Raw genomic sequence first — 57671 nt, 5'->3', positions numbered from 1 at the left:
GGTCCCGGAGCCTCTGTAACCTTTTCAGATTTCAGGCGTTTTACCGGTGTCAGTGCTGCAGAGCCGGTAGTAACAGTGTCCCGGTTCAGAATCCGAAAGAAGCGGCTGAAATTTTCCGCTGAAACTGCAGATACAGCCCCGGACAGAACAGCGCACCACAGACAGAACCGGCTTTTCTTTTGAAATCCGAAGAACGGACATTCCAGGAGGGTATTATGTTCAGACAGTTTTCTCTTTTATCTTCGCTGGCAGTCTTGCTGTCACTAACAGCCAGCACCGCCGCACCGGCCTCTGATATCAGACTCCCGGCCCCGGACGCAGCTACCGGATTTCAGGATTTCCGTTCCTTTGAAGAGCAGTGCTATTCCGGTAACGGCAGTAAATGCTATGCTCTCGGGCACCTGGCCTATGAGGAGAATAAATACCGGTCTGCCCGAGATTATTTTGAAAAAGCCTGCTCTCAGGAAAACGGCCAGGGGTGCTGGGCCCTGGGAATTCTTCATTCCGAAGGACGGGAAGGCGTAGACGGCCAGGATCTCCGGCAGGCTATGGAGCTTTTTGAAAAGTCCTGCTACCTTGACAACAGCCACGGCTGCTTCGATCTGGGGCTTATCTACTTTACCGGAAACAGCGAAACCGAACAGGACTACCAGGAAGCAAAGCAGCTTTTTGAAAAATCCTGCAACCTGAGAGACGGCAGCGGCTGCTACGCGGCAGGCACCATCTACTACAGGGGCAACGGAGTGGATCCGGATCTCCGGCAGGCAAAACACTATTACGGCAAAAGCTGCCATCTGGGAGATCTGGAGGGGTGCGACATGTTTAACCGGCTGAAGGACAGTATGGAAGGCTAGGAGAGCGAGGCCCCGCATGACGGAAATCCCGTAAAGGGCCGTTCACAGCTTTTAGGGGAGACGAAGGAAGACGCTGAGCCTTCCGTCCGCTGCGGCATAAACAGTCCTCCAGTAACAGGAAAGACCGGAAGTCTCCTTCCGGTCTCTTTTCATGAAAGCCCCTGAGAACTCTTAAGTACTCACTCTAACGCGAAACCACAAAGGAGCCGCTGCCCACCAGGGGCTTGATTTCATTAAGCACCTTGTCTCCGGTGGTCGGTCCCACCAGAAGGACATACTGTCCGGGACGGGACACGGTATCAATCTTGTAGCCGAACCCCGGCTTTATGGAACTGTCCTTGCTGATCCGGATCTTCTGATTCTTAAGACGCTGTCTCGCTGCCTCGGCCTGAGCCATGGTACTGAACACGCCGATCTGAAGATACCGGCCTCCGGGAATGGCATCCCCGCCCTTTGCCGGAGCGGCCCTTTTCTCCTGTTCAGCCTTCTTCTGAGCTTCCTGCTTCAGGCGATCCTGCTCGGCCTTCTTCTGGGCCTCCTGCTTCAGGCGATCCTGCTCGGCCTTCTTCTGGGCCTCCTGCTTCAGGCGATCCTGCTCGGCCTTCTTCTGGGCCTCCTGCTTCAGGCGATCCTGCTCGGCCTTCTTCTGGGCCTCCTGCTTCAGGCGATCCTGCTCGGCCTTTTTCTGGGCCTCCTGCTTCAGGCGATCCTGCTCAGCCTTCTTCTGGGCCTCCAGAAGACTTTGCTCCCGGGCCTGACGATCTCTTTCCACTCTCAGAGCCAGATCTCTTTCCCGGTTTTCCTTGTGAGCCCGGGCCGCCTCAGCCGGAGTGGATCCGGTAGCAGTGGGGTTATTTACAAAACCGGAGCGGGAGCTTTCAGCATCCCCGCCAACCACCACGCCGGAAACCACCCGGTTCCCACTGCTGTCGGCCGGGGCCGGAGCTCCGTTCTCGTCCAGGAGGCCCCCGTAGCCATCCTCTTCACCATCCATATAGCCCAGAGGCTCATTACCGGCAAACTCGGTATCAGACAAATTGCCGTCATCATCGTCCTTCCCCTGCTCTCCTTTTGCGGCAGCAGCGGTATGGGTGGCAGCTGCCGACTGACTTCTGATATAAGCCGCTCTTACATCCAGCGGGAGGGGATCCTGACCGTCATCAGGATACAGAATCGGAAGGATATAGGCAGTGGCACCGGTAATTACCAAAAAACCAATGACAACCTTGGCTATTTTGTTTGACATTAAGCTACCTCCTGCTTTCCTGCCGCATGCCAGACCTGATTTTCATCAATGCTTTTCAGAACCTCCTCCACGGTAATGAAGGATCCGGTCACCAGAAGCTCACTGTCCACAGGAAGCTCTGCCAGAGCGGCCCTGTAAGCCTGGGCGGCTGTATCGAAGGTCTGTATCCGGTACCGGGGAATTCCCAGTGCCGTAAGCTTATCCTCCAGAAGATATCCCTGGGCGCCGCGTTCTCCGGGCAGAGAACATACATAATAATGCTCGAAGAGGTTCAGATCCGTGTATTCCCTCAGCGTGTTTTCAATATCCTTGTCCTTCAGCATCCCGATTACGGCATTGCGGGGTCTGGAATTCAGATTAAGATACCGGGCGAGATAACGGGCGGCCGGGGGATTGTGGGCCACATCAATAAGCACGTCCGGACTGGCGGAGATTTTCTCCAGCCGGCCGTGCAGCGTGGCATTGCGGAGTCCTGCCCGGATATCGGAGTCCGAAATGCCGAATTTAAACACCAGCCTGAGCAGCAAAGCAGCCGCCACCGACAGCGGAGCATTTATCAGCGGCAGTGCGGGAACCTCCAGATTCAGTATTTCGATAGGAGCCAGGAAATCAAAATGAGTGGCATCGACAGTGCGGATCTTAAGATTCTTTCCGACGATATGGAGCGCCGCCTCGTGCTGTGCCGCCTGGGAGCCAATCTCATTCCGGCAGACCTCGGGAAGCTCCCCGGTAACCACCGCTACCGTATGATCCTTGATAATGCCGGCCTTTTCATAGGCAATTTCCTTCAGGGTGCTGCCCAGTATCTGGCAGTGATCCAGACCGATACTGGGAATCAGGGCAATATCGGCATCCAGAATATTGACCGCATCCAGCCGGCCGCCCAGTCCGACCTCCAGCACCAGCACGTTACAGAGCCGGTTTCGGAAAATATACAGGGCCGCCAGCGTGGTGAATTCAAAGAATGTCAGCTCATGATCGTCATCCATGGCGGTATATACGGCTTCGAAGGCTTCGATAAGATCATCGTCAGAAGCCATGACCCCGCCGTAGACGATCCGCTCATTAAAGGTTCTGATATGGGGGGAAGTATAGAGACCGGTACGATAGCCGGCGTTTTCCAGAATGGCGGCCAGCATGGCGGCAGTGGATCCCTTGCCGTTAGTGCCGGCCACGGTAACAACCCTGACATCCTCGCCCACAGTATCCACGCCCAGCACGGCAGCCACATGCCGCACCCTTTCCAGACCGAGCTTAATTACATTCGGATTGACCTTACCAAGATATTCCTGCCAGGCTTCAATACTGGGGGCAGGCATGGTTCCGCTCATCATCAGCTGCTACCTTCTCTGTAAAAAAAGAAATCCCTTCAAAATGCACCGAGTGCATTATACAGGACTGCCAGAAAAACTCCATCAGGCAAATAAAAAACCCAGCCGGGAATCCGGAGGCCCGTTCGGCCCCCGGCCGAAACCGGAAGCCGGGAGTCTGAAATTACGCCGCAGGGGAGCGGTCAGAATGCCGCAGATCCCGGTAAAGCACTAGAGCGGACTCGGAATATCAACAAATTCGGCCGTGATTCCGAAACGGGAGGCCACCACATCTCCAAGAGCCCTGATGCCGCATTTTTCCGTAGCATGATGGCCGGCGGCAAAAACGGTGATGCCCAGCTCCCGGGCCAGGTGAAAATGCTGCTCGTGAACCTCTCCGGTAAGAAGCGCGTCCAGATCCGGAGGCAGGGCTTCCTCCAGCACAAAACCGCCGCCTCCGGAACAGACAGCGATTTTTCTGACCGGTCTGTCTGCGGGGCCCATGACCAGGGGCTCCCGGCCGAGCTCCTGCGAAATAAGCCTCCGGAGCGCCTCCGGATGCGCCGGAGTGTCAAATTCCGCCAGAACAGTGATTCCCTGAGGCCTGCCGGTGAGATATCCCAGATTTTTCGCTCCCAGCATTTTTACCAGAAGAACGTTGTTGCCGATTTCCGGATGCGCATCCAGAGGGAGGTGACAGGCGATGAGAGACATTCCCGAAAGTGTCCGTACCCGGCGTGCCAGAACTCCGGTAATGCGGGGATCGCCCCCCTTCCAGAACAGCCCGTGATGGGTCATGACCAGATCGGCCCCCCGGGATCGCGCCTCCTCAAAAAGCGCAACATTTGCGGTTACCCCAGTGACAATCCGGGAAACCCGGGAGCGTTCCCCCTCCACCTGAAGTCCGTTATAGCTCGGATCCGGGAACTCCGGAATCCGGAGATACTCGGCTATAAAGGCCGCCACCTCCTGAAGAGAAACACCGCCCGCACCGGATACGGAAGTCCCGGCGTCCGTGCTGCAAAAACCAGTCATGTTTAATCCTCCGTGTAAAAACGCCGCTCCGGAAAAATGCTGCGCCTTAGCAAAACCGCATTCCGGTGCCGCGAGGGGCGCTGTATACTGAATGCTGCACAGGAAGCCTTCAGTCATGGCCCAAAAATTCATGGTTCGCGAACAGATCCTCATAGCATTTTATCCTGTTTCCTGGCGGTTTCACCTGGCTTTCAGAAGAAATTTGGCATATCACGCAGCATTCAGGATTTCAGGATAAGAACCGGCCCGGTCTCAGAGCAGATCCTGACCGGAAACCGGAATCTCCGGCACGTCCTAAGAGAAAAACAGCTGAGATGATTCCAGCCAGAGGAATGCCTGAAAAGAAGCTGCATGAAACCTGAAAAAAGCGGCGTGAAAAAAGCGCCTGAAAAAATGCGCCTGCCTAGAGATAGTATTTAAAGCCGAGCTCCGCATAATCGTTACGGTCGTAGGACCGGTACATTCCGTAGGCGGGGCCGCCCCCTATCCAGTACCCCCTGATATTCATGCTCAGACTGTCGCTGACGGCATATTCGGCAAACACTTCCACCGAATGCTCATTCTCACGGCCGTAAAGAGCGTTTATGCCAACATTCAGAGAATCATTAAAATATTTCTGGCTCAGGGCAAAAGTCAGGCCATAATCATCACGGTATGAACTATAGCGATCATAAAAAAGCTGTCCATTCAGATAAATCCCTCCGTCAAGGTTTCTGTCGCATCCGGCAATCACCTGCGCCACATCTGAATAGCGGAGATCTCCCGATTCATCATATACCGGGAAATGGGCGGTAAAGGCGGTTTCCGCCCTCAGCGTGCTGCTGCCTGACCGCTCAGAGAAACCATATTCTGACTGTATTTGTTAGCAGTAACACTTATGGTATCCAGCTCAAAATCATACTGCTCCGCACCTTCGTCAGCGCCGGCAGATACCGCCACGGAGGCGGCCAGTGTCGTCATAACAAATCTAAAGGTTTTTGAATTCCCGAACATAACGTCTTAATCTCCAAACAAAACGGCACTGCCAGCTTCCGTTCGGGACCATGTCAGATGAACTGCAGTTTTCTCACAAAAAATCCATGACACAGTTTCTCCCGGCAAGAACACCGGCAAAAAAAACGCGACAAAGATAACACTTTTGTTAGCACCTGTTAACCAGAATTAGCAAAAACTAATAAAGATTTTCATTACCACCATGCCGCAAGCCCTTTGTTTATCAGTATCTGTACAAATTTTGAGCAACAAGAGACACCACTGAAGATCATAAGGATTAAAAAATACCAGCCGAAAATATCAGCAAGAATGATACGGGGGAAAGCCGGGGGGATACGGCCGGATCCTGAAAGTAAATACAGCTGGAGCTAATCTCCCCCTTTAAAAAGGGCAGAAGATCAGGACGGTATGACTGCGCGCTCACGGCCGGAGAAATTTTTGGAGAGAGAAAGAGAGAGATATAACAGAATGTAAAAATCAATGACATAAAAAGCTTTCCGGTTTAATACTTTGTGAATCAGCGTCAGACAAGTGCTGAACACCCCCTGTACAGGCATTAAAGGGGATAGCAGAATGCAAAGATTTGACAGATGCTTCTTTTAAATTCGTCTATCACGGATCAAAAATCTGTATCATGTTAGAATAATGGAGTCATGAAAGTCTGGGGGAGGTTAACTTATGGGGGATATCATAAATCCTGTCGCAGGCAATTCTTTTATTGAGCTTGCCGAAGCAAGGAATACCAGGATATTTGTTGATAAAACCGATTTTATCGCCCAGACCAACGCTCTTCTTAATACTGATGGAAAGCTGCTGGCTGTGACCCGCCCCCGCAGATTCGGAAAAACCGTCACCGCAGATATGCTTCTGGCCTACTATTCAAAAGCCTACAATGGCCAGAAAATTTTTAGCGAGCTAAAAATTTCCGGAAATGACAGCTTTGCCGAACATCTGAACAAATATGATGTTATTTACATCGACATGAACTCCATCAGAGATGATTACATCGCCTACACAGAAGACGAAGATCTGCATATTAAAGGAATTACTACGATTGTTGATTATCTGCAGTACTCAGTAATCGAAGAACTGAAGGAAAATGAGACCTATGAAAAACTGTTCAGCAAGAGCAGAAAAGTAGGTAAGAAAAATCTGTCATCGGCATTAAAAGTCATATCAGATTACACGAAGAAAAAATTCATTCTTATTATGGATGAGTGGGATCTGATTTACAGGGATTATTGCAATGATACAGTGCTGCAGGAATCCTTTATTGATTTTTTAAGAGGATTGTTTAAGGGCAAAAAAGGTCAGTCCAATTTTGCTCTGGCCTACCTCACCGGTATTCTGCCAATCAAGAAATACAACTCCCAGTCTGCTTTGAACACCTTTGATGAATACAACATGCTCGCACCCGGCGATTTTGCCTGCTACTTCGGTTTTACCGAAGACGAAGTTGCGGAAATTGTAAATTCTCCTAAATGCCGCATATCCAGTCAGGAATTAAAGAAATGGTATGAAGGCTATAAAATCAGAGGTATCGACATATACAACCCTAATTCCGTCTCTAAAGCAGTAAGCAGAAATGAATGTATAAGCTACTGGAGCGGAACATCATCAAATGAAGAGGTTGTACGTCTCGTCAATATGAACTTTGACGGTATCAAGGAAGATATTCTGAACCTTATTGCCGGAGGAAAATATAAGTTCGACTGCAGTAATTTTGAAAACGACATGATTACCATCAAAAGCAGGGACGACATATTCTGTCTTCTGGTGTGCCTGGGATATCTGGGGTGCGAGGATGGCGGCGGTAACTACCGGCTGGCATATGTTCCGAATCAGGAAATCAGAACCGCTCTCACTGCAATTGTAAAGACTCAGTCATGGTATAACTCCATGCCGGTTATTGAGCGTTCCCTGGAACTATTTACTGCCATCCAGGCTCTGGACAGCGATAAAGTTGCCGGGATTATATCTAGCATCCATAATTCTCCCAACGTGTCGCTGCTTGGCTACAACAGGGAAGAAGCTTTGGTATTCTGCGTGATAGCAGGACTTATGTGGTGCACAGAAAGAGATTATGAATGCTTCCGGGAGCTGCAGTCAGGCAAGGGAAGCGCCGATCTCGTCTACTTTCCGAAAAACAATATCTCCTTGCCAATACTGCTTATCGAATTCAAGTATGACAGCAGTGCCGTGGCTGCGATAAACCAGATTAAGGAAAAAGAATATTTCAGCAGATATCGTGAGGGGGATTATCCGAACGATGTACTGCTTATAGGCATTAATTACGATTCGAAAACTAAAGAGCATAAGTGTCTTATTGAAAAACTCAGCTAATTCTTCAAAAGAATCTGATACTTATGCAGGTTATCCCAGACAACGGGGAATGTCTTGCTAATAACACTGTTTCCCTGCTAAATAAAACTGCTGCTTCACTGCCTTCTCTGCAGGAATAGCACTCTGGCAGCAACCGTCTTTTTTTACCGGAGTTCACTGCCTGCCACTTCCTGGGAACAGCGCCCCGCTGCTCAGCCCTGCTGCAGATGACGCTGAGCTCCTGTCGCTGCTCTCCAGTGCCCAAACAAAGGGGGGATGCAGATAAAAAAATTGTCCCCCAACGAAGTAACCATGGCATATGAAAAACAGCAAAAAAGGACAGACTCTGAGAGTCATCGGCAGCTGCAATAAAAATTCTGCAAAAGCACTGCTGTCAGCTAATCATTCTTAGTGAACTATAATTCTTCCACGATAAATGGCAACATGTAAATTGGATATAATTTCAGCATTCCTACGCTGTTTATATCTTTTTGAGATAACAGTATACCATTTGCTGCATACTGGGAATATTTCTTCTGAAATACAGTGATCGATTCATGTTTACCAATTCCGGACGATTTTACCTCAATCGGAACAATTTTTGTTTTTGAGGCAAGCAGAAAATCAATTTCGTAATAATGAGAACTGTTTTCTTTCTCCCCGGTATGATAATAAAGATCTCTATCTGATCCGGCGATTATCTGAGCAACAGCATTCTCATACAGATATCCTAAATCTGCAGGAAGCGAATCACTTAATAATTTCTTATAGATATCTTCATCAGTCTTTCCTGACGAGTTAAAAATTATCGTAGTAAAAAGCCCTGTATCAGCCAAATATAATTTGAATGTATCATTATCTTTCGTTTGAGGCAGCGCAATACCCGGATTAAATACATTGTGGCATGATAGTACAGTTTTTGAATCCAGCAAATCATGCAAACGCTCTAAATCCCTGTCAATCTTCTTTTTGCCTGTAGCTGCCGAAATAACATAGCTTCGTTTATCCGTAGCTAGCTGAGCTGGAACAGAATCATACATTCTTCCGATTAACCCTGTACCATCAATTTTAAAGAAATCATCCTTATACAGATTTATAATTTCTTTCTTCACTTCATCAATTTCTGTAAAAGTCCTCCCTTCCACATAGGCTTCCACGGCCTGCGGCATTCCTCCTACCGCCATGTATATTCTGAAATCCCTCATCTGCTTTCTATTTAATGAATTTCCAATCGGTTTTCCAAGCTTATATAAATCCCTTAATACACTATAGGTATCATTTCCGATGGCCCACATAAATTCTTCATAGTCCATGGGATATATCTGTATTCTCATTTCCTCTGATGGAATAACAATATCCCTGACATTCTTTTTTATGCTAAGCAGTGATCCGGTCTCAATATAATCATATCTTCCATCAGCAACTAAGTATTTTACAGCCTGACGCACTTTTGGCCTAAGCTGTATTTCGTCAAATATAATAACAGATTCCCTTCTATGCAGTTTTACTCCCATTGACATTTGCAATCTAAGGAAGAAAATATCCAGATTCGCGATGTCATCGAATAAATCAAGGATATCTCGAGTTATGTTGGCAAAATCAACTTTTATGTACGTTCTGTACTCCTGTTTTGCGAATTCTTCGGCAATGGTTGATTTTCCGACACGTCTGGCTCCTTCCAAAAGCGCAGCATACTTTGGAGCTTTTTTTTCTTTCCAGTATTTTAACTTTTCCAGAGCCTTTCTTTTAAACATCCTGTCTCCCTGAAGCTTGTTATTCCATTTCTTCAAAGTTGCGATTATAGTTTACTACCGTTTATTCAATGTTAAGAAGCGATTGTAGTACCATTTCTTCAAACTTCAAGAGTATTCTTCCATTTCTTCACCGTTATTTTCTGTGGGAAGTATTAAACTGATCCCTTTTCAAGTACTTTTTGGTTCTCTAAAGGAATAGACAGGGACAAAGCGATTGAGCAAAAGATGGACATATTATCTGGGCATCGACACGCCATAAAAAAAGGCAATGAAACGACGATGCCGGCTCCCTCCTCATCTCTGAAAAGCCAGACCAAACAAAGAAGGACATCCTAATAACTGCCATCAGTTTACATCAAAACCTTCATATGGATTGCTGCCATGACCTGTAATTTCAGCGAACCTGACAGCTCTGGTAAGAGCTACATAAACCAGAGAGCGAAACTTTTCCGACTCCTGCCTCTGTTCTTCAGGGCCCTGATTTTTGGAATAGCCCATCTTATTGGACGATATTCCGGAAACCAAAACCGCGCCGAATTCCAATCCCTTAACCTCATGCATGGTCTTAACATATACATGTCCCGGTTTAATACCGTTCCCCTTCTTTCTGTCATCAGGATCTACTGTAATTCCCATGTTTTCAAGCATCTCTGTGATTATCGGAACATTTTGCCTGAAAGGAGTGGTCACGCAGATAGCCCATTTGCGGTAATCGTCAGATGCCAGTAACTCCTTCATGGTTTCAACAATGTGGCTGTATTCCTGCTCCTGGGTTCTATAAAACATATACCTGGGACGATCGCCGTGCATTACAGAAAAATATCCCTTAAGGGACTCCGTACCATCATTTCCGTCATCAATCTGCAGTGTTTTGACCACCGAAACAGCTTTTTCACGTATTTCATCTGTTGTACGGTAGTTAATTTTGAGCTGCCGGGATTGTCCGCGAATATCAATGCCGCATTTGGAAAAGTTTATCCGGATACCGGAATAGATTTTCTGGTAGGGATCTCCCACCAGGAAAATATCATTCTCGCCCTGTGGCACCAATGCTCTGACAAACTTAAGTTCTACATTTCCCAAATCCTGAAATTCGTCAACTATAACATGCTGGTAAGGTTTCATACCGGAACTGCATTCTTCCAGCTTCTCTGTAACCAAAGTATAGAGTTCCAGAGGGTCTATAAAATTCCTGTTGGATTTAATCTCATTATATTTCTCAATAACCTCCCAGATTTCTGCCTTGTCGAGACGACTAATCTTTTCAGAGCCGCGCCCTGTTCTTCGCGCTTTAAAATAATCCCTCTCTGATTCAATACCGTTGGCCAGAATAACCTGATCGTATTCCTCCAGAAGAAAGGATGCAGTTTTTCCAAGGCTGAACTGCACACGGCTCATGGCTTCATTCATAAGATTCTTACGTTCTTCGTTGCGATAGAGAATTACTGTATTGCGGTTAATGAGATCGTACTTCTGCCCCAAGGCTTTCAGGAGAGAATTAATGTTTTTGTTCTCGCAAAGTGATGAATGGCATCCTATTTTTCTTTTAAGAACTGATATATTGTCTGAAAGCGCATTGGTAAATGTCAGATAAAGAATTTTGGTTTTATCATATTTACCTGACAGCCACTTCATTCTGTGCAGGGCCACCACGGTCTTGCCTGTACCGGCACCTCCGGTAAGTTTGAAAGGCCCTTTGAAGCTTCTGGTAACATACTTTGTCTGTGAAGGATGCAGAAAAGCTGTCCATTTATCAAAATTCTCAGCATCACTGGAACTGAAAAAAGCGCTGATAACAGGATCATCACAGCTGCAAATATGACGTCTTGCCTGAGGATTCCCGCTGATCTGATTGTTGATGTCCGTATCTTTTACAAGAGACTGCCGAATCTCGAAAATTATGTTCTCCGCCGTGTCCGATCCGGTAATAATATCCCGGAGACGTTCAAACACGCCATCTGCAAAAACATCTTCGTACTTCTGAAGCTCTGTGAGAGATACAAAACTCCGTACCAGATCAAACTGATCCCCTGGAACCCCCAGTCTGGAAAGATCTTCATCCGAAAGATTTCTGAGCAGATCTGATTTACATTCTTCTTCTGCCCTTGCGAAAACAGCTTCCGAATCCGGTTCTGGTTCCGGAGCTGCTTTCTGATGTTTCTGTGCAATCCCGGCCAGCTTGAAGGTCTTGGAGATCTGAAGCTCCTGAATATCGGAATTCCAGATGATCCTGTATCCGGTACGCCATTTTCTGACATCATCAGATGAACCGATGTAAATAAGAATAAAAGCACAGGAGATTTTTCCGGCCAGAAATTCATAGGAGAGATTATCTCCGGCCGGCATAGTGTAAAGCTCAATTCCAGCAGCATTGTCATCACTGCTGCGATATTTTTGAAGCTCTTTGTCCTCAATATTTCTGAGGGTGTTACAAATTCCGGCAAAGCTCCCCCGTATCCTGCTGGGACAGTTTTTCAGGGCATCACTGAACGTATCTGTTAAATTTACACTGTATTCTGACATAGCATCATCTCCTTACATATCCCGGATCACTCCTGCTCCATGCAGCAGGGAATATCACCAAGCCTGAAGTCTTTTGAAAACACCACTCTCCCTCCGGCTTCCTTAATTCTTTCATATTCGGCTACATCCCCATTGCCAAGCACCACGAGATACCCCTTTTCTGCAAAATAAAGATCATCATCCTCCCCCGGTTCCACTACAAGTTTAAGAGGATCGGAAATAAAGGCAGCAAAATGATCATCGTCGTCATAACAGTCCTCACCGAAAACAAAATCTGCCCCCAGAAGACCGGATCTGCCGAGTAGCTTCATTGCCTCTGAAATCTCGGGGTAGAATCTACCAAGCTCTTTCTCTGAAAATTCCCTTGCCTTAAGCTCGAAACCATCGGGAAGCTTTAAGTCCTTAAGCGCCTCTTCATAGCTGATGTCACCTGGCTTCTCTGACAAATCAGGCGCCTCTGACGCATTACCGGAAACTTGCTCCGGAACGCTGTCGGAAATAACGGCAGCAGATTGAACGGCATTCTGAGGATCTTGTGGCAGCCAAATAAGATCCTCCTGTCTGGTAATTTCCGCATAACGCGGAAGCAAGGCCAGCAGGTTGTAGGCATGCCAGAAATTCCGCCATTCCTGTTTATCAAGATCCCTGCTTCTCTGATTAATGTTTCCGCCATCGGCATTCTGAAATCCCGGTAGCCCTATCCGGAAATGCACCGATCCTCTGAGTTCCCCTTTATCTGACAGGGAAAAGTAAATACGGGGGATATTTCCGCCCTTATCGTGAAAAGGATCCCTTCCGGCCAGATATATATCACCTGTTTTTCCAGCCTTCATCTCTCTCATCAGGGTCGCACAAGCCTCGGAAACATCATTGAGATTATCAGTAAAAGGAAGATTAAGAATGCTATCGGCCAAAACAGCAGCTCTGGGGTTCGGTATCAGAGCCACTGCCGTAAAACCGAAGAACACTTTCCGTAAATAATCAGGATTCGGGTGCAGCAGGATAAAGAGAAGCTGATTTAAAGCATCCTTTCCGAAAGGATCCTTACTCCGAGAAAAGGATGATCTTTTTTCCTTAAGATCCCGGGCGGCAGCTACATACTCCTTAAGTCTGACACCGATAGCCTTCTGTAATACGGAATTCTCCTCTCCTCTGATATAGTCTTCAAAAATGCTGTCACAGCTGCATATGGACTCTCTGTCATCTCCTGACATTTCATTTTTCTGATATTTTGCAATATCATCCCAGGTAAGGGTCCAGGTAATATACTGGCTAGCCCTCCCGGAGTTTCCTTTTCTGAGCTCCTCTCTGATTTCCAGATCCCGGAAAAACCGCGGCTCTTCTCCGGAAATGCTGCAGCCGTGATACCGGTAGCCGTCAAGATAGAGAAGAATTTTAGCGGGAACGAAGGAGTTCTCCGTATTGTTCTGATCCTCATCCCGGACATCATATTTCTGCATAATGATCCCGGAACCATCTTCCTCATAACAGCTTACTTCATAGCTCCTGAGTTCAAACAGGTAATCCGGCACCGTATATGGTATCCGGCGAATCTCCTGAGTGCAGATATCTGCCTGAGAAATGATGCGGTATTCAAATTTAAGCCCCCTCTTTTTTCGATCAGGGAGAGCCTCTATCCGGGATCCCTTCCACTGCCATACAGAGCCGTCTTCATCATCCAATGCGCTGAAGGTGTCTCCGCATCCCCCGGCGTAATCCTCCAGAAGATTAATGAAATCACCTTCCAGCATGCTTTCATCAGGTTCTTCCCCCTGTCTCAGACTTGCCAGATCATCATGATATTCCTGGAACCCCTGCACGGCACTCTCAGTTCTCTTCAGAAGACTTTCCACATACTTGAGCGTGCGGGATTTTTTAAGCTGATTTCTGTCCTGTCCGTAAAAATTCACGCAGTTGTAGCAGCCGTCAGAGCTGCAGCGGCAGGCGGAAATCGCCTGGTATCCGGCCTGGAACACGTCCTGAAATACCAGTCTGTTTTCCGCCTCATCACTCTTTTCCATAAGCTTTTTAAGATATCCGGTACCTCCGGGGACTCTGTCATAAATCACCAGATATTCGTCAAAGTTGGCGGTTCTATGGTTGTATTCGTTATAGAACTCAAAATCCAGATGATCCGGAGAACCTCCATAATAGGACTTAATACCCTGTCGGAGTACAGCACGGATCATCTCCCCCTTCTCAGTGCCGCTGTTGCCATTACCGGATGACAGGTTGTGATAGGACGGGAGAAGGATGCGGAGAGCTTCGGTGGAAAATTCCCTCATAAGCCAGGTTTCTGCAAAAAGACGCTGACCGGTACCGGGTATCTCGTCGCAAAGACTAGTGAGCTTCTGATATCTGCAAAACCGGAAATGAGGATCCTCCGGTTTTACCTGACTCTTGGACTGCTCTCTTTCGTACCTCTGGCTGCTCTCGTCGAAATCTCCGCGATGCATTTCATAATAGTCCCGGAGAGAAGTGATCTTGCCGCAGGAGGTACACACCACAAACCCGTGCTTCCTAACCTTTCTGCCATTGACCGTAGGAGACTCCCTGTCAGATTCCCGGTTATTGCCGTAATTAACCACAGTAATGTTTACCTTGTCGCAGAATTCCACGGCAAAGGGAATTTCCCGGATCACATAGGCTGGCCCCTTTCTGTTTTCAAAGGAGAAATGATTCTGGGTTATATAGGTATCGAAATCCCGTTCTTCCCGGGCATTGTTAAGCAAACTGGCATTTTTGCGGGGCATTTCGCTTAGCATGGCCGGCATCTTCATAAAGAAATGCTGTTTAAGTCCCAATGAGCCACATTTCGGGCAGGTCTGTTTCTTCACATCCACAAAAAGGCCGTCGCATTTCCCGCAATAGTAATACCTGATAAGTCCGGAGCCCGAAATTTTTGCTGCGGATAAGCTCCTGACACTCTCGGATCTGCCGGTAGCCGAAGGATCCCCCCTGTTTCCTAAAGCTGCAGGATCCACCCCCATAACCACAAAGCGATGTCCGTTGGAATAGAAGGTATTATCAGGGGCCAAAGCTGTCAGAGCAACATTGGCAGGCTCTGTAAGCTCCACAATTTCAGAACGGAGTTTCTTGGATTTGACGGTCTTTTTCTTATTCTTCTCATCAGAGGGGCCGGTAAAATCCATAATCTGGCCGGTAAAGCTCACTCCCTTTTCCGGAAAGGCATAATTTGGGAGCTGTCCCTGATCCACCATAAACTCCAGTGGCTTCTGGTCGTTAAGGAGCCTGTTTAAGCGGATATTAACCATCCGAAGCCGTTCCCTGTATTCCTGTCTCCGATGCTTGTCAGCCTCCGGAATCGCATCAAGGATTTCGTGATAACTGCTCCTTTGTTCGTAAAGCTCCCTGATAATCTCCGCAAGACGGATAAACTCTCCTCTCAGGTTCTGAAAAATTTCTCCGCTTTTCACAAAGCGTTCCAGTTCCTGAAAAAGCTCCTGATAGCGATCAGCCTCCTTCCAGAAGGTGTCTGTAACATCTTCCACCTCTAGGCTTTCTGCACCTTCATCTCTGGAAAAGACTCCTGACATTCCCTGAATTTCCCGCTTCTCAGAGGGCTGATAGACGCTCGCAAACCTGGAGAGCAGATCCTCCCTGTGCGCTGCAACATACTTTTCAATAGCGTCCACAAACTCCGGGATGGAGCTGCCGTTAAAACCTGTTTTTCGGATACACACAGTCTTGTTTCCGGTTACAAAGCTGTCTGTCAGGGCCGAATCAAAGCAATAGGCCAGAAAATGCCGGCGGATAATGTCAAAGGATTCCAGAAAGCAGCCCGGGGTGGTTACCTGCCCCTGCATAAGATCCAGAGGCCGGTCAAAATAGTAAAGATCATAGCGGGAACCTGCTCTGGCAAAGTTCAGTACCAGAGAACTGCCCTCCTTTCTTCCGGCGCGACCGGTTCTTTGCAGATAGCTGGCAGTATTTTCCGGAAGGCCAGCCAGAATCAGGGTATTAAGATCCCCGATATCGATGCCCATTTCCAGTGTGGCAGTGGCTGAAAGCACATTGACGCTCTCTCCTCGGCCCCCCTTCCTGAAAGCCTGCTCGGTGTCCTCCCTGAGAGAACGGGTTAAAATGCCGGTATGCTCCCGGGCGGTGATTCTGGGACTGGATCGGGTACTGTAGAGATCCCGGTAATAACGATTAACCCAGGTATGCCCTGAATCCGGCCCCTGATGGCTGTCAAGGCAGTGATCCCGCAGAGGATTCCGTTCCAGCATCTGAAAGCTGTGCTGGATCATAACTGGGCAGATATGATATTCCCGGCCGGGAGCATTCCGGAGAGTATGAGATCTGTGGCCGCAGGACGGACATTCCAGGGAGACAAGTTCATCGGATATACGCACCGCTTCCAGCGGAATGTAATAAAGCTCCCCGATATCCCTGCCAGCGGCGTCGGGATTCAGTCTGACCAGAAGGCCGGATTCCTCCAGAGCCTGAAAGAGCTTCTCATAAAATTTCCTGACAATTCCTTCCTCGTCAGCAAAGGTTACCTCCTGATCCAGAAAGGCCCGGGAAAACATCTCAAAATAACGGGAGCGGCCGGTATCCGAAATTTTGATGGTTTCTACTATCTTATAGGAATCCTTGGCATCTCTGCTTTTACTGTCCTCCGACATGACTGCCGCCAGTCTCGGGATATTGAAAATGTTAAAGATGGGGGTAAGCTCCCGGAAATCTCCCGCAGGCTTTAAAGAAAACCAGCTGATATCATAAAGAGCTTTACCTCGGTAACAGCTGGTATAAGGGGTTTCGATGGCTCCCCGTTCCCTGAGACTATGCAGGAAGGAAGAAATAAAGCCATAAAGCCGCTCCTCCTTCTCATGAACTGCTTCCGGTGAATCCCCGGGGTTTATAGCGAGCTTGTCAGGAGAAATTTTGGCATAATCATAGCCGGTGATATTCACCAGGTATTTTCTGACAAGATCCTGCGCCTTCCGGAGCTTTGCAGGATCAAAATCAGCTGCCAGGGTACCCGTTACCATGAGAGAACGGCCGTCGTCACTGGCTTCGGCAAATTCATTTACACATTCCCAGATCATGCGGTTCTTAAATGCCGTTAAAAATTCCTGCCTCCTGCTTTCATCTGCTGCACCGGATTTATCACCTGCCTTATCCCCGGAAATACCAGCATCATGCCAGTAATCCTCATACCGGAAATACATCATCTCCTGAGACGGACGGAAAAAGGAAATAAAATCCCGGGACAGGGGATCCCCGTGTCCCAGCTTATCCGTAAAATAGGACACAAATCCTGAAACATAATCCCGGAGACTGATCCCGGAGGGCTGCAGTTCCGCCGGAGTCTTCCCCTTCCAGTATCTGAAATACTCGGTCATGGCATGACGGAAGGCAAAGCGGAAGCTGCGATCCTCGTAGACGCCGGCCAGAAATGCGGCGTTCTGCACGGCATTGGAAAACACCAGAAGCCGGCGATCATTCTCTTTCTGTCCCGAGGCCTCACTGGACATCACTGCATTCATAGCTACCGAAGACAGGTATGAAACATGGCCTCCTGCCAGAGATATGGAAGAGGAAGCCAGACAGAACGGACAGACCTGCCGGAATTTTACAGATTCGCCGGATTTAGACTGTGAAATAAACCGGTACTCGTATGCCGGCACCATTTTCAGCCAGTCAGCTACTTCAGTTGCACTGTCCAAAACAGAGCCAGCACCGCTGTCATCCCCTATTTTAAGATCTTCCGGAGAGAGCCGAATCTTTTTCACCGTCCCCTTCTTTTTCAGGGCCTCTCCTGCAATTACCGGCCTCCGGTATTTGGTATCCGGAAGCAGATCCCCGCTATCTGGAATACGCTCCCGAAGTCTGGTATCCTCCGGATCGTTACGGGGCACCAGGAGCCGGAGATCCGAATTATCCCCCATAAAAGCCTGACCGACTGCAGAGAAGGAATGCTCATAAGAATCCCCTCTTTGATTCAGGAGAGCTACCCAGCCGCTTCCGCCACACTTTCTGCAGCTCCACATAGGAAGCACTGCTACATTTAACTCCGGTCTCCGGGACTGCTTGGTAAACACAAATGACGGATTCCGTGCTACCACCCGAGCCAAAGAAGTAAGCTCCCGCACCCACATGGTAATGCGCATATACAGAAAGGGCTTCTGAAAATCCGCTGTGGAATCCTCGGCATCGGAGCCGGAAATAAGATCCAGAAGCTGCCTTAAAATGCGTTTTGCAGCTTCTTTTCTTATTCTGGCAGTCACGCCGTTTTCTGCCGTGTGGCTGTCTTCAGCAGAACTGTCTTCAGCAGCCAAAGAGAGTTTACCCGCAAAGCTGCCAGAAGCCTTGAAGTCATTAAAAAGCTTTTCGAATTCCGGATCATTTTCCACATAAGAAAGTAGCGCCGTATCCGGAATATTGCCCAAAGTAACAGCTGAAATAATGTCCCGGAAAGCCTTCTGTTTCTGGAGTCCCCGGACGCACCGTCCCCGGAATATCCGCCGGGACACAATATCCCGGGAAATATCCAGACGATCCGTCAGGGAAAGCAACCCCGGTGATTCTTCCGAGAGCGGATTCTCCTGGTTATTTTGAGCCTTTTGATTCCTTTCAGCGGCTATACTTTCCGGAAGCTTTTCCAGCGGTATGGGAAATTCCTTGTCGTATGCGGGAAACCAGACCCGGGAAATCCGATCGAGGCAGATCTCCTCCGCAAAAATAATTTCGGAGGCGCTGAGATCCTGTACCGCCTTGAGAGAAAGATCCTCGCGCATCACCTGAGCTATATCCGGGAGACCTCCTGAGATCTCATTTCCTTCCCTGAGAAATTCATTAAGGGAGAGGCGAGTCTCCTTTATGACAGCCTCATCCGTGATGTCCCCCCCGAAGATTTTAGAGGCATACTCGGCAATGCTGCTGCCGCCAATGGTTGCGGAGGTGCCCACCGGACACAGTTCCTCTGACGTCAGCCTGAGCTTTAAGCGGAGTCTCCGGAGAAGATTGGCCACATCTGATCCCTGAGCACCGTCATAGGTATGAATTTCATCAAGAACAATAAATCTGAGACAGGGATGAAATTTCTGGCCCGGCTGAACTTCATCAGGATCCGGAATATTTCCGGTCCAGAGATTATGAAACTCCTCCAGCATAAGGGCTCTGTCCAGCATTTTGAAGTTGGTGAGAATGATGTCCGGAACTTCCCTGATAATGGTCTCACGATCCTCAATTATGTGATCCTCTCCCATGGTCGTCGGGAGCCGGAGATGTTCACGGGAAACCTGCCGGGAAGCGCTTTTTCCTCCTAGGGATCCCTTTTTGCCGTTTTTTTCCGGCTGGTGCTGCCCGATAAGAAGTCCGGCGGTAACCAGGGGCTTTCCGTCGCTGCCCAGGGGAAGTCTCGCAATCTCCTGGGCCAGTCTTTTGGCCTGATCCGTTGCCAGAGCATTCATGGGGTACATGATAATAACCTTAACCCCTGGTTTCCGGTAGTATTGTCCGGCGCTATTATTATTGCTTTCGACCTTGCTATTACCCTGCCCTTGGTTCATGCGAAGGCAGTAATCCAGTACTGGGAACAGGAAGCTTTCAGTTTTTCCGGAGCCAGTACCCGTGGTCATAATGACGGGTTCCGGAATTCTGGGAATATTTCTCAGGTAATCCCAGGTGGCCAGTCTTTTAAAGGCCCTCATCTGGTGAGTGAAGGGAGTGAATTTCGGCCTTACCGCGAGATAGTCTGAAAGAGCTTCGGTTTCAGCTGGATCCGTAGCTTTAAATGGCAGGCTGGCGGAAACAAAAGGCCCTCTGAAAATGCCCTTTTCAGGATCCTGGAGAAATGACTGAAATTCCTTCATGACAGCAGGATCTGATAGAGGATACTGGCTGACAATATATCCCATAAGAGCTTCACGAACTTCCAAGGCTTCTTCGTACGGCAGCATAAAATCACCCAAACTCTGAACAACGCTTCCGAACTCTGCAATAATCCCCGAAGTCCGGATTTAACATGAAATAAAGTATATCCTGCCGGAATAAAGTTTATCCATGATAAAACCAGTGGGGGACTTTAATATGCGAACAGGCTCATAGATTACGCCTTGTTTTTTGAAAAACATGGGTGAAGCACGTGAAGCGGAAAGGACTGGACTGAGTTTCGTTTTCCTACGGCAGACAATCCTCTGTGCTGTGAGCATAGTGCTTCTGGATACTCCTCATCAGGTAAATCAGTTAATGAATTTTGCCATGATTTCAAAACCTTGTTCTTTCGCATAACTTAAGTATTTGATGAGAGATTCCAGCATTTCCGCTGTTTCTTCATAACTAAATGACTGGTTAACGTAGTATGCAAGATCACTCAGGTATTCAGCCGCATCTATTTCAGTGTCTTCACCGCCATCTGCCCAAATACCCTTCAGTTCGTGATAATCCCTGGTTAACCCTTTCCAGCCATTGCCTGACATATCCGGATTTTCAAGCAAATCTGAAATTAAACCCTCCCAGATTTTTAAAAATGGTTCATTGGAATCCTTGATTTTGAAAATTACAAACGGCTCGTTGTCGTAACCTTCAACGAAATTCACTTTGGTATTAAGCTTTCCAATATCCATGATCTCACTGCCACGGTGCTATTTTCCAAGCACCTTCTCAAAATGCTTCCAGGCGGTTTCGTAATCCTTGATGCGGTCGCACTTGTTGAAGGGAGCGTAATAGGTTATTTTCCGGCCCAAATAGAGCTGATTTTTGGTGACGGTGTAGACAAATTCGGTTTCGCCGTTGGCAGCCCGCTTCTGATACTCCTCAAAAAGAGCCCGCTCTACTCCCACGTCGCTCTGGGCTATGGTGAAAACAATCCGCCCCTTGCGGTCATACCAGGTATCGGCTTCATTCTGCTGGAGCACCCGGAATTTACTCCGGTACATAAAGCATAGCTCATCCAGAGTAAAGCCCATGGCCATACCCACCAGGACATCAATTTCCACCAAAGCCTGTCTTCTTTCGAAATCGTTACGAAGAGGTATAGCCGAAGTCCATTCTCTGGTGAGGCTGAAAAAAGGTTTAAGCCGTTCATCCGAAATGCTCCAGGAGTCTTCAATGAAGGATTCATCAAAGTTTCGTTCCCAGAGATCACGGTAATAAACAGTGAGACAGTTCAGGAGGAGTACTCTGGAAAAAATATTCTGCTTGAAAGAAGATAATAAGAATAATGGAGATTGCAGGATAGTACTTATCTGATAATTTTTACTTCCTTTACTTTTGATAAAATAATCATACAGTACAGACATCATTTCCGCTGCTACCATTATTGTATCTCGTTCATCCTTGAAGAATATGGACTTTAATCCATTTACATGACTCACTGAAGGAGATGTAATAGAGATATGTACCGTTCTAGAACTATCAAGATCTAACATAGCTCTTACTGAAATCTTATAATGTTTTAAAAGCTCTTCATTCTGCAGTTCTTTAATCTCTTCCTTATTATCTTGTGTAAGCTCCGGATAATCCTTTAAATACATCTCTGTGTCAGCAAATTCTGAAAGTTTTCGGAATTCTGGAATAGGTAGTGCCGGTGAAAGTGTGGTTCTGGGAAGATAATCTTCAGTAATAACTGTTAAATCGATAGCATCCAAATCTGAATTCTTAACACAAGGATTCCGCGGACATTGAAATAAAGGATTACCTACAGTAATCAAAGGCCCTGTCAGAATCAGTTCTATAGGTGCTTCTGGTTGGCGGTTTTCGTATTTTATAGAACCTTTTTGAACTCCAGTGGTATTATTAAATAAGATTGATACTACCGGCTTTAAATCTCCTATTCTCTCCTTTATTTCCGTAAATTTTTTAATAACATCCAATGTTTGCTGGTCAGGAAGGGCCACAAATACTGGTGAATCAGGATTGGAATCAGGTTCAAAAGCATCCCTGATTGCCTGTATTTCCGAAGTTCCGAAATGAACTAGACGGTCATGTTCCGGCGTCCCTTTTCGGAATATCAAGTCTAATTCCTCCGGAAAATAAAGCCCTGCTACCTCAGTTATGGAAATATTGTCAGCATTGCCCCGATAGACATTAGCACTAAAAATTGCGTTATGATCAACCTCAGGAAAGATTAGCCGTTCATTGGCATACCGAAAATGATATTTAAGGTGCGGATAGAGAAGCCTTCTAAAATCACCGCCCCTAGCATCGGTAAAGACAGATACCGGATGTATCATCCCCATAAAACCTCGGAAACTCAACATTTTAAGGGATCGGGACAGAATAATACGGTAAAGGTCGTTACCGTGAACCTCCGGGTTGTTGATGTTGGTAAAGGCGGTTTCCCGAGAGTTTTCCAGAAGCTCTCTTTCGTAAAAATGGTTAAAAGCCGGATCCTCTTTTACCTTTTCCGTAGCTTCTTTAAGAGCATCCGGCGCCTTGATGCGCTTAACATCCGCAGAGGGATCCCTTTCCGATAGGATGCTTATGACGTCAAATGAGGGTACCACCCAGGGAGGATTTCCGGCAATTATGTCAAAGCCGCCCCGCTCCCAGAATACCTCCAGGAATTCCAGTTCCTGATGGCAGAATTTCTTGCGAGAAGATACCTCCTTGACGATGCGGATACGGGGGCTCTCCCAAAAATCCCTGTCCAGCTTTTCTTCAAATTCATCTGAAAGCTTTTTAAGGTCTTCAAAGCTCATATGCGGCTTATAATCCTGAAACTCTTCCGTGGTCTCAACAGTACCTGCTAATAAGCCCCACTCATCTGAGGTTTGTGAACTCTCACTCTTTTTGACAGTCATCATGTCATCCATGGCGAGAATTGCTTCAAGATCACTCCAGAACTGGTCGCGATCCGGAAGTTCGGCAAATTTATCCACCGGCCAGAACCAGAGAGCACACCAGTAATTCATCACCATACGTACCTGAGAGGCCGGAGAACCGTCCCGATCCAGCTTGTCTAAAAGGTCAATCTTCTGATTGAAGTTAATCCGAAAAGCTCCCTGAAGGAGATCAATGGCGCCCGACTGTTTTGCTACTTTGCTGAAATTAGGCCAGACATCACTGATAACAGCGGAAATCCCAGTAAGCTCGGATTGATACTGGTAATAAAGCTTAAGCTTCACATCAAAAGCTTTTGATAGTGTCTGAAGCCTGTCAATATCTTCATGCTTGAGCGGTTTAGTCCAGTCAGCGATTTTTATCTTAAGAATGTCAAGATTAGCCTTGTTTGCAGACTTCCAGGAGGTGATGTCCACAGTTTTGGCAATTTTAAGCCCCTCTCCCATTTCCGGGGTAGGAAGGAGGAAGGTATAGAAGCCGGCCTTGGGGCGTTTGAACCCCTTCGTTCTTTTGCCGTTACTGGAAACCCTACCTGCAGGAAATTCCACTCTGGGCGGGTTACGGTATTCCCACCAGTTAACAAACCCCTGCTTTTTCTCGTCGTATTTAAGCCTCTGGGTGGTGTTGTAATAGGTTAACGATGCTCCCAGCACGGCATTTCCCACACAGAGACGGTTTACAAAAAACGGCGGCTCCATGCCCCGGTGAATGGTGTTCAGCCACAGGGCCAGCTTTCCTAACTCCAGAGCATGGGGGTTCATGTCCACTCCATAAACGTTACGGGTGGCAATGAAGGCCTTGACTTTGGTGAGCTCGTTACGATACTTCTCCGGTGAGAGCTTCCTGCCGTCGGACTTGCGGGATTCATCCTTAATGGCGCAATCAAGGTAAAGCTCTGCCAGCTGATCTATCACCTCATTTTGGAACGCGGCAGCGCCCATAGCCGGCTCATATATTTTGAGATCCAGAATCTCCCGATAGTCCATTTCCCCCTTGTCCAAACGCTCCCGGATTCCCTGCAAAGTGTATTTGACTGTGCTTCTGGTAAGGGATACCGGAGTGTAGAAGGAGGCGGAACGACTGCGATCCAGGGTACTCAGCCAGTAGACAAAGGAACCTTTGCTGACAATCAGAGGACGGTTTGGATCTTCGGGATCATGAACCACTTCGTTCTTAAAATCATAACGGCCCAGATTGTCATAGTCATCCAGAAGATAGAGATCGGGATTAGTCTCCTTGCTGTTGTGAACCTGAATGAGATCCTGTTCGGCGTAGTAACAGCGGTAGGACATCAGGTTTTCATAAACGGCGCCCAGCTGGTTAACCCCCAGAGCGGCGTAGTTGATAAGTCCGGTTCGAATACGGCCGTTTTTGCTCTTTCTCCGGGTTACGGAAAGATTCTTCAGGATTTTCTGCCATTCGGAGTTCCGGATCCGGAGCTCCTTAAAATAGGTAAGCCCCGCATCTGAAAATATCGGTGAATCAATGCGGCGCAGCCATTCTTCGGTGAGCCCGCCCTTGCCCTCCGGACGATAGCCGTTCTTTATAATAAGGTCTGAGGATCCTTTGCCGTAAAGAGCAAAGAGCTTCTTCATGGAGTTATCAAAGAAGAAGTCCTCGTTTTCACCACGGGAACGGAGCTTCCGGAGAGCCAGCACCCGAAGATGCTCCAGGGAATACCCGAGATCGTAGGCATCGTCTCTTTCCGGTGCCAGCCCCAGTTCTCCCTTGCGGGATTCCGCAAAAAAAATAAAGAGGAGCCGGTAAACATAGATAAGGCAGTCGTTCAGGACGGCAGTGTTAAAGATTTCCCGTTCCTTTCCGGTCCTGGAAAAATCCTGGCAAAAGCAGCTCTTCGGGTGTTTCCCGAAATAATAGCTGGCCTCGTTGCCCAGGATCTTAATGACATTCACAACGCCGGTTTTAAGCTCTGAGGTTACGGAATAGGCATGGCTTCTGTTGTCCTCAATGAGCCGGGCAATCATGCCGGTATCTCCCAGGAGCTCCGGAGCGGCCACAAGGAGCCAGAAGATCATGAATAAGTTCTCGGATTTCTGGGATGCTGTCATGCCGGAAATAAGTTCATCAATGTCCAGCATGAGATAGGACTGCTGATCCCAGACGTCGGTTTTTATGAGGTAGATTTTAGGTCCGGCAAGAAGAAGAATGTATTCCGGACGGAGAGACTTTTCCCCATGAGAGATTTCTGAAATCGCATCCCTGATTACCGAAGGGCTGATGTGATAACCTTCCGGTACCTTAAAGACATCTTTCCACTGTTCCCGAAAATACCGTTGCGGCAGCTTTGATTCTTCTTCAGGAGTTTTGCCGGAAATCTGCTGCTTGCAGAGACCTCCGGGAGAATATGCCCCGTTTTCGATTTCGGGCTGCATCTCCATGATCAGCATTCTCACGGAGGCGTCATTTTTATTGCGGATAATGTGCCGTACCGGAACAATGGACTTTTCCTTATCATCAGGGCCATTTAAATAGTAGATTTCACTGTAGGGAACCGGATGCCCATCATTATCTGCCTTGCCGCCAATAACCTCATACCGGTACCATAGTATATCCTCCAGCAGTTTACCGTGGAATAAGGAGGTTTCTTTTATAATGCCCTTGGCCTCAGAACGGGGATCGTGAATTTTGGCCTTGTACTCACCGTAAAGATCTCTGAGCTTGCCCATGGCACTCTTGATGCCGGCCTTTATCTCTGCGCTGTTCCCCCATGGTGTAGCAGCGGAGTCTGAAGATGCGGCAAAATCATCTTCCGAAATCTTGTTCTTTTTGCCCAGAAATGAGTTATCAAAAACCTTGCCGGCAAACGATTCATCCAGGTAATCATCCGTAAAAAAGTCGCCTTCATTCGTGATAAACCTGTAAAGAGACTGTTCCTTGCTCAGATTGTCCATTTTTAAATCCTTATCTCGCTCCCTGAAGCCTTCTGAATCACAGCTTCCGGGATTTTCTGTCTGTTGGCTGTCAGCTGTTTATCTGCCGTTATAGCTGCTGTTCCTGAAAAATCAGTGCTTCAAAGACAGCTCCTTTACCAAATTGCTCAGCATCACTTATCAAAATGAGCGGTGATATTCGAGAATACCGCCAGTACCCTTATGGCAATGTTTTCCGGGCCTGTGCTGTCGCCAATGCTTTTCAGGCTGTAAAAGCTGTCATAGCTATTCCGACAGCGTTCATATTCGGCGACAGTGTCCTTCTGGAGTTTCTCCCTTTTGGCAATTAAACCGCGGGATGCCGCAATATTGCTTTCTGACAGCATCCTCCATTTGTCCAGATGTTTAAGCTGCAGCTCCTTGGCTTTCATAAGCTGTTTTTCGGCCTGCTCCGAGCGTTCTTTGAAGTATTCCCAGACTTCAATAGAGCCGTACGCTTCTGAAAAGTTTTCCTGAATAAATGCAAGCTCGCCGGCCGCAAAATTCCTGGCCTCAAATGCCGGTTTTCTTAAGAAAGCTCCTTCCTCTTTATTCAAAAGGTCCAGAGAGTTCACAATCGCAAAATCCCCCAGTTCATCAGGCTGCTCGGGATCCTCCTTTTGAACATACCGGGATCTGGCCACATAAAATTCGTTTATCACCGGAGCTCCGGTTACGTTGGGCACCGTGCCGTGACAGAAAAACCAGACCTCGTCCTCCGGGACCTCCGGAGTGGACACAGCCAGAGCTATTTCCCGGCCGATAAGAGAATCAAAAAGAGAGATATAGTAGTTCATTACCGGATGCTGGGCGTAAAGAACATTGAGCTCCGACCACCTATGATTATCAAGAGTTGAGTTTCTGGCTTTTGCTATGGCATTCTTAAGATCGTCAATGTCTGAAGAAAACTTCATTATTCCTTCCCTGGGAACGCATTCCCCGGGCAGGAAATCAGTAACACAGTCTCTCAGGGATTCACTCTTCTGAATATCAATTCTGACAATCTTCTCCCTGTCGTAAACCGTCTTTTCTCCTTCTGCAAGGCCACCTTCATCCGGAGAATAGTTGTTAAGCTGTTCAAAAAGATCCTTGTAGAATCTGAAAGTGTTCTCGCGTTCACCGCCTTTGCTGTCATAAAAAGATAATCTGCGACTGGACTTCTGTACCTGCATAGCTTCGGAAAAAAGTCCCAAATCATCCGTCAAAGACGCTGCATCATTTCCATCTTCCCCTCCGTCTTCACCGCCACCGGCGAGCAGGAACTCAATAAAGTCATCCTTTACCTCCGTGTCTTCGGCAGGATGTTCCAGAAAACCTTCATCCTCTTCAGCCACTGCCTTAAAGGTTCTTTCCTCTTCCTTCCTGGCATCATAAAGTGACATCACGGCACTAGCCTCTCCATGGAGCGTTTTATGAACTTCGTCCTCCTTGCTGATAAGTCGGCTTATTATTCTTAAATCCGTCATCTGATCTTCATGAATGCTGAGAGGCTCTCTGTTATTCTCCTTGCTGTCATCCCTGAAATTCCGTCGTGTTTCGGTAAGACTCTCATTATCAAATTTCTGATCAGAGGTGCGGGCAATAAGGTAATAGATTTCAGGAGATTCCTTCTGACCATAACGATCAATTCTGCCGTTCCTTTGATCCAGCGTTATCAATGACCAGGGAATGTCATAGTTGAACATAATGTGGCAGAAAAAGTGCAGGTTAATGCCAACAGCTCCGGCATCAGTGGTGATGAGCATGCGGATGGAACTCTTTTCCAGACTGAAGTTCTCTACCAGACTTTGTGCTTCAGTGTCAGTCATCTTCCCGGAAAATATTTTAACTACGCGGTTCCTATTGCCCGGACTGTAAATACCGGCGGCATTACTATCGTCGTTAGAGCCTGCATTTTTACGGCCTCGGCCCTTTGTTTTTGCAGTCTTTCCGGCAATAGCTTCATCTGCGGCTGATGACACCAAAAAATTCTCCGCCTCGTGCTCCAGTCCGAAATCTGCAATAACGGCATCCCTGAGATATTTGAGAGTTTCCTCCCTTTCGGTAAACACCACGATACGCGGAGACTTGGCATCCCCTTTCCACCCAATTTTGCGTAGCTCCGCAAGGAAGCGCTGGTACCGGGTATCATTTGCTCTTCCGGATAAGGAGGCCTCGCTATCCAAAACGGATCTTAAATCTTCAAGATCACGTATCTCCTGCCTGAGATCAGGTGCGTCGCTACTACCGTAGGAGGATAGCTTGACATTAAGCCTTTTAAGACGGTTTTTAATGGTTTCGCAAGCGGCCACGGGAGAGGATAGAAATGATTTAAACAGTGTTACCGGGAAAAGCTGGGTGCTATCCCGGACCTTGCCGCTGCTGTTATCGCTCCACTCCTTAAGCACCAGGGATTTTAGCTTCTGCTGGAGCTTGAGAAATGCTATTTCATTTTGGTTGAGCCGGAACTCCAGGGGGATGATTTTTCTTTCCCGGAACTGCTCACCAGCCTCTTTGCCGACATCCTGCTTGGATCTCCTGACAAAGTATGATCTCCAGAGATCCAGAAGATCCTGATAAAACCTCTTCTGCTCTTCATCCTTGTTGTCTATCTGATAGTCCCATCCAACGGGCACCAGAGAAGGTTCCAGCATTCTCATAATTCCGGCAAAAGATTCCGGTTTTCCGTTGTGCGGGGTAGCGGAGGCAAAGATCAGGCTGTCACAGCGGTCAGACAAAAGCTTAACAAGTTCACCTCTCTGGGTGGTGGCATTGGCAGCTGTATGAATCTCGTCCACCACCACGATATCCCAATGGGTATTCTCAAGATAGTTCTTGAACTTAACATCGTTTTTCAGGGTATCAATGGAAATAATGACCCTGTCAACGTAATTGAAAGGATTGGCGCCGATGGGTACCTGCTGCCGGATACGTTCTACCCCGAGAGAATCCAGTCTGGTAAGCGGGATGGCAAAACGATTCCAGATATCCTCCTGAAACTGGGTAAGAATGGATTTCATGGTGCAAACCAGAATGCGCTGTCCCCGTCCCCGGTGAATCATTTCCGCAAGAATAATCCCGATTTCCACGGTCTTGCCAAGCCCCACCGCATCGGCTATCAGAAATCTGGGACGGGGCAGCTTCAGAATCTTATAAAAGGGTTCATACTGATAGGGAAGACAGTCAGCGGCGCAACGGTCTGCCACAAAAACCTGAGCATTGCCGCCGGAATCAGTTTCGGAGGTATTTTCAGCGGTGTTATCAGGATCATAGTCATCAAAGTAGCCATAGCTTCCTCTGACGGCATTTTCCAGAAAAACGATGGTCTTTCTGGCGTTGGCGGAATTATCCTCCACAAATACTGTGTTTTTCGGCTCTAACTTTTTAATTTCATCTGGAGATTCCAAATCAGTACGAAAAATAAAGGTATGCCCCCGTGTCAGTTCTGAAACTCCCATAGCGGTTATTCTGTAAGAGTTATCATCTCCTAGCTTTTCAGTTTTCTGAACAATAAACTCTTCGCCTCTTACAATAATATGTTCGCCAACTGACGTAGTAAATTTGTTAATCATAACGAATTCTCAAAATAAAAAATCTATCTTAATTCTGCTTAGCTATATCCAACTTCAGCAAATACAGCCTTTATAAACTCATCATTAAACCACTTTCGGAAATATCTTCTAATAAAGATAAAACTAAACATTACCCTTGTTAATTATTCATAAATACGGAATACAAATATAAAAATGTGAACAACCTCATAAATACTCCAGAATTCGATATTTGAAAATTTACGAACTTACTGGTTTTATAGGACAATGACATCGGTGTGTCCTCTCCTCTGGAATGTGGATTCTTGCGAGAGTTCCTTTACATGAGGGGCATGCCTTAGTTTTTCGCATTTGTTGTATCCGCAAGTGTTCCATACGACATGCTAAGAGAGTAGCAACCGTAAAGCCGGACGCACGGTACCGTTTTTTCGAACGGCATTATGACCAGTCAAGTTCAGTACACCGAGTGTATTCACAAAAGAAGCATCAAATTGGTTGTAGCCCGGAGATCGTAGCCACCACCAGCAAACCCCGCCAGTTCCGGAATATGCTCCACTTGTTTTCGTCAGAATCGTAGATCCGCACCTTCTTGCATAATCATAATCAAAATACTTCCGAGCTTCTGCAATACTCAGGCAAAAAACACGATCCCATGTATTATTCCCGCCTTTAGTTCCATATCGCTGGTTACTTTCATTAACGACCTCCGACAATATTATCCGTTTCTGTTCCTCTTTAGAGAATGCAGCTTTCAGGAAATCGTTATTGAGCCAATTTCTGAGATCGCATTGTTCCCATGTTATTTCTTTATACTCAGCATAATGATACTGATGGCAGTCCAGACCATATCGGCTGATAATGAAAGCCTCATTGCCATTAACCTCCAAAACAAGCCATTCAATAGGAGACGTGCTTCCTGCACTATTCTGAGGATAATTTCCAAACCTGAAATATTCACCGATTTTAAGTTTCAGTGGCTGAAGAGAAGGATACGTGATCCCTTTTACCGTAATATCTCCCTGTATTTTAGGATTAGCACTGCCATAGGAACGGAATTTACTGATAACCTGAGAAAGCCCGGATCTCCTTTCAAGTTCTGTCAGGGAGGCATTATGATAACTGACAAAGTTTCTGAAAAACTCCGGAGTATCCTTGTTCTCCTGAAAAAGCTTCTCAAGATAGTCCTTAAGATCCAGCTCCGTCGGGAATATGAACTCCGCAAATCTTATAAAACCGGATACCGTTCTTCGAAGATTCTCATGTGAGCTCGATTTCCAGATCTTTTCGGACACCTCTCTAAGAGCTGCATCATAAGTGTTAAGGATATGGTAGAGGTGGTAAGTCTTCTTTTCCCGGAAGAGCTTCCCTACATAATCATCAAAGGCCTTCGCATTTTTAAACTGAAATTCTCCATTTCCGAATATAGCTCGGTTCAGATCTTCAAGAACCAACCTTAAAGCCTGTCTGGTCTTTTCTTCCGGAATACAGGCCGCAAAGAATTCCAGATCCTGGTGATTATCCTCAATGTATTTTATGTAGCCTGAAAAACCTTTGTCAGCCTCCATTTTTCTGAGATACCCAAAGAACTCCGCAGGACAGCTGAAGGCCGTATCGCCCACTCTGATATTCCTCTTCTCTGACAATGCATAACCTAGAATCCAGGCAATCTGGAAATCCGAGTACCGATTACGGGCAATCTGTTCATCTGCTTTTGAAATAAGGTTCGAAGCAGTTACATTCTTAATGACTGATACTACATAAAAACCCAAGAAAGCTCTCTGTAAAAGCTCAAACTCTTTGCAAAACTTACTGTTTCCCGAGGCAGCATTAACAACAGCAGCCCCTCCTAGCTCTGTCAGATTCGCAAATTCAAGACCGCCACAGAAAAGTGATTTTATCTCCGGAGACAGTGTGTACATCAGTCTGTAAAAGATCTTGAAACTGAATACCGAATCTGTATTTTTCTGAAGATTATCCTCGGCTTCCCTACAAAGCTTTTCACCTACAGGATCAAAAAGACTGAAATGATGGGCTAGAATCCCCCTACCAATCTCCCGGATTCCGGCCTTGGGATTTTTTAGAAGAGCCTTAACTAATTCACCAAGGCTCTGGTATTTCACCCCGCAAAAGCTATATGGAAGGAATTTTTGACTCTGTCCAATACTGTCGTTTTCTCCCGGTATTGGCACAGCTTCTTCATTAAGCCATCTACTAACCTCATCATAGCCCCATCTTCTGTTGGGGTTATTCAATTCATTTCTATGTGATATATCCTTGTAGGTGAGCCCCAAAACCAGTTTTTTAAGGTCTTCCGGGAATCCCTCCGGAAACTCGATTTTACTGATAAAAGCCAGCTTTGCTACCTCTTCCGGAGACAGCCTAGGGTTCTGAAAAGGAGTAAATCCGGTAAAGAGTTCAAATACGGTAATGCCTAGAGCATAGTAGTCGGTTTCCCGGTGGAATATCCCCTGCAGGGCCTCCGGAGCAGCATAAAAAGGAGTCATGCCCGTCTGAGTAACCACAAAGGTATTATTCCCGGCATCGGAACTGATACCGAAATCAATAAGAACAATATGCTCCCCGGCATCATCAGGAATCAGATTAGCAGGCTTGAGATCCTTGTGCAGGATCCCGGCATCATGTACAGCTTTCAAGCCTTCGATAATAGACGGAATAATAAGCGACTTCAGTTCTTCTTCAGAAAAACGGGTACCCCCCGCCAGGAGTTCCGATAAAGCCGACATCTCATAATACGGACGCACCACATACTGATGTCCCTGATATTCGCCATATCCTTCCACCGGGGCCACAAAGGGACTGTTTACGGCTTTCAGCTTTTCCAGCACATCTGGTTTTACAGCATTTTCCCGGCGATAATATTTGAGAAGGAACTTCTTCCCTGCGAAATTTCCGCTTCCGGAGCAGAGGTAGATATCCGCCTCCCCGGAAATGATGTCCAATCTGGAATCAACATTGAATTCATCAAGAGTCAGCCCCGTTATATCCGGAAGCTTCTGAACACTGTTTACCTGAGTCTTTTTGAACTTGCTGGAAAGTGTTGCGTTGATTTTAGTTTCGACCATACATGTGCCTCATGAGAATACTGTTTCAGAGTCTGTCCCCCCCATGTCAAAACTCTTGCATGAAAAGAATTGCTTTGTTAACAAAACGTGGGGTGATAACGACAAGCCCAAAAGAAAAGGTAAAGAAAAATATAAAAACCAGCCCAATATCAAAACACAGTCTCAACTATGCTACATCACTTCACCTTGAGATGTTGTCATATCCGGGCACATTCCAGTCTTCCTCATTTTAAAAATCTTCACACCTCCCCCCCTTTGATTTGATTTCATTAAATGAGGGCACCGCAGTATTATATTGTCCACAACAGTAAAACCGTGGTCTCCGGCATAACAAGATCATTTAATTACTATCCGTCTTATTGAGGAATCCTGTTTAAACACACATCTGTTCCAGTACCTCAGACTTTGAGTTTATAGGGGCAGCCTCTTAGCTAAATCTCTTATCTTCATCACCATAGCATCCCGAAAACCTTGCTATTTCCAGTAGCACTTTTTAGCATCAGAAAATAGCTGTCATGGTAAATCACAGACATTCAGCACGTTATAACCATAAATTATACATATACGTTTACAAAGCACAAAGATATAAGATATGTTTTGATACAACTGATTCGTTATGTCAGGAAAGTGCAGTTAAACTGTTTAATTCCCCATACTGCCCGGTATTAGTAATAAGGTATTTTTATGAACAATAAGGTTTCAAAAATTTTTGCATATTTTACCTTTCTGTTTTCCGCTCAAGCTCTGGCCGCACCCAATATCTGGGACAGCGGATTTGGTCAGGGCTGGCAGGAATACAGCATTTCCAATGGGAAGGCAAGTTTCCGCATAGCCTGTAACGAAGCCTTCAGCAACACCGCAGAGCACATGATAGAGGTTATGGTTAACGGCACGGATCTTTTTGCCCAGAAGGATCATAAACTCGAAATCCTCATCAGCGGCACCGCCTACACCTTTGATAAGGGGGCAAACCAGTACGGGGTTCCCAATGTGATTACTTCCAGTCAGTCTGGTGCCGACAACTGGAAGGCTTTTATCAAAGCAGTGTCAGCGGCCGCAAAAATAGAGTTCTACTACGATGGTAAAAAGGCGGGAGAGGTGAAGCCTAAAAAAGGAAGCCTGAAAAAGCTGGAATACATTGAAGAATCCTGCAGGCCCCTGTTCGGCAGAAATTAGCAGCACGGGCGAGGCATAAGGAAAGCCCCTCCCCTGTTAGCTCCTTCTGAGGTTACCCCGAAGTCCGGGAGATAAAAGGATCCTTTCCGGGGATGATTCACCATCGCATACCGGCATCCTTCCCCCATTCACCAGCACTGTCAGGAATTGATTTCCGGTACTCGCGGTATATTTCCCATCCTCATACGGCAAAAAAAAGGAGATCCCCCAGGATCTCCCCGGTCCTAAAATACTTCTGCTAGCATCCGTCGGTAACCACAATAAGCTGTTTCTTCAGCACCGACGACTCCATATAGGGATGATCATAGAAGATGAAACAGCCTGATGCCGGGCTCTCGCTCTGATACTGCTCCGGAACCGGCATCTCGGATGGCGCAATCAGAATCTGGCCTTTTCCGTTCCCCCAGTCCTTAATCCGGTACGCCCAGTCATGCTGCCTGACATTGGAATCATCGGCCTGAACAGCATCTAGATCGAGCGCCTTCAGAAGGCCGGCCGCACTCGCAGCCGGATAGCCATGGGATATTGCTATTCCGTTTGAAGCGTTGCAGGTATCGGTGGCCGATCCGCTTTCGCACACGTAAATCTGTGTGCCGTTCAGAGGCGCATCCTTGGTCTCCAGTCCGGCAATAACCGCCTTGCTCCGGGTCATATTCTGCGCACTGCGGATAGCCCCTTTCAGTCCTTCCAGCTTGGCAATACGGGCATCCTTCTGGATATCCATAAACTTAGGAGCTGCCGTGGCCGCCAGAATGCCCAGAATAACAATCACCACCACCAGCTCTATCAGCGTAAACCCCTGCATACGATGTCTTTTCATTTTTGGCCCCCTTCTATGGCAGCATCCCATGATCCACAGTTTTTATAACGCCGTTCCTAAAGCCCGAAAAACAGGCCGGCTTTATGAATTAATATGTACGGCAGCATCCATATTTACAGTCTGGACACAACACCAGCCCCACTTCTTAATTGTAACAGGCAGTTCGTCAGTTCATCCGTGAAGAACTCCCCATAATACAACTGCCAAAAATTGATTTTACAGTACAGGTCACGTTTTGCCGCTATTCCCATCCTGACAAATCCTGAGTATGAACCGCCGCGTGCCATAATCGCGCAGGGGGGGATAGACTCCCACACCACCGAAGAGTTCATCTGCCGGGCGGTGGTTTTTCAGGAAGAATACTATGAGACTCATCCGCATGAAAGATACAGTTCCAGTATGACAGAAAGCGAATGTGCCAGAGAGGCTGAAAAATTTAAACAAATGATGATAAGAAGGCAGTATTTTGATGAATGACCTGTTCACGGATCAAGTATCAGACAACAGTTTAATTATTTGCTAAGACCAGTTAAATTACTAACATATAAACAGCACTGATATTTATTCACAGGAAGTTCCGTCCCATATCACGGATAAAAATTCGGCGCCGTGCTAAAATGACAGCCGATGATGTGGAGTTCGGGGAGATTAAAGTTATGGGAATCATTCTGAATCCGACCATAGAAAACAGCTTTGTAAGTCTTGCCAACAGAAAAGACAGGTATTTGTTTGTTGATAAATCTGATTTTATTGAAATAACCAATAAAAGACTAAATGAAGACGACCGTTTTATGGCTGTAACCCGTCCCCGCAGATTCGGTAAAACCGTAACGGCTCATATGCTTTTAGCCTATTATTCCAGAGGATATGCCGACAAAAAAATATTTGACGGTCTGCATATTGCTGATAAAAGCGATTATGTCGAACATCTTAATAAATACGATGTCATCTACATTGATATGAATACCATTGACGGACTGTTTGATGGTTATTCCAGTCAGAAACAGAGCGTCGAAAATGTTAATGATCTGGTTGACTATTTCGAATATTCAGTCATTAAAGAGTTAAAATCCAGCAGTAAATTTTCCGGATGTCTCGAAAATCATCAGACTGGAAATACCGGGCTTCTGGAAACTCTACTTGCAATCACCCAGGATTTAAATACTAAATTCATTTTTATTATGGATGAGTGGGATCTGGTATATCGTGAATACCGTGATGACGAAATTTTGCAGAAGAAATTTATCAGACTGTTAAAAAATCTGTTTAAATCCGATGGCGGTAAAGCCTGCTTTGCATTAGCTTATCTCACCGGCATTCTGCCAATCAAAAAATACAATTCCCAATCAGCATTGAATGGCTTTGATGAATATAACATGCTCTCTCCGGGGAATTATGCTCCTTACTTTGGTTTTACGGAGGATGAAGTAGCCAACATTGTAAAATCACCTAACTGTAAAGTTTCACATCAGAATTTAAAGGAATGGTACGAGGGCTACAAAATAAAAGGAACTGATATTTACAATCCTAACTCAGTATGCAAGGCTGTCAGCCGAAACGAATGTATCAGCTACTGGAGCGGAACTTCGTCAAATGAAGAATTTGTCCGCCTCATCAACACTGATTTTCAGGGCATAAGAGAAGACATTATCAGTTTAATTGAAGGAGATGAAGTTACTTTCAGCTGTGCCAATTTCCAGAATGACATGGTGAACATAAAAGATAAGAATGATGTATTCAGTCTTCTGGTATGTCTTGGCTATCTTGGATGTTCAGAAACAAAAAATCAATATCGTAAAACTGCCTATGTTCCTAATGCCGAAATCAAGGCTGCATTGATGGACATTGTCAGAGAGCAGAACTGGTACGGGCGGATGGCAAACATCAAACGGTCTGAAAATCTGCTCAATGCTATTAAGGAACTTGACGGAGCAACCGTATCTGCAATTATTCAGGAAATCCATAATTCCTCAGCCGTAGCTCTTCTCGATTACAACGACGAGGAATCTCTAACATACTGCGTGATGACCGGTCTTTTATGGGCAACTCTTGATGATTACAGCTGTCACCGGGAAGATCAGGCAGGTAAGGGACGTGCTGATTTAGTGTATGAGCCAATAACAGGGAGACAGCCTCTTATCCTGATTGAATTTAAATATGACGGTTCTGCAGAAGAGGCAATAAGCCAGATTAAATCTCAGGAATATTTCAAACGCTATACCGGACAATACCGGAATATCATTATTGCAGGAATCAATTACAGCACTAAGACCAAGGAGCACCGGTGCCTGATTGAAAAACTCGATTAAACACTCCAGTCAATACTAATTCTTACATTCAAAGGATCTCGCTGTAATGCCCCCGCAGGTTTGTTCAACTTACGGGGGCATTACAGTCCGCACCTTTTTATTCCGTAACGGCCTTCCGGGTAGCCGATAATTTAGAAAAGGCAGTAGCAACGCCTGACAGTCCCCCCAGCCATCAGAAAACAACAGTGAGGTGCCCTATGACCGCCCAGAATTCCAGCTCCGTTTCCGGCTGCACTTCCGGCTTTGCTCCCATTGCCGTTTCCGGAACCGCCACCCCTCAGATGCCCCGGCACGGACTTAAGTTCAATCTCCACATTATTGAAACCTGCAATTACCGCTGCCGGCACTGCTTCGCCCATTTCGGATCCTGCCGGGTACTCCGCTTTGACACCTGGCGGAAAATCATCGACCGCTGCCGGAGCCTTGTGCCCGGCTGCTCCTTCAACATTGCCGGAGGCGAGCCTCTTATGCATCCGGATTTTACCGCCATCACCTCGTATATCCATTCCCTGGGACATCCGGTATCCGTAATCTCCAACGGATTTCTGATGACCGATGCGTGGCTGAAAAGACATGTCCCCCTGCTCTCCTGCCTCGGGCTCTCCATAGACAGCATGAATCCGGAAACCCTGAAGAAAATCGGCCGGTGCACCGGAAGCGGCCGGATCCTGGGAAGCGAGCGGCTTGCCTCCCTGCTGGATACTGTGGTCCAGATCAGCGGGAACTGCAGCATCAAGATCAACACGGTGGTCTCCGCACTCAACAAATCCGAAAACATGGCCCGGTTCATCAGGACCATGCCGGTCTCCCGCTGGAAAATCTTCAAGATGAATCTGTTCCGGAACGCCAGCTTCTCCAATGCGGACATTGTGGTTTCGGATCACGAATACCGGGACTATGCCGAACGCAACACCGGACTCAGAATTTCTGACCGGGACGCCGCCCTGTCTGTGAAAACCAGAATCTCGGATACCTGCGAGGCCGTGCTGGAAAGCGATCTGCATGCGGCCTATCTGATGATCGACGCCCGGGGCTTTCTGGTGGATAACACCCTGAATGACAGCTATGTTCCGGTGGCCGACGCCGCAAACGGAGATCTCGCCGCGGGACTCGCCAGGCTCAGCTTTAACGACAGACTCTACCGTTCCCGGTATACCTTCTGAACCTAGACCATTCATGAAGCCCGGAAGGCTCCGGGGCATTCCGGATCCTCCCGGGCTCTCCGTGACAAAAAAGCTCCCCCGCCGCGGAAAAAAGAAAAAATGCGATGGGAGAGAACCCTGGGAACGGGAATGGCATTTCTCAGAATTTCGGGAAATCCGGGATCATGCGGTTAAGCTCCGCACTAATCGCCTGCCCCAGCCGGAAATGTCCGGCAGTATCAAGATGCTCCAGATCCCAGCATCCGGCTTCAGTATAATCCGAGGCCGCCAGGAAGCGATGCCCCCTTCTGGCCGCGATGGCACTGTATGTCTGCGGAAGCTTCCGGCAAAGCTCCACCGAGGCGGGACTGAAGTCCGGATCCTTATCAGGATGCCAGACGTCTGTACCGAGAAACACCGGCGACACCAGAAGAATCCCTGGGGCCGGTACCCGTTCCGCTATCAGATCAAGGCAGCGCTCCAGACCTTCCCCGATAAGCTCGGGAGTGGCATGATAGCAGGTCTTGCAGTCATTGGTGCCCAGCATTACCACCGCAAAGTCCAGAGAGCCGGACTCTGCCAGAATTCCGGGCAGCGCAGCAAGACCGTTTCTGCCGGGAATCCGGGGATCATCGAACCAGGCGGTGCGGCCGCAGAGTCCGGCCTCCACGGCTTCCACTCCGGAAAGCCGGGTCAGGACCCCGGGCCAGCGCTCGTCGAAATCCAGTCTGGGATGCCCGGCAGCACCGGGAATATACCCCCAGGTATTGGAATCACCGAAGCATAGTACTCTTGCTGTCATACTGTCTCCTGATTATCATAAACCGTCTGCTCTGCTCGTCATGCCCTGAATCAGCAACAAGCTTCAGGAATTCTCAAAAATCAATTCTCCGGGATCAAAAAAGCCCTTCCGCCGGCTCCAGGAGCCAACTGCCGGAAGGGTAATGCCGATCAGGCTGTCCCGGACACTCGCCAGAAATCTCCGGGAACGTCCCTGATCATAAATCGCTTCCTTCCCAGGAAATCACTCTGCGGCAAAAAGCGGCGTCGAATAATATCTGTCACCGCTATCCGGAAGCAGAGCCACGATCACCTTGCCGGCATTCTCCGGACGCTTTGCCAGTTCAATGGCCCCAAACAGAGCGGCACCGGAGGAAATACCCACGGATATGCCCTCCTTCCTAGCCAGAAGGCGCGATGTTCTGAAGGCATCCTCGTTGGAAGCGCGGAACACTTCGTCGTAAACGGCGGTATTCAGAACGTCGGGAACAAAGCCGGCACCAATACCCTGAATCTTATGGGGGCCGGCCTTGCCTTCGGACAGCACCGGCGAATCCAGAGGCTCCAGAGCCACCACCTTAATGTCAGGATTCTGCTCCTTAAGGTACTCTCCGGTACCGGTTACGGTACCGCCGGTGCCGACACCGGCAATGAAGATATCAACCTTGCCTTCAGTATCCTTCCAGATCTCAGGACCGGTGGTTTCGCGGTGCACCTTCGGATTTGCCGGATTTACAAACTGGCCCGGAATAAAGCTGTTCGGGATCTCCCGGTGCAGCTCCTCAGCCTTGGCAATAGCTCCCTTCATGCCCTTGCTACCCTCGGTAAGCACCAGCTCGGCACCGTAGAATTTCAGAATATTGCGTCTTTCAACGCTCATGGTCTCAGGCATGGTGAGAATGATACGATAGCCCCGGGAGGCAGCAATGGCTGCCAGGCCGATACCGGTGTTGCCGCTGGTGGGCTCAATGATGACCGAACCGGGCTTCAGGGCGCCGCGGGCCTCAGCGTCAGCGATCATGGCGCGGGCAATGCGGTCCTTCACACTTCCGGCCGGATTAAAATACTCCAGCTTGACGAGAACCGTAGCCTTAAGATCCAGCTCCTTTTCGATATTGGTTACTTCGAGAAGCGGGGTACCGCCGATAAGATCGGCAAAACTCTTATGAATGCCGGACATATTATAGTCTCCTCAAATATCCGCTAATAATTCAAAATTACTTAACTGCCTGAAAACCGTTTTCCAGGTCGGCAATAATGTCATCAATATGCTCCACACCGACTGACAGCCGTATGGTGCCCGGGGTGATTCCCGCCTCCCGGAGCTCGGTTTCCGAAAGCTGGGAATGAGTGGTGGAGGCCGGATGAATCACCAGGCTCTTCACATCAGCCACATTGGCCAGCAGGGAGAAAATCTTAAGGCTGTCGATAAACCTCCAGGCTGCCTCCTGACCGCCCTTTATCTCAAAGGTGAAAATCGAGGCTCCGCCATTTGGGAAATACTTTTTGTAAAGCTCATGGTCAGGATGATCCGGGAGTGAAGGATGATTCACTCTTGCTACCTGCGGATGCCGGGAAAGGTATTCCACCACCTTCGCAGTATTCTCCGCATGTCTCTCCAGACGCAGGGACAGAGTTTCCACGCCCTGAAGCAGCAGGAAGGCATTAAAGGGAGAAATGGCAGCACCGGTATCCCGGAGCAGAATGGCCCGGATATAGACAGTCAGGGCATTGGGGCCGGCAGCCTGCTGGAAGGAAACTCCATGATAGCTGGGATTGGGGGCGGCAATGCCCGGATATCTGCCGGAGGCACTCCAGTCAAAGCGGCCGGAATCCACGATCACTCCGCCCAGAGTAGTGCCGTGTCCGCCCAGGAACTTGGTGGCGGAATGCACCACCACGTCGGCACCGTGCTCAATAGGTCTTATCAGATACGGCGTGCCGAAGGTGTTGTCAGTAACCAGCGGAAGACCGTGGCGATGTGCAATTTCGGCCAGAGCCTCAATATCCGGAATATCGCTGTTGGGATTGCCGAGAGTTTCAATGTAGATAAGACGGGTATTGCCGGTAATGGCTTTCTCCACCTCTTCAAGGTTGTGAATATCCACAAAGGTGGTGGAAATCCCGTACTGCGGCAGAGTATGCGCCAGCAGATTGTAGCTGCCGCCGTATATGGTCTTCTGGGCCACCACATGACCGCCGGAGGCCGCCAGAGCCTGGATTACGTAGGTAATAGCTGCAGCACCGGAGGCTACCGCCAGCGCTCCGGTACCGCCTTCAAGAGCTGCAATACGGCGTTCCAGAACATCCTCAGTAGGATTGGTAAGACGGCCATAGATGTTGCCGGCATCCCGAAGCCCGAAACGGTCAGCGGCATGCTGACTGTTATGGAAGACATAGGAGGTAGTCTGGTAAATGGGTACCGCACGGGCATCGGTAGCAGGATCAGCCTGTTCCTGGCCTACGTGAAGCTGAAGGGTTTCAAATCTGTAATTGCTCATTTCTTTTTTCTCCAAAAAAAACAATCCTGACGGATATCGGTGATTACTTGTTTGTTAATGCTGTTCCGGTGTCATGAAGGGCTTCAGGAAATAAAAAGCCCGAATCGCCACCCTGATAAATCAACGCAGTCAGATTCGGGAACAAGGACGTAAAACGCAGTCCTGACATCTTCCTGAAGGGAAAGCCTCCGGAATGAATCCGACACCAGCTAATGACACATTCGGCAGAAACAAAAGCAAGGACATGAGGCAGTGATATTGCCGTATTTGTAATATAGAGAACCGGAAGTTCCAAAAATTGTCATACTGTCCTCCCTGTCATCAGGTGATGAATCCGGCGGTAAAAATATGGCCGGTCCGTGCCGGCTTCTGCTGTTTAAAGCCAGCGCCGGTATTTTCATTTCTTCATCATCCTTCAGGCCCTGCTCTGTTTCCAGAACCCGGAATGCCGTCCCAGAGGCCGTCTTCACGTTTCCTGAAGGAATGACGCTATAGTAATGCCATTTACCTACTATGTCAATAGGTATTAAGGATTTTCAATGAAATTTTTTTTGAAGAATGTGCTTCATAATGGAGAAAATCCTTTGGAGACAAAGGTTCTCCGGGAATAATAATTTTGAATTTCGGAGTTGCAAAAATTACGGAACCGGAGACTTTCCGGAGGATTCGCTACCCAGAAAACGACCGGAACAGGGTTGATTATCCGGTAAATCCTTAAGTATAATAAGGAATCGGAACTGATGAAAAAACAATCAGGATTCACAGAAGTACAATCACAGCAATTCTCTGCAAAGTTTTTCTAAAAAATAATAATAAATAGCCAGAACAGGAAAACATTCTATGATTTCAACACGCGGCCGCTATGCAATACGGGTTATGATTGATCTTGCCGAACAGGAACACGACGGGGGCTATATTCCGCTCCGGGATATCTCCGAACGGCAGGAAATTTCCAAGAAGTATCTGGAAATCATTGTCAGAAGCCTCGTCACCGGAGGCCTCATTATCGGAGTCAGCGGCAAGGGCGGCGGATACCGGCTGGCCCGGAAGCCCGAAGAGTATACGATAGGAGAAATTGTGGAGCTTATGGAGGGAGCACTTTCCTCCGTGGCCTGTCTGGCCAACAGGAACTATGTCTGTCCCCGCAGGGACAAATGCAAAACCCTGCCTCTGTGGCAGGAATTCGACGATCTGGTAAGAAACTTCTTTTACGGCAAAAGGCTCAGCGATCTCCTTACTGCACCAGATCCCGCACCGGATACCGGTACCTCCGCTGCTTCCGGGGATCCTGCCGCATCTGATAAAACCGGCCAGTGACGCCGGTACGGGAAAAGGAGAAGGAGGCGCTAGTTCCCTTCTCCCGAGCTGGCTGCACTGTCCTTCGCTCTTCTGTCACGTTCAGCCCTGAGAGCCGCCTCCATCCGCGCCTGGAGGTCAGTTAACGCCGGCTTTTCGGGTTCCGGAAGCGGCGCCCCCTTTCTGCCGAATTCCGCAACAAAGCTCTGGAGATGCGGGCAGACCGCTACCCCCTGACAGCGGGTAGCCGCCAGCAGCAGACGCTCCCCGTCATCAAAAAGATACTCGCTTACTGCGGAGGGACATTCCAGAAGGTACCCCGGAACTTCGGAAATCTCCCGGAAAACCGGTGCTGCGCAGGATCCGCGGGAAGCCAGGAATGCCGCCGTGTTCCGCGGGGAGAGCTCTCCCGCCCGGCCGACCACCGCCAGACTCACTGCCGCCCCGGCCGTGTCATCAAGATAAATGCTGCGGGTACCGCCGGCATAGTCATGGGCAGTCCATGCGGCTGCGGCCGCCAGCGGAAAAAGAAAAGCCGGAAGCAGAATTCCCGTTACGAATATCTTCATTTATCCTCCTTTAAGCTAGTTTCAAAAGAGTTTCCGGTCAGTTCCGGCGGCTTTAATGCTCCGCCCCAGGATTATTAATCCCGGTTCCTACACATAATCCGAGAGATTGTAATTGCCGAAATCCCTCCTCCCGGGAGCCTCATAGATTCTCCGGACATAGGATTCCTCCTCAGACTGGCCGATTCTTTTCCTGATTTCCGCCTCCAGAAACACCATCTGGTACTCGTTAAACAAAAAATGCAGGGTAAAGCCCTCTTTGGCATAGGTGTTCCCGGATTTCACCTGGCTGCGGAGATAATCTGCAAGCTCGTGTGCAACCCAGTTTTGAGGAAAATCGTCCCCGGAAACGAAATCTCCGGGAGCTACAGTAAGGCAGATCCCGGTTTCGAATTCCATTCCGGTGCTGTAGACCGGGGGGTAGCCAGGACGTTCAAAAAGATAGGTCTGATAGGTCCGGACAACCCGGGATACCCCTCTGATTCTTTCCCAGGGAACTGACATGACGCCTTCCAGGTTACAGAGGAGCACTTCACGCTCTCCCAGCACAATCAGAGCCTCCCCGGAGGAAACATACCCCGCCCCTTCATAAAGCTTTTCCAGACTGTCAAGGCTGCGCGCATTTTTTCTGCGGCGCGCTTTCCGCCATGACTTGAAGGGCACCGTGGTAATGAAAATCACCGGAAAAAAGATGAAGCCGTAAAATATCACCGCCACCACAAAAGTGTTCCGGATATGCGGGATCAAGCTTACTGCAGAAAAACCGTCACTTCCCACCAGAAAATAATATACTGCGGCTATGAGTGTTAAACAGCCGGCAGCCCGGAAATTCATGCCGGAGAACTTAAAAAACCTCTTTAACAGGGGGATGGTACCGCCTCTGGAAATTTTCTTAACAGGATGAGCTGCCAGATAGCTCCGGTAGCCCTGCTGCCATTCCGGACTCTCATAATAGGCTCGCATTTCCATTTCGGCGGCTTTCCTGAGGATCCGGCGGTCATGAATTCTGATACGGATTCTGTCCGCAATATACACTGTCAGAGATATAGCGGCCAATACGCCCAGAACAATCCCCACATCCGATAACCCGCCAGCCCGCCCAGCCCCCAGAAAATCAAAGATCAGCAGCACAGCGAAAAAGGCCGCCCCGACAAGCACCACAAGGGCAATAAAATAATAAAAAACTCCACCCATAGGATTTCCCTGCTGTTATTCCATATTTTCTGTTGCTTACACGCTTTCTTTCCGGAAAAACGAATCACACTGGCCGCTCCGGTTACTTTGCGCTGCCGCCTCGCAATTGTAATGCAAAAACGCTAAAAACACAGCAGGAATCACCAGAGACCAGAATGCAGCCGCAGCATGCACAAAAAAGGAGTCCCGGAAAAAGATTCCCGAGACTCCTTCGAAGAAATCCTCCTCCCCCGTCCGGAGAGAGAAGGACCTGGCGCAGATTTATTTATCGCGGCCCTGCGCCTCTTCTGCCGTCGCATTTCCCAGGATATCCTCGAAGATCCGGTGCAGGTACACCCGTTCCTCTCTGGTTATCCGGAATCCGAAAGAGCTGTCCAGCGCCTGACGGATCCTTTCCGGAGAGCCTTCCCCGTCCTGACACAGATGAGCCCACCGCAGAAGAGCCCGGGTGGTCATCGGAATGGTCATGTAAACGGTGGTTCCCTCCTGACAGGTATGCGATCTTCTTATTTCGGCGGCAGTACGCACCATGGCCCCGGCAATACCGGCCCCGAGCTCCGGATACTGCTCCCTGAGGAGCCGCTCCTCGCGTTCCTGGGGCATGTAGCTGCTCTCCAGGAACCGGAAACGATCCAGAAAGGCCGGATTCAGAAGCCGGGTTCCCGCATAGGATTCCTCTGAACCCGAACCTGCGGTGTTGGCGGTTACTATCATCCGAAAATTTGCATGCGGAGTAATCACTTCTCCATTGTTCTGCACAATGGTCAAAGGCCGTCCCTCAAGCACATCGTTCAGGCCGGCCAGCTCAGCCGGATCAGCCAGATCGATCTCATTCAGAAGAAGAATGTAGCCGTACTTAAGAGCCCTGACCAGAGGACCGTACACGAAGTTCACCTCGCCCCGGATAATGGTGTTGTGCCCTGTAAGATCGGTCATTTCAAACCTCCCGTTCAGAGTCATTTCCACCACCGGCCAGCCTGCCAGCGCCGCCACCTGATGCACCGTACTGGTTTTTCCGGACCCGGACGGTCCGAAAATGTACAGCGCATCGTTCATGGGGGCGCTCAGATAATCAAGAACGCCTTCCAGAAGATCCTCCTGAAATACGTAACCTTCCTCACGCTTCGGAATAAGACGGGCCACCGCAGGCATGCTCACGGCATCCTGATAGCACGGCACCGAAATCGTCCTGGAGTCCCCCTCAAATCCGGGAAAAAGATCGCCGAACCGGAAGGAAACATTCCTGGTGGGAAGGGCATCGCCCTGATTACTGCTGTCTAGGTGTGTTTCTTTGCACATATTAAGTTACCTCAAAATGAGCGAAGGATTACTCCCCCGCGTTTTTGCTGCCATGATTACCGGCAGCCAGCGCTCATACGAGCATAAAACTGTTTCCCGGAGGAAACAGACCAGCGCGCCCGAAGGCGCAGAAGAGAAAGCACTGCTTTCCCGTTCATTCAGCAAAAAACGCGGAGGCGGCCTCCGTCTCCCCCCAAAAGCTCCTGGAGCTTCTTCTCAGAAAACGGCACGCCTCGTCAGATACGGGATAATTGTAATGACAATCTGGCGGGAGACCGTAAAAAAAGCCTTAACAGGATTCCCTCCTTGGCCGGAAACATTCTGGAGCCCCAGAAACTATCAGGGCCGCGCCGCGAAAGAAAAAGTCAGAACAGCAGGAATGAATGAGAGAAGAATGAGGGAGGGAATAAAGAATGAATGAAAGGCTGAATAAGAATAGCCTCTGAGAAAGAAAACGCCGGTGCGGGATAATCCACAGGGGAGACAGCACCGGCGGCCCCTGGCGGTTACCGGGATGGAAATCACGGCAATTTTGACATATAAGTCACATATTTTTGCTGCCATATTTCATTTTGCAGGTTATCGGCTATAATGCAACCTGTTAGAAACGGGTAACACCTGTTAGCAGGAATGTACAAACAACCTGTTAGATCAGGATAACACCTGTTAGCAATAACACATAAACAGCCTGTTAAGCGGCAAAGATTAGCCTGTCATGCTTATCTGAAAAGTGATAAGACGGGGACAGCTAATGCCTGTCAAAAAATCCTCCTCAGGCATAAAGCGCTTACTGAAATTCAGGCTGTCTGAACTGTTTAACTCGGAGAGTTTTATGTTCGGTTTTTTCGAGAAATTTTCGGATCCCTGGAAGGCTTTTCTGAAATCGGTACGGGTAAGCAGCTTCCTTCCCGGAAGAATTCGCTGCTACAGCCGGCTTGTCGTTAACAATCCGGAAAACGCCGCCCTTCTGGAAAGCGCCTTTTCCGGCTTTCCGGAAATCACCGGTTTTGCCGTTAATCAAAGAACCGGGTCTGTTCTGATCAGCTATGATCCGGAACAGGTTGCACAGAACCCGTATCTTAAAAAAATTGAAGAAGAACTTAAATCCGGCTATTTAAAGGAGTCCAGATGAATCAGCTTCTTATGTGCCTCGGGATGGCTCTTGCAAAGCCCGTTTTGGGATTTGTTCTCCGGAGACTTGGCGGTAATCCTGCGCCGGGCCGGACCGGGTCAGTTCCTCTTTTTGAACAGGTGCACCGCATTCCCGGCCGTATCCGCTACCGCTCGGAGGTTCTTAAGGATCCGGAATTCGCCGCGGAGCTCGCGGGCAAGTTCCGGACGGTCCCGGGAGTTTTCAGAGCCGAGAGCAATCCGGTCACCGGATCGCTTCTCATCACCTACGCCGAGGATCGGGTGAATATCTGCCGGGTATTCGACGAACTGAATGCCAATCTTCTCACTGCCAGCCAGTCCCCGACCTCGGCCGGGGATCTGATAGGCGAGATTCTATCCGGCGGCGTCCATAGCGCCAGTCCTTCAGGTACGGCCGGCCCTGCTTCCCGGGCCGTTCCGGCGCTCTGCGGCACCAGCTTCCGGGATCATTTCCTGGAAAGCCTTGCCCTGCTGAGCAGCCGCATCAGCGATCATACAAAGGGGTTTTTCGATCTCCCGTCTCTCCTGGGAGTAGTCCTGATATCCCGCGGCATCTACAAAATGGTAACGATGAAGCAGATGCCCAGCGGTCCGCAGATGGTATGGTGGGGATTGTGTTTCCTTAAGATCAGAGGTAAAAATGCCAAAGCTTTATCATTCAGTCCTGCAGCTTCCGGACGGCATTGAAAAAAACAGACGCTATCTCATCGAAGCCCGGACGCGAGCCCTTCCGGGAGTGGAAAGCGCCTTTGCCGGGGATAACGGCTCCTTCAGCATCTATTTCCGGGATCCTGAAGTACTGAAGCTTCTGCCCGCCCTCCTGGGCCGGGAAAGCCGATCCGTATCACGCAGGCCGTCCCGGGAGCCGGAAAGCGATCCGGAGGCCGAAGCCCGGATCTGCAAAATCAATGCGCTGATATCACTCGGGGGCTTTGCGCTCCTGGAGGCGGTTAAAAGATCCTTTCCGGTACTGTTCGGAAAGATATCACTCATAAGAAGCGCCTTTGTAATCCTGATTTCGAAGGAAATCATCAGAAACGGGGCGTCCGGACTGATTCGCGAGCATTCTCCGAATGCCGACACCCTGACTGCCACTGCCGTCATCGCGTCTATTCTGGCCGGAAAACCCGAATCGAGTCTGTCGCTCCTGGTTCTTTCAAATTTTGCCGAAATGCTCTCCCTGTCGGCTGCCGAAAAGGCCCGGAAGCACATATCGCACCTTCTGGGACTCAAGGAAAAATTCATCTGGAAGATTGTCAACGGCACGGTAGCAAAGGTTCGCATTGACGACGTGAAGGCCGGGGATCAGGTGGCTGTCTACCTGGGCGAAAAGATCAGCGTTGACGGGGTGGTCATCTCCGGCAGCGCTTCAGTGGATCAGTCCTCTCTCACCGGAGAATTTGTCCCGGTTTACAAGGTTCCCGGAGATACGGTCTTTGCCGGAACCGTGGTTCAAAGCGGACAGCTCGTGATTGAAGCTCACCGGGTCGGAGACGACACCAACCTCTCAAGAATAGTGCACATGGTGGAGAACGCCCAGAACCGGCGCGCTCCGGTGCAGAACTTTGCCGATCGTCTGGCCAGCATGCTGGTACCCATTTCGTTTATCGCCGCCGGTCTGGTCTATGTGACCACCAAGGATGTGCAGCGGGTGCTGAATATGTTCTTTATTGACTACTCCTGCGGCCTCAGACTATCCACAGCCACTGCCATTTCAGCCGCCATCAGCAGATCAGCTCAGATCGGCGTGCTGGTCAAGGGGGGAAATTTCATCGAGCATCTTTCTGATGTGGACACCGTCATTCTGGACAAAACCGGCACCATTACCGCCGGACACCCGGTGGTCACGGGAATCATCACCGCTCCGGACGCCGACGAGGAGGAGCTCGTGATGCTTTCGGCTGCGGCGGAGAGAAATTCATCCCATCCTCTTTCAGAATCAATCCTGTCCTATGCAGAAAAAAGGAATATCACCATTCCTAAGAACGCCCGCACCGAGGCGGTGGTAGGACGCGGCATCCGGGCCTCACTGTCCCTGCCCGGCGGCGAGACCTCGGTGCTGGTGGGCAGCAGAACCTTCATGGACGAGAACCGGATCTCCGGTCTCTCCGGCCTCACAATTCCCGAAGGAGCCTGGAACGTATTTTACGTGGCGAAAAACGGAAGAATTATGGGGGCCGTGCTGATTGCCGACCCGATCCGTAAGGATCTTAAGCGGGCCATCAACAGACTGCGCCGTGAAGGCATTGATGAAATCCTGATGCTGACCGGAGACTCAAAGCAGAATGCCGAGGCCGTAACAAGACAGCTGGATCTGGACGGATACCAGTCAAACATGCTGCCGCAGGACAAGGCAAACTTCATTGCCGGAAAACAGCGGGGGTCCCGGGTGCTTATGGTAGGAGACGGAATTAATGACGCCCCGGCTCTCGCCTATGCCGACATCGGCGTGGCCATGGGCGGAAAATCCACGGACATTGCACTGGAATCGGCTGACATTACCATCACCTCGGATGAACCGCTGAAGCTTCCGGAGGTTCTGAAGCTCAGCCGGCGCACCATGTATCTGGTTCGTCAGAACTTCGCCATTACCATTGCTGTAAATTCGGCAGCACTGCTTCTGGGGGCGCTCGGGAAAATCAATCCCCTCCTGGCCGCCACCATCCATAACGCCTCAACTGTGGCCGTGGTGCTTAACAGTTCCCGGCTGCTTTTTGAAAAAATGAATATCCAGAAGCCCCGGTCTTCCGGCGAGCCTCTGGAGACTGACCGTCAGGGGCCGCGCTTCTGACACTTTACACACCTGAAACAGGAGTTTACCTGAGATGATACTAGAAAAGAATTTCCTCTGGGGCATGGCAGTTGGCCTGGTGGCCGGAGCCGCCGGTTACAAGCTTTACAGCGATCACCGCCAGACTATTATCGCTTCCCTGGAAAACATCAAGAACCGCATGAACAGCACCGGTGCTGCCGCCGGATCCGCCCCGGTTCCGGCAGCTGCCGGCTCTGCCGTGCTGACTGACAGCCTGGATCTGGCAGAACTGGAACGGCAGAAGGAGCATCTGGAGGATCTCATTGCCGAGCAGCAGGCCCGGGCCGGTCAGCAGTCCTCCGCAGCCGTAGCTGAATCCGCTGCCGTTCCCGCCTGAAGACAGTTTTTGTTGGTGACGGGCTTCTGCCCGGTCATATACCGTCAGCATTTCTTAAGGCCGCCGCCGCCCCCTCTGCGAAAAACCGGCGGCCTCTTTCTGAAAACGTCCCCTTTCCGGAATCATTTCCCCGGAAGCTACAGAATTTCTCCTGACAGTCCATTACTCCGGAAGATCCCGGTGGCATAAAACTTTCGAGCACGTTCACATTTTGTTTTTCAAAATTAAATTTCTGAAAATTCAAGTCTATAATCATAGGAAATTCAGGATGCTTCCATGTCCGGAAGCATCATCCCGCACTTCACAGCATTCAGGAATAAAGGCACCTCCATGAGCAGCAATGACACAAACCAGCAGGAAGAGATAACCAAAATTCAGAACAGATTCCGGGATGAAATGGAAAGCTTTCTGTCAGGGTACGCCGAGAACGAAAAACCCAGAATTCTCCTGGCCGGAGCCACCGGCTGCGGCAAGAGCACTCTCTGCAACCTGGTGTTTAACCGGGCGGTCTGCCCAGCCGGCCCCGGCACCCCGGTAACTCACGGCGTCCAGAAAATCTCCCGGACCGAAATCCCGGTAATTGTCTACGATTCCGAGGGCTATGAAACCGGAGCCCGGTTCTCCGACCGCCGCGACGCAGGGGAGGCGGCAGGACAGAAATACTGTGACCTTATCATGAACGCCGTGGAGCAGGAGCGCATCGATCTTGTCTGGTACTGCATAAGCGCCCCCGGGGGCCGGGTAACCGATGTGGATGTTTCCCTTATTAAGCAGTTCCGCAGCCTTAAAAAACCGGTAGCAGCTGTTCTGACCCAGATCGATGTGGCTACCGAAGAGGACTGCGAAGAGCTAAAAAGAATCATTAGCAGCGAAGTGGACGGTCCGGATCCGGAGGAAAGCCGGAAAATCTCCATCTTCGAAAGCTCCACGGATGCCGGAATCCCGGTTCCGCAGGGACTCAACGAGCTATACGGCTGGTCGCTTGATCATTTAGAGGAGGCCCGCCGGAATGCCTTTATCATTTCCTGCCGCCGGGGCTTTGATGAAAAGTCCCGGATCGCCAGAAACTGGGTTTCTGCCGCCGCCACGGCCGCCGGGAGTGCAGCCTGCTCTCCGATACCGTTCTCGGACGCCGCAGTGATTACTCCGATACAGCTGACCCTGTTCGCTAAAATCCTCACCCTCTGGAACATGGCGGATTTTGAAAAAGTCCTGGGCACCGGCGTTGTCGAAATCGTAATGCCTGTTATCGGAAAATCCCTGGCCGGAAACCTTATGAAGCTGCTTCCCGGAGCTGGGAGCGTCATCGGCTCCATTGTCAATGCCGGAGTGGCCAGCTCCCTCACCTTTGTTACCGGCATGACGCTCAGCAAATCCTGCCAGCTTCTTAACGAAAAGCTGCTGGAGGGTTCCCTCACAGCCACCACCTTCCGGGAAATCTTCAGCAGTGATGCCATGAAGTCCTGTGCTGAAAAATTCGTTCAGGAGTACCGGAATTCCCATGGCGCGATTTCCGGAGAGCAGGAACAGTAATGAGCGCATTTCCCACCAATATTCTGATTCTCGGCAAAACCGGTGCCGGCAAGTCCACCCTGGTAAACTACCTTTACGGACAGGAAATCGCCGTGGCCCGGGCCGGCCGGCCGGTAACCGCAAAGGGGCTCCACCGCCACGAACCGTTTCCCTACAGGAACATGAGCATCGTGGTCTGGGACAGCTGGGGCCTCGAGGCTGACAAGGCCCGGGAGTGGTGGGACAGCCTCCAGGAGGAACTGGTTCGGCAGAGCGGCCGGCCGGACATCAGGGACTGGATTCACACCGTTATCTACTGTTTCGATGCCAAAAAGTCCCGGCTGGAGGAATATGAGCAGGACCATATCCTGAAGCCTCTTATCGCTATGGGCTACCGGCTGATTTTTGCGCTTACCAAATGGGGACTCTGCTCCTCTCAGGAAAAAAATGCCGCACTGGAGGTGCTGGGCAGCGCGTATCCGGGTTTTTCCTGCATTCCGGTGGAATCGGTAAGCCAGAAGCTGCGCAGCGGCCGGGCCACAGAGCAGCTGGGACGGAATGATATCTTCCGGGAAATCTGCCTTAATCTCCGGAGCAACCTCATGTATCACCTCCGGATACGCACCCGGACGGAGATGAAGGAAGCGGTAGACCGGGCCGAGACGAATACCATCCGCGTCTTTGACCGGGAAACCGGCTTCTTCACCATCTTCGGAGACGAGCTAAGGACAAAACTCGAGGACACCGCCCGGCAGAATTATCTCCGGGAGATCAGCAGCGTCTATGCGGATCTCAGAGACAGCCTGACTCTTATTGACAGGATGTGCGTGGAAGTGATCCGGGGCTACACCGGCATCGACGTTTCCGAAAAGCTCCAGGGCCTCCACCGGCTGATGGATGACATCGGAGATACCCGGATTCAGGCCTGGAGCAGCGGCTTCGAGGAATATGCGGCCACTATTATTACCACCGTCATCAGTCTGGGGCTGTTCGCCTTCATCAGAAATGACACCTACCGGGATGGATTTGTCAAAAGACTCCGGGAGGTCAGCGCCAGGCTTACCGAAGATCTGGAAAGCTTCGCCGCCAGTCTGGATCAGGCGGAGTCCGGAGTAGAGGAGGAGATTGCAAAAAAGCTGAACGCCTTCAGATAGCGAAAATTTCCGGACGGTCAGAACTTTTTGCTGCCTGAGGGGCCTGGCTGTGCTTAAGCCCCGGGTCTAATACCGGCGCCAGAACTCCGGTTTTGCCGGCGTTCTGCACAGCTCAGTCCTAAAACACTAAGCTGCCCCTGCCAGAATAGCGGTTTCAGATATTTTGCTCTCATTCAGCCCCTGAATCCTGTTGTGGCTAGACGGAAATAGGAAATGTCTCTGTAATGGATTAACAGGAAACCGCGAGGCAGATTTCACAAAAACTCCGGAAGGTTAGCCTTTTCCTGGCCTTTAGCTCATTTTTTCTGGCAAAACTGGCTAACAGACCATAAGCGTCTCTGACTGACTGAGTAAGACAGTTGTAAATGACAGGAGAAGACAGGGTAGATGACAGGAGAAGACAATGTAAATGACAGGATAAAAGAGGTCTGCTATTCCTCCGTCATCCGAAACTGTCTTCCGTATTTTTTATTCCATGTTTAAAAGGAATCCCCTATGGACTCATTCAACAGCAGAAATTTCGCCGAGGGAGAAATCACCGTCTCCCTTCCCGCACTGGAAAAGCTGGCCAGGGAAAAGGCCCACCCGGCATTTTCCGATCCGGAATTCCGGGCAGACGGGGAGGAGCTTTCCATTACCTTCACCCACAACAAAGCCGGACGGATCCGGCTTCATCTCCGGATTGACAGCATCAGGATAACCCGGGAATCCGCAGTGGCCCGGCTTTATCTGATATCCGCGGAACATCTCGGCAGCAGCGTTATGAACTTTCTGACCGGCGCTCTTCTGTCCTCCGGCCTGGAATCAAAGCTGGTAGGACTCATCCCGGGGCCTCTGAAACTCACTGCTGAGAAGGAATCCGGGTACTATCGCGCCGACTTTACAGGACTCCTCAGAAAAATAAAAATTCTGCCCGGAGATGCCGAGGTGAACAGCTGCCGCACGGCAAAGGACAGCATCTGGCTGCATTTTGTTATCCAGGACCTCCTGTAGGAGAAGGCCATTCCAGAACACTGCCGCGGCCACGGCGATACAGTTTGCATTTTAGACTCAATGTGATAAACTTCACATTAATTTTAAAAATTTAACATTTTTATAACATCTGTCATTAAGATGATAACATTTTCAGAGAGGGGTGGCACCAGTCGCAAAAGCTCTGCCGTCCTGCTGTCCGGAGACACTCTGCCCGGTCAGGCGGTTTCCATCCGAAACTGCGGATTATTCAGGGGATTTTTAAGCACTTCTGCACAACAGGGATAACTGATTCTATGGAAAATCAAACTCCGCTGAGCAAAAATAGCAGCTTCCTGTCATTTTTTTCAGTAAAAATTCTGGGAGCCTTCAACGACAGCTTTATACAGGCCGGTTTTCTGGCATTCGTTACCAGCGCGCTGCTCTCAAATTCGGATACCCATTCACAAAACATGGTATTCCTGGCAACCGGCCTTTTCATGGTGCCGGTTTTTCTGTTTTCCACCATGGCCGGCGAAATCTCCGACAAGTTTGACAAGGCCCGGCTTCTGAAATGCATCAAGCTTTTTGAAATCTGCATCGCCCTGCTGATCTCCGTCTCCTATCTTATGAAATCGGAAATCGGCATGCTGGCCGGCATGTTCTTCACCGGTGTCGAGGCAGCCTTTTTCACCCCAGTACGTCTCAGCATCATCCCCTTCATTACCGGAAAGGGCCAGCTGATCCAGGCAAACTCCGCCCTGGAGTCCGGCTCCTACGTCTTTAAGTTTGCGGGCACCATATCCGGAATTATCGCCGGCGCTACCATAAATCCGTATTTTCCGGTAATCCTGCTGACACTGTCCTCCCTGGGCTTCTTCTTTGCATCCCGGATGCCCTCCCAGAAACCGGCGGATCCGGAAACAAAGGTGGATCTCTTCTTTATCAGATCGGCCTTTGCCAATCTGAAATTTGTGAAGCACTCCCGGGCGGTTTTTCTGTCACTCATCGGTCTGGCCGGGGCCTGGTGCGTTACCGTAACCTTTATGGTGCAGCTCTCCCAGGTTGCTAAGAACATCTATACCGGAAGCGTCGGTCAGGAGATTCTGAACCCGCTGTTCCTGGGACCGTTCTGTCTCGGCATCGGTCTTGGCGCCATTATGGCTTCGAAGGTCTACAAAAATCAGCCCCTCAATGCCTTCCTGCCCCTGTCCGCAGTTATCGAAGCCGTGCTCATGACTGATTTCGCTCTGCTGCTCTACTTCCAGACACCCCTCACGCCTCCGGTAGCTGCCGCAGAAACCTTTCAGGACGGACTGAACCTGATAACCGGCTATCTTTCCACGTTTTCGGGAATCCACCTGGTATCCTGCGTATTCCTGATTACCTTCTTCGCCGCTATGTTCATCGTACCGGTAACCGCCTGCCTGCAGGAGGTCTCTCCCGATGAAATCCGCTCCCGCATCATGTCCGCCAACAATATCACCGCCGCGGTGTTCACCGTGATAACCTCCCTTATTGGCATGGGCTGCACCTTTATCGCCGGAGCTCAGAACGGCATGTGCCTTATGGCGGTGATTACGGCCGTGATCTGCATTGCCGGAGCGCTCATTACCGTGGGAATTCTGCCGATCCCGATTCTAAGGGCCCTTTCCAGAAAATTTCTCCGCATCTTCTACAGTGCCAGATGCGAGGGACTGGAAAACTTCGCGGCAGTAAAGGGAAAGCGCTGCGTGATTATCGCCAACCACACTTCCTTCCTGGACGGTATGCTGCTCTGGACCTATCTGCATGATGATCTCTCCTATGCCGTAGATACCCAGATCGCCTCCAAATGGTACTTCCGGATCTTCCTGGCACTGGCGCCACGCTACTACACCATTAATCCCGCCAGCCCCATGGCTCTCAGAAGCATGATCCGGGAGGTGAACAACGGTCATATTCCGGTTATCTTCCCGGAGGGCCGCATTACCACCACCGGCACCCTGATGAAGATCTACTCCGGCAGTGCTGTGGTGGCCGACAAGGCCGATGCCCTGGTGCTTCCGGTAATCATCGACGGCAGCCAGTTTTCCATCTTTTCCCGTTTCGGCAGAAAGTTCCATCAGAAACCCCGCTCCCGCATCGTGATTAACGTGATGCCGCCCTACAGGTTCCAGGTTCCCGAGGAATACCACGGCCGGGCCCGCAAGGAAAAGGCTGCCGACATCATGTACGATCTCATGGCAGAAATGAAGGTAAAGGCCAGTGTCACTACCAAAAACACCATTTTCGCCTCCTTTATCGATACCATGAAAACCGCTGGACTTCGCAAGGTCATGCTGGAGGATCACAACCGGAAACCGCTAACCAATGCCGGAATCTATATCCGGGCCATGACCCTGGGCCGCTACTTCAAAAAGAATGAGCCTCAGGAATCCGTAGGCCTGCTTTTGCCGAACTCCGCCGCCTCGGTGGTGGTATTCATGGCGCTTCAGGCCGCCGGAAAACTCCCCTGCATGCTGAACTTCTCTGTAGGCGCTAAAAACCTGGTAGCCTGCTGCGATGCGGTACCGGTAAAGACAGTGTACACCTCGAAGACCTTCATTAATGCCGGATTCCAGGCCCTGGATCAGGCGCTGCGGGATCACTCCATCACCGTGCGGTATCTGGAGGACCTGGCCGGAGAAATCGGCCTTGGTACCAAGCTGGCCGCCACCCTGGATCTTCTGAGACCGTTCCGCTCCTATTTCCGTCTTGCCGGCGGCAAAAAGGATTCCCGTTCTCCGGCAGTGGTACTGTTCACCTCCGGATCCGAAGGTCTTCCCAAGGGCGTGGTGCTGAGTCACTGCAATATTGAAACCAATATCGTGCAGCTTCAGGCTGTTCTTCCCTTCGGAATGCTGGACTCGGTGTTCAATTCCATGCCAATGTTTCATTCCTTCGGACTCACCGCCGGCACTCTCCTGCCCCTGATAAGCGGCATGAAGGTATTCATGTACCCGTCCCCCCTGCACTATAAGAACGTCCCCCTTCTGGTGTATGAAACCAACTCCACCGCAATATTCGGAACCGATACCTTCCTCAAGGGGTATGCCGAGTACGCCCATCCCTATGACATGTACTCTGTGAGATTTGCGGTATCCGGCGGCGAAAAGCTGAAGGAAGACACGGTCAACATGTGGAATGACAAGTTCGGCATCCGGATTCTCGAAGGGTACGGGGCCACCGAAACCGCTCCGGTAATTTCGGTAAATACCAACATGTTCTACCGCCGCAATACTGCCGGAAGAGCACTGCCGGGAATCGAAACCAGGCTGGAGCCGGTTCCGGGCATAGACGCAGGGGGCAGACTCTGGATCCGCGGCGGCAATGTGATGATGGGCTACCTCAGAGCAACAGCGCCGGGAGTGCTGGAAAAGCCAGATGATAACTGGTACGACACCGGAGACATTGCGGAAATAGACGAAAAAGGCTTCATTCATATCAAGGGACGTGCCAAGCGCTTTGCCAAGGTAGCCGGAGAAATGATTTCCCTGACTCAGGTGGAGGCCGTACTCGCCCGGCTGTATCCGGACACCCCGCTGGCCGTAGTGGCTGTTCCGGACGAGAAAAAGGGCGAACAGCTTATGCTCCTGATTTCCGGGCGGGAGGCCTCCAGAGCGGAAATCAGGGAACGCTTCCGGACCGAGGGAGTATCTGAGCTGGCAGTGCCCAAATATATTGAAAACACAGCGTCCATACCGCTTAACGGCACCGGCAAGATTGACTATCTTAAGGTTCGGGAAATGGCTCTGGAAATTCTTGAAGGCCGGTAAATAGCCTCCGGCCACTTCAGAAATAACGGCACCGGATATCACAAGGGACAGCACCTACCGCGGCTGTCTCTTTTTTTGGAGAAGACCGGTATCGTACCGCTATCCACCGATCGGGCCTCACCGCATTCAGTTATCATGACCGCGCTGTTCCGGCACTGCCTCCGCTGCCGTTCCCGGCATTACCGGGCAGTCAGCGGTATTTTCAGGAACAGACATCGTTTTGTTATACGAGTTAGTAAAACTCCCGAAAACTCCTCCTGACCTGTCTAAAATCCTCTCCGAAATACCAGAAAATGGCTTTCATATGCTATATTGAGGATGATTTAAGATAGCACAGGAACAGTGGCGGTGCTACAGGCACAGTCGAGGGAGAGCTGATAATGACAATTTCTGTAAAATCATTTCCTATAGGCGAGTCTGATTTTGAAGCAATTATCGATGAAGGAAAAATTTATATCGATAAAACTTCATATTTAAAATC

34 protein-coding genes are annotated in these 57671 nt (G+C 49.3%); 15 read left to right on the top strand and 19 right to left on the bottom strand.

Annotation, left to right across the window (positions count from 1 at the left end; translation table 11 throughout):
• The first annotated feature begins 215 nt into the window (after positions 1 to 215).
• A complete protein-coding gene (locus F557_RS19735; protein ID WP_019002315.1) occupies positions 216 to 854 on the top strand; it encodes a tetratricopeptide repeat protein in 639 nt (212 codons plus the stop codon).
• 184 nt (positions 855 to 1038) lie between these two features.
• Here the strand turns inward: F557_RS19735 and F557_RS21325 are convergent, their stop codons facing one another.
• The 5 genes from F557_RS21325 to F557_RS0111160 form a co-directional block, all read right to left on the bottom strand.
• Complete coding sequence (locus F557_RS21325; protein WP_019002313.1) at positions 1039 to 2100, bottom strand: SPOR domain-containing protein; 1062 nt, start codon at positions 2098 to 2100, stop codon at positions 1039 to 1041.
• Entirely contained in the window at positions 2100 to 3434 is a 1335-nt protein-coding gene (locus F557_RS19725; RefSeq protein WP_245539404.1) for a bifunctional folylpolyglutamate synthase/dihydrofolate synthase, read from the bottom strand. The genes F557_RS21325 and F557_RS19725 overlap by 1 nt, the downstream gene beginning before the upstream one ends.
• A gap of 207 nt (positions 3435 to 3641) precedes the next feature.
• Positions 3642 to 4445, bottom strand: a complete 804-nt coding sequence (locus tag F557_RS0111175) for a Nif3-like dinuclear metal center hexameric protein (protein WP_044143427.1) — start codon at positions 4443 to 4445, stop codon at positions 3642 to 3644.
• Positions 4446 to 4848: 403 nt separating this feature from the next.
• On the bottom strand, positions 4849 to 5187 hold the full coding sequence (locus tag F557_RS0111165; RefSeq protein ID WP_019002308.1) for a hypothetical protein: 339 nt from the start codon (positions 5185 to 5187) through the stop codon (positions 4849 to 4851).
• A 68-nt stretch (positions 5188 to 5255) separates the two neighbouring features.
• Positions 5256 to 5438 carry a hypothetical protein gene (locus F557_RS0111160; protein WP_019002307.1) on the bottom strand — a complete coding sequence of 61 codons (183 nt, stop codon included), beginning with the start codon at positions 5436 to 5438 and terminating at the stop codon, positions 5256 to 5258.
• A gap of 678 nt (positions 5439 to 6116) precedes the next feature.
• Here F557_RS0111160 and F557_RS0111150 point away from each other — a divergent pair.
• Positions 6117 to 7781 (top strand): AAA family ATPase, encoded by a 1665-nt coding sequence (locus F557_RS0111150; protein ID WP_019002305.1) that lies wholly within the window; start codon positions 6117 to 6119, stop codon positions 7779 to 7781.
• 395 nt (positions 7782 to 8176) lie between these two features.
• Here the strand turns inward: F557_RS0111150 and F557_RS0111140 are convergent, their stop codons facing one another.
• From F557_RS0111140 to F557_RS0111110, 7 genes are all read right to left on the bottom strand, one after another.
• Positions 8177 to 9514: an ATP-binding protein gene (locus tag F557_RS0111140; protein WP_019002303.1), complete on the bottom strand. Its 1338-nt coding sequence runs from the start codon at positions 9512 to 9514 to the stop codon at positions 8177 to 8179.
• 345 nt (positions 9515 to 9859) lie between these two features.
• Complete coding sequence (locus F557_RS0111135) at positions 9860 to 12037, bottom strand: UvrD-helicase domain-containing protein (protein ID WP_019002302.1); 2178 nt, start codon at positions 12035 to 12037, stop codon at positions 9860 to 9862.
• A 26-nt stretch (positions 12038 to 12063) separates the two neighbouring features.
• Positions 12064 to 19965, bottom strand: coding sequence for a Zn-binding domain-containing protein (locus F557_RS0111130; protein ID WP_019002301.1), 7902 nt, complete (start codon positions 19963 to 19965; stop codon positions 12064 to 12066).
• Between the two features lie 282 nt (positions 19966 to 20247).
• On the bottom strand, positions 20248 to 20631 hold the full coding sequence (locus F557_RS0111125) for a hypothetical protein (protein ID WP_019002300.1): 384 nt from the start codon (positions 20629 to 20631) through the stop codon (positions 20248 to 20250).
• 18 nt (positions 20632 to 20649) lie between these two features.
• Complete coding sequence (locus F557_RS0111120; protein ID WP_019002299.1) at positions 20650 to 25761, bottom strand: Eco57I restriction-modification methylase domain-containing protein; 5112 nt, start codon at positions 25759 to 25761, stop codon at positions 20650 to 20652.
• Between the two features lie 152 nt (positions 25762 to 25913).
• The gene (locus F557_RS21315) at positions 25914 to 29330 is read right to left on the bottom strand and encodes a DEAD/DEAH box helicase (protein WP_019002298.1); all 3417 of its coding nucleotides are present in this window, start codon (positions 29328 to 29330) and stop codon (positions 25914 to 25916) included.
• Positions 29331 to 29692: 362 nt separating this feature from the next.
• The gene (locus tag F557_RS0111110; RefSeq protein ID WP_019002297.1) at positions 29693 to 32392 is read right to left on the bottom strand and encodes a protein kinase domain-containing protein; all 2700 of its coding nucleotides are present in this window, start codon (positions 32390 to 32392) and stop codon (positions 29693 to 29695) included.
• Positions 32393 to 33076: 684 nt separating this feature from the next.
• Here F557_RS0111110 and F557_RS0111105 point away from each other — a divergent pair.
• Positions 33077 to 33568 (top strand): hypothetical protein, encoded by a 492-nt coding sequence (locus F557_RS0111105; protein ID WP_019002296.1) that lies wholly within the window; start codon positions 33077 to 33079, stop codon positions 33566 to 33568.
• A 238-nt stretch (positions 33569 to 33806) separates the two neighbouring features.
• On the opposite strand, the gene F557_RS23480 is transcribed toward F557_RS0111105, so the two are convergent.
• On the bottom strand, positions 33807 to 34388 hold the full coding sequence (locus tag F557_RS23480; protein WP_019002294.1) for a type II secretion system protein: 582 nt from the start codon (positions 34386 to 34388) through the stop codon (positions 33807 to 33809).
• Between the two features lie 210 nt (positions 34389 to 34598).
• Here F557_RS23480 and F557_RS21840 point away from each other — a divergent pair, with 210 nt between their 5' ends.
• The 3 genes from F557_RS21840 (at position 34599) to F557_RS0111075 (ending at position 37860) form a co-directional block, all read left to right on the top strand.
• A complete protein-coding gene (locus F557_RS21840; RefSeq protein WP_157617855.1) occupies positions 34599 to 34865 on the top strand; it encodes a hypothetical protein in 267 nt (88 codons plus the stop codon).
• 140 nt (positions 34866 to 35005) lie between these two features.
• Positions 35006 to 36697 (top strand): AAA family ATPase, encoded by a 1692-nt coding sequence (locus F557_RS0111080; protein ID WP_019002291.1) that lies wholly within the window; start codon positions 35006 to 35008, stop codon positions 36695 to 36697.
• A gap of 197 nt (positions 36698 to 36894) precedes the next feature.
• Entirely contained in the window at positions 36895 to 37860 is a 966-nt protein-coding gene (locus tag F557_RS0111075; RefSeq protein ID WP_019002290.1) for a viperin family antiviral radical SAM protein, read from the top strand.
• A 139-nt stretch (positions 37861 to 37999) separates the two neighbouring features.
• On the opposite strand, the gene F557_RS0111070 is transcribed toward F557_RS0111075, so the two are convergent.
• The 3 genes from F557_RS0111070 to F557_RS0111060 form a co-directional block, all read right to left on the bottom strand.
• Positions 38000 to 38641, bottom strand: a complete 642-nt coding sequence (locus F557_RS0111070; RefSeq protein WP_019002289.1) for a GDSL-type esterase/lipase family protein — start codon at positions 38639 to 38641, stop codon at positions 38000 to 38002.
• 222 nt (positions 38642 to 38863) lie between these two features.
• Positions 38864 to 39799 (bottom strand): cysteine synthase A, encoded by a 936-nt coding sequence (gene cysK, locus F557_RS0111065; RefSeq protein WP_019002288.1) that lies wholly within the window; start codon positions 39797 to 39799, stop codon positions 38864 to 38866.
• Between the two features lie 37 nt (positions 39800 to 39836).
• Positions 39837 to 41120: an O-acetylhomoserine aminocarboxypropyltransferase/cysteine synthase family protein gene (locus F557_RS0111060; protein ID WP_026297880.1), complete on the bottom strand. Its 1284-nt coding sequence runs from the start codon at positions 41118 to 41120 to the stop codon at positions 39837 to 39839.
• 840 nt (positions 41121 to 41960) lie between these two features.
• Between F557_RS0111060 and F557_RS0111045 the strand changes: the two genes are divergently transcribed.
• Positions 41961 to 42437: an RrF2 family transcriptional regulator gene (locus F557_RS0111045; RefSeq protein WP_019002284.1), complete on the top strand. Its 477-nt coding sequence runs from the start codon at positions 41961 to 41963 to the stop codon at positions 42435 to 42437.
• A gap of 29 nt (positions 42438 to 42466) precedes the next feature.
• Here the strand turns inward: F557_RS0111045 and F557_RS0111040 are convergent, their stop codons facing one another.
• The 3 genes from F557_RS0111040 to F557_RS19710 form a co-directional block, all read right to left on the bottom strand.
• The gene (locus tag F557_RS0111040) at positions 42467 to 42985 is read right to left on the bottom strand and encodes a hypothetical protein (RefSeq protein WP_019002283.1); all 519 of its coding nucleotides are present in this window, start codon (positions 42983 to 42985) and stop codon (positions 42467 to 42469) included.
• Positions 42986 to 43072: 87 nt separating this feature from the next.
• Positions 43073 to 44176, bottom strand: coding sequence for a hypothetical protein (locus tag F557_RS0111035; RefSeq protein ID WP_019002282.1), 1104 nt, complete (start codon positions 44174 to 44176; stop codon positions 43073 to 43075).
• Between the two features lie 261 nt (positions 44177 to 44437).
• Positions 44438 to 45475, bottom strand: a complete 1038-nt coding sequence (locus F557_RS19710) for an AAA family ATPase (protein ID WP_019002281.1) — start codon at positions 45473 to 45475, stop codon at positions 44438 to 44440.
• 832 nt (positions 45476 to 46307) lie between these two features.
• Here F557_RS19710 and F557_RS19705 point away from each other — a divergent pair.
• The 8 genes from F557_RS19705 to F557_RS19695 all read left to right on the top strand — a co-directional run bounded on the left by F557_RS19705 (position 46308) and on the right by F557_RS19695 (position 57190).
• Positions 46308 to 46607 (top strand): HMA2 domain-containing protein, encoded by a 300-nt coding sequence (locus F557_RS19705; protein ID WP_044143417.1) that lies wholly within the window; start codon positions 46308 to 46310, stop codon positions 46605 to 46607.
• Positions 46604 to 47314, top strand: a complete 711-nt coding sequence (locus F557_RS0111015; RefSeq protein WP_019002278.1) for an HMA2 domain-containing protein — start codon at positions 46604 to 46606, stop codon at positions 47312 to 47314. Before F557_RS19705 ends, F557_RS0111015 begins: the two co-directional genes overlap by 4 nt.
• The gene (locus F557_RS0111010; RefSeq protein ID WP_019002277.1) at positions 47268 to 49418 is read left to right on the top strand and encodes a heavy metal translocating P-type ATPase; all 2151 of its coding nucleotides are present in this window, start codon (positions 47268 to 47270) and stop codon (positions 49416 to 49418) included. The genes F557_RS0111015 and F557_RS0111010 overlap by 47 nt, the downstream gene beginning before the upstream one ends.
• Positions 49419 to 49452: 34 nt before the next feature.
• The gene (locus F557_RS19700; RefSeq protein ID WP_019002276.1) at positions 49453 to 49776 is read left to right on the top strand and encodes a hypothetical protein; all 324 of its coding nucleotides are present in this window, start codon (positions 49453 to 49455) and stop codon (positions 49774 to 49776) included.
• A gap of 276 nt (positions 49777 to 50052) precedes the next feature.
• Entirely contained in the window at positions 50053 to 51309 is a 1257-nt protein-coding gene (locus tag F557_RS0110995) for a GTPase (RefSeq protein ID WP_019002274.1), read from the top strand.
• The gene (locus F557_RS0110990; RefSeq protein WP_019002273.1) at positions 51309 to 52442 is read left to right on the top strand and encodes a GTPase; all 1134 of its coding nucleotides are present in this window, start codon (positions 51309 to 51311) and stop codon (positions 52440 to 52442) included. Before F557_RS0110995 ends, F557_RS0110990 begins: the two co-directional genes overlap by 1 nt.
• A gap of 495 nt (positions 52443 to 52937) precedes the next feature.
• On the top strand, positions 52938 to 53435 hold the full coding sequence (locus F557_RS0110980; protein ID WP_019002271.1) for a hypothetical protein: 498 nt from the start codon (positions 52938 to 52940) through the stop codon (positions 53433 to 53435).
• A gap of 275 nt (positions 53436 to 53710) precedes the next feature.
• Positions 53711 to 57190 carry an AMP-binding protein gene (locus tag F557_RS19695; RefSeq protein WP_019002270.1) on the top strand — a complete coding sequence of 1160 codons (3480 nt, stop codon included), beginning with the start codon at positions 53711 to 53713 and terminating at the stop codon, positions 57188 to 57190.
• The last annotated feature ends 481 nt before the right edge of the window (positions 57191 to 57671 follow it).

The sequence above is a fragment of the Succinimonas amylolytica DSM 2873 genome, assembly GCF_000378405.1.
In the GTDB taxonomy this organism is placed as follows: Bacteria; Pseudomonadota; Gammaproteobacteria; order Enterobacterales; family Succinivibrionaceae; genus Succinimonas; species Succinimonas amylolytica.
The sequence above is the reverse complement of the archived record's forward strand: the minus strand, read 5'-3'. Positions and strand labels throughout refer to the sequence as shown.

Bases quoted from the DNA above. Each gene is read 5' to 3' on its own strand.
- F557_RS19735 (WP_019002315.1), top strand. From the start codon at position 216: ATGTTCAGACAGTTTTCTCTTTTATCTTCGCTGGCAGTCTTGCTGTCA.
- F557_RS21325 (WP_019002313.1), bottom strand. From the start codon at position 2,100: ATGTCAAACAAAATAGCCAAGGTTGTCATTGGTTTTTTGGTAATTACC.
- F557_RS19725 (WP_245539404.1), bottom strand. From the start codon at position 3,434: ATGATGAGCGGAACCATGCCTGCCCCCAGTATTGAAGCCTGGCAGGAA.
- F557_RS0111175 (WP_044143427.1), bottom strand. From the start codon at position 4,445: ATGACTGGTTTTTGCAGCACGGACGCCGGGACTTCCGTATCCGGTGCG.
- F557_RS0111160 (WP_019002307.1), bottom strand. From the start codon at position 5,438: ATGTTCGGGAATTCAAAAACCTTTAGATTTGTTATGACGACACTGGCC.
- F557_RS0111150 (WP_019002305.1), top strand. From the start codon at position 6,117: ATGGGGGATATCATAAATCCTGTCGCAGGCAATTCTTTTATTGAGCTT.
- F557_RS0111140 (WP_019002303.1), bottom strand. From the start codon at position 9,514: ATGTTTAAAAGAAAGGCTCTGGAAAAGTTAAAATACTGGAAAGAAAAA.
- F557_RS0111135 (WP_019002302.1), bottom strand. From the start codon at position 12,037: ATGTCAGAATACAGTGTAAATTTAACAGATACGTTCAGTGATGCCCTG.
- F557_RS0111130 (WP_019002301.1), bottom strand. From the start codon at position 19,965: ATGCTGCCGTACGAAGAAGCCTTGGAAGTTCGTGAAGCTCTTATGGGA.
- F557_RS0111125 (WP_019002300.1), bottom strand. From the start codon at position 20,631: ATGGATATTGGAAAGCTTAATACCAAAGTGAATTTCGTTGAAGGTTAC.
- F557_RS0111120 (WP_019002299.1), bottom strand. From the start codon at position 25,761: ATGGACAATCTGAGCAAGGAACAGTCTCTTTACAGGTTTATCACGAAT.
- F557_RS21315 (WP_019002298.1), bottom strand. From the start codon at position 29,330: ATGATTAACAAATTTACTACGTCAGTTGGCGAACATATTATTGTAAGA.
- F557_RS0111110 (WP_019002297.1), bottom strand. From the start codon at position 32,392: ATGGTCGAAACTAAAATCAACGCAACACTTTCCAGCAAGTTCAAAAAG.
- F557_RS0111105 (WP_019002296.1), top strand. From the start codon at position 33,077: ATGAACAATAAGGTTTCAAAAATTTTTGCATATTTTACCTTTCTGTTT.
- F557_RS23480 (WP_019002294.1), bottom strand. From the start codon at position 34,388: ATGAAAAGACATCGTATGCAGGGGTTTACGCTGATAGAGCTGGTGGTG.
- F557_RS0111080 (WP_019002291.1), top strand. From the start codon at position 35,006: ATGACAGCCGATGATGTGGAGTTCGGGGAGATTAAAGTTATGGGAATC.
- F557_RS0111075 (WP_019002290.1), top strand. From the start codon at position 36,895: ATGACCGCCCAGAATTCCAGCTCCGTTTCCGGCTGCACTTCCGGCTTT.
- F557_RS0111070 (WP_019002289.1), bottom strand. From the start codon at position 38,641: ATGACAGCAAGAGTACTATGCTTCGGTGATTCCAATACCTGGGGGTAT.
- cysK (WP_019002288.1), bottom strand. From the start codon at position 39,799: ATGTCCGGCATTCATAAGAGTTTTGCCGATCTTATCGGCGGTACCCCG.
- F557_RS0111060 (WP_026297880.1), bottom strand. From the start codon at position 41,120: ATGAGCAATTACAGATTTGAAACCCTTCAGCTTCACGTAGGCCAGGAA.
- F557_RS0111045 (WP_019002284.1), top strand. From the start codon at position 41,961: ATGATTTCAACACGCGGCCGCTATGCAATACGGGTTATGATTGATCTT.
- F557_RS0111040 (WP_019002283.1), bottom strand. From the start codon at position 42,985: ATGAAGATATTCGTAACGGGAATTCTGCTTCCGGCTTTTCTTTTTCCG.
- F557_RS0111035 (WP_019002282.1), bottom strand. From the start codon at position 44,176: ATGGGTGGAGTTTTTTATTATTTTATTGCCCTTGTGGTGCTTGTCGGG.
- F557_RS19710 (WP_019002281.1), bottom strand. From the start codon at position 45,475: ATGTGCAAAGAAACACACCTAGACAGCAGTAATCAGGGCGATGCCCTT.
- F557_RS19705 (WP_044143417.1), top strand. From the start codon at position 46,308: ATGTTCGGTTTTTTCGAGAAATTTTCGGATCCCTGGAAGGCTTTTCTG.
- F557_RS0111015 (WP_019002278.1), top strand. From the start codon at position 46,604: ATGAATCAGCTTCTTATGTGCCTCGGGATGGCTCTTGCAAAGCCCGTT.
- F557_RS0111010 (WP_019002277.1), top strand. From the start codon at position 47,268: ATGCCAAAGCTTTATCATTCAGTCCTGCAGCTTCCGGACGGCATTGAA.
- F557_RS19700 (WP_019002276.1), top strand. From the start codon at position 49,453: ATGATACTAGAAAAGAATTTCCTCTGGGGCATGGCAGTTGGCCTGGTG.
- F557_RS0110995 (WP_019002274.1), top strand. From the start codon at position 50,053: ATGTCCGGAAGCATCATCCCGCACTTCACAGCATTCAGGAATAAAGGC.
- F557_RS0110990 (WP_019002273.1), top strand. From the start codon at position 51,309: ATGAGCGCATTTCCCACCAATATTCTGATTCTCGGCAAAACCGGTGCC.
- F557_RS0110980 (WP_019002271.1), top strand. From the start codon at position 52,938: ATGGACTCATTCAACAGCAGAAATTTCGCCGAGGGAGAAATCACCGTC.
- F557_RS19695 (WP_019002270.1), top strand. From the start codon at position 53,711: ATGGAAAATCAAACTCCGCTGAGCAAAAATAGCAGCTTCCTGTCATTT.